The organism is Modicisalibacter ilicicola DSM 19980 (genome assembly GCF_900128925.1).
Taxonomy (GTDB): domain Bacteria; phylum Pseudomonadota; class Gammaproteobacteria; order Pseudomonadales; family Halomonadaceae; genus Modicisalibacter; species Modicisalibacter ilicicola.
Window position 1 is genome coordinate 57672 of sequence record NZ_FQUJ01000008.1, and the last position, 54597, is coordinate 112268.

General features: G+C 62.8%; 60 protein-coding genes and 1 pseudogene (2 of these 61 running past the window's edge). 31 read left to right on the top strand and 30 right to left on the bottom strand.

Features of this window, described 5'->3' with window-relative positions:
- On the top strand, positions 1 to 1274 hold the 3' portion of the coding sequence (locus tag BUA41_RS10185; protein ID WP_072822416.1) for a PhoH family protein. The gene continues 139 nt to the left of window position 1, outside the view; the window shows 1274 of its 1413 coding nt (coding positions 140-1413); the start codon falls outside the window, past its left edge; the stop codon is at positions 1272 to 1274.
- A gap of 75 nt (positions 1275 to 1349) precedes the next feature.
- On the opposite strand, the gene BUA41_RS10190 is transcribed toward BUA41_RS10185, so the two are convergent.
- The 5 genes from BUA41_RS10190 to zwf all read right to left on the bottom strand — a co-directional run bounded on the left by BUA41_RS10190 (position 1350) and on the right by zwf (position 5247).
- Positions 1350 to 1607 carry a hypothetical protein gene (locus tag BUA41_RS10190; protein WP_072822418.1) on the bottom strand — a complete coding sequence of 86 codons (258 nt, stop codon included), beginning with the start codon at positions 1605 to 1607 and terminating at the stop codon, positions 1350 to 1352.
- Between the two features lie 85 nt (positions 1608 to 1692).
- On the bottom strand, positions 1693 to 2316 hold the full coding sequence (locus BUA41_RS10195) for a DUF938 domain-containing protein (protein ID WP_084671403.1): 624 nt from the start codon (positions 2314 to 2316) through the stop codon (positions 1693 to 1695).
- 50 nt (positions 2317 to 2366) lie between these two features.
- Positions 2367 to 3029 (bottom strand): bifunctional 4-hydroxy-2-oxoglutarate aldolase/2-dehydro-3-deoxy-phosphogluconate aldolase, encoded by a 663-nt coding sequence (locus tag BUA41_RS10200; RefSeq protein ID WP_072822422.1) that lies wholly within the window; start codon positions 3027 to 3029, stop codon positions 2367 to 2369.
- Positions 3030 to 3067: 38 nt separating this feature from the next.
- Positions 3068 to 3757 carry a 6-phosphogluconolactonase gene (gene pgl / locus BUA41_RS10205; protein ID WP_072822424.1) on the bottom strand — a complete coding sequence of 230 codons (690 nt, stop codon included), beginning with the start codon at positions 3755 to 3757 and terminating at the stop codon, positions 3068 to 3070.
- Complete coding sequence (gene zwf, locus BUA41_RS10210; RefSeq protein ID WP_072822427.1) at positions 3757 to 5247, bottom strand: glucose-6-phosphate dehydrogenase; 1491 nt, start codon at positions 5245 to 5247, stop codon at positions 3757 to 3759. Before zwf ends, pgl begins: the two co-directional genes overlap by 1 nt.
- Positions 5248 to 5440: 193 nt before the next feature.
- Here zwf and BUA41_RS10215 point away from each other — a divergent pair, with 193 nt between their 5' ends.
- The 17 genes from BUA41_RS10215 (at position 5441) to BUA41_RS10295 (ending at position 21856) form a co-directional block, all read left to right on the top strand.
- Complete coding sequence (locus tag BUA41_RS10215; RefSeq protein WP_072822429.1) at positions 5441 to 6301, top strand: MurR/RpiR family transcriptional regulator; 861 nt, start codon at positions 5441 to 5443, stop codon at positions 6299 to 6301.
- Between the two features lie 174 nt (positions 6302 to 6475).
- Positions 6476 to 7177, top strand: a complete 702-nt coding sequence (locus BUA41_RS10220) for a beta-ketoacyl synthase chain length factor (protein ID WP_072822432.1) — start codon at positions 6476 to 6478, stop codon at positions 7175 to 7177.
- Positions 7177 to 7995 carry a lysophospholipid acyltransferase family protein gene (locus BUA41_RS10225; RefSeq protein WP_084671406.1) on the top strand — a complete coding sequence of 273 codons (819 nt, stop codon included), beginning with the start codon at positions 7177 to 7179 and terminating at the stop codon, positions 7993 to 7995. The genes BUA41_RS10220 and BUA41_RS10225 overlap by 1 nt, the downstream gene beginning before the upstream one ends.
- Entirely contained in the window at positions 7964 to 8236 is a 273-nt protein-coding gene (locus BUA41_RS10230; protein ID WP_072822434.1) for a phosphopantetheine-binding protein, read from the top strand. The genes BUA41_RS10225 and BUA41_RS10230 overlap by 32 nt, the downstream gene beginning before the upstream one ends.
- An 18-nt stretch (positions 8237 to 8254) precedes the next feature.
- On the top strand, positions 8255 to 8830 hold the full coding sequence (locus tag BUA41_RS10235) for a COG4648 family protein (protein ID WP_072822436.1): 576 nt from the start codon (positions 8255 to 8257) through the stop codon (positions 8828 to 8830).
- Complete coding sequence (locus tag BUA41_RS10240) at positions 8823 to 10583, top strand: ApeI family dehydratase (RefSeq protein ID WP_072822438.1); 1761 nt, start codon at positions 8823 to 8825, stop codon at positions 10581 to 10583. The genes BUA41_RS10235 and BUA41_RS10240 overlap by 8 nt, the downstream gene beginning before the upstream one ends.
- Positions 10573 to 11337: a glycosyltransferase family 2 protein gene (locus BUA41_RS10245; protein ID WP_072822441.1), complete on the top strand. Its 765-nt coding sequence runs from the start codon at positions 10573 to 10575 to the stop codon at positions 11335 to 11337. The genes BUA41_RS10240 and BUA41_RS10245 overlap by 11 nt, the downstream gene beginning before the upstream one ends.
- Positions 11334 to 12287, top strand: coding sequence for a lysophospholipid acyltransferase family protein (locus tag BUA41_RS10250; RefSeq protein WP_072822443.1), 954 nt, complete (start codon positions 11334 to 11336; stop codon positions 12285 to 12287). The genes BUA41_RS10245 and BUA41_RS10250 overlap by 4 nt, the downstream gene beginning before the upstream one ends.
- Positions 12268 to 13833: an HAL/PAL/TAL family ammonia-lyase gene (locus tag BUA41_RS10255; protein ID WP_072822446.1), complete on the top strand. Its 1566-nt coding sequence runs from the start codon at positions 12268 to 12270 to the stop codon at positions 13831 to 13833. Before BUA41_RS10250 ends, BUA41_RS10255 begins: the two co-directional genes overlap by 20 nt.
- Positions 13823 to 14443, top strand: a complete 621-nt coding sequence (locus BUA41_RS10260; RefSeq protein ID WP_072822448.1) for a LolA family protein — start codon at positions 13823 to 13825, stop codon at positions 14441 to 14443. The genes BUA41_RS10255 and BUA41_RS10260 overlap by 11 nt, the downstream gene beginning before the upstream one ends.
- Complete coding sequence (locus BUA41_RS10265; protein WP_072822450.1) at positions 14427 to 16817, top strand: MMPL family transporter; 2391 nt, start codon at positions 14427 to 14429, stop codon at positions 16815 to 16817. Before BUA41_RS10260 ends, BUA41_RS10265 begins: the two co-directional genes overlap by 17 nt.
- Positions 16807 to 18081 (top strand): NAD(P)/FAD-dependent oxidoreductase, encoded by a 1275-nt coding sequence (locus tag BUA41_RS10270; RefSeq protein WP_072822452.1) that lies wholly within the window; start codon positions 16807 to 16809, stop codon positions 18079 to 18081. Before BUA41_RS10265 ends, BUA41_RS10270 begins: the two co-directional genes overlap by 11 nt.
- The gene (locus BUA41_RS10275; RefSeq protein ID WP_072822454.1) at positions 18078 to 18686 is read left to right on the top strand and encodes a DUF3261 domain-containing protein; all 609 of its coding nucleotides are present in this window, start codon (positions 18078 to 18080) and stop codon (positions 18684 to 18686) included. Before BUA41_RS10270 ends, BUA41_RS10275 begins: the two co-directional genes overlap by 4 nt.
- Positions 18683 to 19864 (top strand): beta-ketoacyl-ACP synthase, encoded by a 1182-nt coding sequence (locus tag BUA41_RS10280; RefSeq protein ID WP_245791895.1) that lies wholly within the window; start codon positions 18683 to 18685, stop codon positions 19862 to 19864. The genes BUA41_RS10275 and BUA41_RS10280 overlap by 4 nt, the downstream gene beginning before the upstream one ends.
- 1 nt (position 19865) lies before the next feature.
- The gene (locus BUA41_RS10285; RefSeq protein ID WP_072822456.1) at positions 19866 to 20333 is read left to right on the top strand and encodes a hotdog family protein; all 468 of its coding nucleotides are present in this window, start codon (positions 19866 to 19868) and stop codon (positions 20331 to 20333) included.
- Positions 20330 to 21055 carry a 3-oxoacyl-ACP reductase FabG gene (gene fabG / locus BUA41_RS10290; protein ID WP_072822458.1) on the top strand — a complete coding sequence of 242 codons (726 nt, stop codon included), beginning with the start codon at positions 20330 to 20332 and terminating at the stop codon, positions 21053 to 21055. The genes BUA41_RS10285 and fabG overlap by 4 nt, the downstream gene beginning before the upstream one ends.
- A 114-nt stretch (positions 21056 to 21169) precedes the next feature.
- Positions 21170 to 21856, top strand: coding sequence for a hypothetical protein (locus BUA41_RS10295; protein ID WP_072822460.1), 687 nt, complete (start codon positions 21170 to 21172; stop codon positions 21854 to 21856).
- A gap of 83 nt (positions 21857 to 21939) precedes the next feature.
- Here the strand turns inward: BUA41_RS10295 and BUA41_RS10300 are convergent, their stop codons facing one another.
- The 10 genes from BUA41_RS10300 to BUA41_RS19245 form a co-directional block, all read right to left on the bottom strand.
- Complete coding sequence (locus tag BUA41_RS10300; protein ID WP_072822462.1) at positions 21940 to 22794, bottom strand: universal stress protein; 855 nt, start codon at positions 22792 to 22794, stop codon at positions 21940 to 21942.
- Between the two features lie 263 nt (positions 22795 to 23057).
- Positions 23058 to 24548 carry a SulP family inorganic anion transporter gene (locus BUA41_RS10305; RefSeq protein WP_072822464.1) on the bottom strand — a complete coding sequence of 497 codons (1491 nt, stop codon included), beginning with the start codon at positions 24546 to 24548 and terminating at the stop codon, positions 23058 to 23060.
- A 162-nt stretch (positions 24549 to 24710) separates the two neighbouring features.
- Positions 24711 to 25616 (bottom strand): DMT family transporter, encoded by a 906-nt coding sequence (locus BUA41_RS10310; protein ID WP_072822466.1) that lies wholly within the window; start codon positions 25614 to 25616, stop codon positions 24711 to 24713.
- 69 nt (positions 25617 to 25685) lie between these two features.
- The gene (locus BUA41_RS10315; protein ID WP_072822468.1) at positions 25686 to 26513 is read right to left on the bottom strand and encodes a slipin family protein; all 828 of its coding nucleotides are present in this window, start codon (positions 26511 to 26513) and stop codon (positions 25686 to 25688) included.
- 47 nt (positions 26514 to 26560) lie between these two features.
- Positions 26561 to 28018, bottom strand: a complete 1458-nt coding sequence (locus BUA41_RS10320) for an NfeD family protein (RefSeq protein WP_072822470.1) — start codon at positions 28016 to 28018, stop codon at positions 26561 to 26563.
- Between the two features lie 56 nt (positions 28019 to 28074).
- Positions 28075 to 29940, bottom strand: coding sequence for a DUF748 domain-containing protein (locus BUA41_RS10325; protein WP_072822472.1), 1866 nt, complete (start codon positions 29938 to 29940; stop codon positions 28075 to 28077).
- A gap of 156 nt (positions 29941 to 30096) precedes the next feature.
- Complete coding sequence (locus tag BUA41_RS10330; RefSeq protein ID WP_072822474.1) at positions 30097 to 30399, bottom strand: addiction module antidote protein; 303 nt, start codon at positions 30397 to 30399, stop codon at positions 30097 to 30099.
- The gene (locus BUA41_RS19735) at positions 30396 to 30623 is read right to left on the bottom strand and encodes a type II toxin-antitoxin system RelE/ParE family toxin (protein WP_281247841.1); all 228 of its coding nucleotides are present in this window, start codon (positions 30621 to 30623) and stop codon (positions 30396 to 30398) included. Before BUA41_RS19735 ends, BUA41_RS10330 begins: the two co-directional genes overlap by 4 nt.
- 72 nt (positions 30624 to 30695) lie before the next feature.
- Complete coding sequence (locus BUA41_RS10340; RefSeq protein WP_072822476.1) at positions 30696 to 31394, bottom strand: DUF6969 family protein; 699 nt, start codon at positions 31392 to 31394, stop codon at positions 30696 to 30698.
- A 34-nt stretch (positions 31395 to 31428) separates the two neighbouring features.
- On the bottom strand, positions 31429 to 32022 hold the full coding sequence (locus tag BUA41_RS19245; protein ID WP_175546954.1) for a cytochrome C peroxidase: 594 nt from the start codon (positions 32020 to 32022) through the stop codon (positions 31429 to 31431).
- 480 nt (positions 32023 to 32502) lie between these two features.
- Here BUA41_RS19245 and BUA41_RS10350 point away from each other — a divergent pair, with 480 nt between their 5' ends.
- From BUA41_RS10350 to BUA41_RS10380, 7 genes are all read left to right on the top strand, one after another.
- Positions 32503 to 33729 carry an ABC transporter substrate-binding protein gene (locus tag BUA41_RS10350; RefSeq protein WP_084671412.1) on the top strand — a complete coding sequence of 409 codons (1227 nt, stop codon included), beginning with the start codon at positions 32503 to 32505 and terminating at the stop codon, positions 33727 to 33729.
- A complete protein-coding gene (locus BUA41_RS10355) occupies positions 33729 to 35432 on the top strand; it encodes an ABC transporter permease (protein ID WP_072822480.1) in 1704 nt (567 codons plus the stop codon). Before BUA41_RS10350 ends, BUA41_RS10355 begins: the two co-directional genes overlap by 1 nt.
- A gap of 38 nt (positions 35433 to 35470) precedes the next feature.
- Positions 35471 to 36103 carry an ATP-binding cassette domain-containing protein gene (locus BUA41_RS10360; protein ID WP_072822482.1) on the top strand — a complete coding sequence of 211 codons (633 nt, stop codon included), beginning with the start codon at positions 35471 to 35473 and terminating at the stop codon, positions 36101 to 36103.
- 61 nt (positions 36104 to 36164) lie between these two features.
- The gene (locus tag BUA41_RS19250; RefSeq protein ID WP_175546956.1) at positions 36165 to 36743 is read left to right on the top strand and encodes a hypothetical protein; all 579 of its coding nucleotides are present in this window, start codon (positions 36165 to 36167) and stop codon (positions 36741 to 36743) included.
- A gap of 113 nt (positions 36744 to 36856) precedes the next feature.
- Positions 36857 to 37447, top strand: coding sequence for a sigma-70 family RNA polymerase sigma factor (locus BUA41_RS10370; protein WP_084671434.1), 591 nt, complete (start codon positions 36857 to 36859; stop codon positions 37445 to 37447).
- 8 nt (positions 37448 to 37455) lie between these two features.
- Positions 37456 to 37677 (top strand): zf-HC2 domain-containing protein, encoded by a 222-nt coding sequence (locus BUA41_RS10375; protein ID WP_072822488.1) that lies wholly within the window; start codon positions 37456 to 37458, stop codon positions 37675 to 37677.
- A gap of 68 nt (positions 37678 to 37745) precedes the next feature.
- Positions 37746 to 38393: an acyloxyacyl hydrolase gene (locus tag BUA41_RS10380; protein WP_175546957.1), complete on the top strand. Its 648-nt coding sequence runs from the start codon at positions 37746 to 37748 to the stop codon at positions 38391 to 38393.
- Between the two features lie 108 nt (positions 38394 to 38501).
- Here BUA41_RS10380 and BUA41_RS10385 read toward each other — a convergent pair whose 3' ends face one another.
- Both BUA41_RS10385 and BUA41_RS10390 read right to left on the bottom strand, forming a co-directional pair.
- A complete protein-coding gene (locus BUA41_RS10385; RefSeq protein ID WP_217652798.1) occupies positions 38502 to 39323 on the bottom strand; it encodes an alpha/beta fold hydrolase in 822 nt (273 codons plus the stop codon).
- Positions 39324 to 39447: 124 nt separating this feature from the next.
- On the bottom strand, positions 39448 to 39930 hold the full coding sequence (locus BUA41_RS10390; protein WP_072822492.1) for a DUF302 domain-containing protein: 483 nt from the start codon (positions 39928 to 39930) through the stop codon (positions 39448 to 39450).
- Between the two features lie 219 nt (positions 39931 to 40149).
- Between BUA41_RS10390 and BUA41_RS10395 the strand changes: the two genes are divergently transcribed.
- From BUA41_RS10395 to BUA41_RS10405, 3 genes are read left to right on the top strand one after another with little or no spacing between them, the layout of a single operon-like run.
- The gene (locus BUA41_RS10395; RefSeq protein WP_072822494.1) at positions 40150 to 41013 is read left to right on the top strand and encodes a putative selenate ABC transporter substrate-binding protein; all 864 of its coding nucleotides are present in this window, start codon (positions 40150 to 40152) and stop codon (positions 41011 to 41013) included.
- Positions 41013 to 41684, top strand: coding sequence for an ATP-binding cassette domain-containing protein (locus tag BUA41_RS10400; protein ID WP_072822496.1), 672 nt, complete (start codon positions 41013 to 41015; stop codon positions 41682 to 41684). The genes BUA41_RS10395 and BUA41_RS10400 overlap by 1 nt, the downstream gene beginning before the upstream one ends.
- A gap of 32 nt (positions 41685 to 41716) precedes the next feature.
- Positions 41717 to 43177 (top strand): PhnE/PtxC family ABC transporter permease, encoded by a 1461-nt coding sequence (locus BUA41_RS10405; RefSeq protein WP_245791896.1) that lies wholly within the window; start codon positions 41717 to 41719, stop codon positions 43175 to 43177.
- 15 nt (positions 43178 to 43192) lie between these two features.
- Here the strand turns inward: BUA41_RS10405 and BUA41_RS10410 are convergent, their stop codons facing one another.
- The 3 genes from BUA41_RS10410 to BUA41_RS10420 all read right to left on the bottom strand — a co-directional run bounded on the left by BUA41_RS10410 (position 43193) and on the right by BUA41_RS10420 (position 44582).
- Entirely contained in the window at positions 43193 to 43864 is a 672-nt protein-coding gene (locus BUA41_RS10410; protein WP_072822500.1) for a haloacid dehalogenase type II, read from the bottom strand.
- A gap of 215 nt (positions 43865 to 44079) precedes the next feature.
- On the bottom strand, positions 44080 to 44343 hold the full coding sequence (locus BUA41_RS10415) for a Txe/YoeB family addiction module toxin (protein WP_072822502.1): 264 nt from the start codon (positions 44341 to 44343) through the stop codon (positions 44080 to 44082).
- Positions 44340 to 44582 (bottom strand): type II toxin-antitoxin system Phd/YefM family antitoxin, encoded by a 243-nt coding sequence (locus BUA41_RS10420; protein ID WP_072822504.1) that lies wholly within the window; start codon positions 44580 to 44582, stop codon positions 44340 to 44342. The genes BUA41_RS10415 and BUA41_RS10420 overlap by 4 nt, the downstream gene beginning before the upstream one ends.
- Positions 44583 to 44713: 131 nt before the next feature.
- On the opposite strand from BUA41_RS10420, the pseudogene BUA41_RS18955 reads away from it, so the two are divergent.
- Positions 44714 to 44848 (top strand): annotated as a pseudogene (locus BUA41_RS18955) (IS30 family transposase); the annotation flags it as partial.
- Here the strand turns inward: BUA41_RS18955 and BUA41_RS10430 are convergent.
- A complete protein-coding gene (locus tag BUA41_RS10430; RefSeq protein WP_072822508.1) occupies positions 44842 to 45552 on the bottom strand; it encodes a DNA-3-methyladenine glycosylase I in 711 nt (236 codons plus the stop codon). The pseudogene BUA41_RS18955 and the gene BUA41_RS10430 overlap by 7 nt on opposite strands.
- Between BUA41_RS10430 and BUA41_RS10435 the strand changes: the two genes are divergently transcribed.
- On the top strand, positions 45526 to 46110 hold the full coding sequence (locus BUA41_RS10435) for a lipoate protein ligase C-terminal domain-containing protein (RefSeq protein WP_245791897.1): 585 nt from the start codon (positions 45526 to 45528) through the stop codon (positions 46108 to 46110). The two genes, BUA41_RS10430 and BUA41_RS10435, sit on opposite strands and share 27 nt — an antisense overlap.
- Positions 46111 to 46308: 198 nt before the next feature.
- Here the strand turns inward: BUA41_RS10435 and BUA41_RS10440 are convergent, their stop codons facing one another.
- The 4 genes from BUA41_RS10440 to BUA41_RS10450 all read right to left on the bottom strand — a co-directional run bounded on the left by BUA41_RS10440 (position 46309) and on the right by BUA41_RS10450 (position 48235).
- Positions 46309 to 46707 (bottom strand): hypothetical protein, encoded by a 399-nt coding sequence (locus BUA41_RS10440; RefSeq protein WP_072822510.1) that lies wholly within the window; start codon positions 46705 to 46707, stop codon positions 46309 to 46311.
- A 97-nt stretch (positions 46708 to 46804) separates the two neighbouring features.
- Positions 46805 to 47680, bottom strand: a complete 876-nt coding sequence (locus BUA41_RS18960; RefSeq protein ID WP_217652799.1) for a hypothetical protein — start codon at positions 47678 to 47680, stop codon at positions 46805 to 46807.
- An 89-nt stretch (positions 47681 to 47769) separates the two neighbouring features.
- Positions 47770 to 48036, bottom strand: coding sequence for a DUF2442 domain-containing protein (locus BUA41_RS10445; RefSeq protein WP_072822512.1), 267 nt, complete (start codon positions 48034 to 48036; stop codon positions 47770 to 47772).
- The gene (locus tag BUA41_RS10450; RefSeq protein ID WP_072822513.1) at positions 47996 to 48235 is read right to left on the bottom strand and encodes a DUF4160 domain-containing protein; all 240 of its coding nucleotides are present in this window, start codon (positions 48233 to 48235) and stop codon (positions 47996 to 47998) included. Before BUA41_RS10450 ends, BUA41_RS10445 begins: the two co-directional genes overlap by 41 nt.
- 221 nt (positions 48236 to 48456) lie before the next feature.
- On the opposite strand from BUA41_RS10450, the gene BUA41_RS18740 reads away from it, so the two are divergent.
- Complete coding sequence (locus tag BUA41_RS18740) at positions 48457 to 48840, top strand: site-specific integrase (protein ID WP_217652800.1); 384 nt, start codon at positions 48457 to 48459, stop codon at positions 48838 to 48840.
- 294 nt (positions 48841 to 49134) lie between these two features.
- On the opposite strand, the gene BUA41_RS10465 is transcribed toward BUA41_RS18740, so the two are convergent.
- The 5 genes from BUA41_RS10465 to BUA41_RS10485 form a co-directional block, all read right to left on the bottom strand.
- Complete coding sequence (locus tag BUA41_RS10465; protein ID WP_072822515.1) at positions 49135 to 50133, bottom strand: cyclodeaminase; 999 nt, start codon at positions 50131 to 50133, stop codon at positions 49135 to 49137.
- 44 nt (positions 50134 to 50177) lie between these two features.
- Positions 50178 to 51653, bottom strand: a complete 1476-nt coding sequence (gene nhaD / locus BUA41_RS10470) for a sodium:proton antiporter NhaD (RefSeq protein ID WP_072822517.1) — start codon at positions 51651 to 51653, stop codon at positions 50178 to 50180.
- Between the two features lie 158 nt (positions 51654 to 51811).
- Positions 51812 to 52816: a hydroxyectoine utilization dehydratase EutB gene (eutB, locus tag BUA41_RS10475; RefSeq protein WP_072822519.1), complete on the bottom strand. Its 1005-nt coding sequence runs from the start codon at positions 52814 to 52816 to the stop codon at positions 51812 to 51814.
- Positions 52817 to 52953: 137 nt separating this feature from the next.
- A complete protein-coding gene (locus BUA41_RS10480; RefSeq protein ID WP_072822521.1) occupies positions 52954 to 54357 on the bottom strand; it encodes an aminotransferase in 1404 nt (467 codons plus the stop codon).
- Between the two features lie 189 nt (positions 54358 to 54546).
- Positions 54547 to 54597, bottom strand: the 3' end of a protein-coding gene (locus BUA41_RS10485; RefSeq protein WP_072822523.1) for an NAD-dependent succinate-semialdehyde dehydrogenase. Its footprint extends 1419 nt past the window's final position; 51 of the gene's 1470 nt are visible here — the last part of the coding sequence; its start codon lies beyond the right edge, outside the window; the stop codon is at positions 54547 to 54549.

Below are 54597 nucleotides of genomic sequence, written 5' to 3' on the forward strand. Positions count from 1 at the left end.
ACAAGAACGGCATACGCGAAATCGCTCGCACCGCCCGCCAGGTCAGCCGCACCCTCTCCGAACTCACCGCCGAGGTCTCCTTCGACGAAATACGGCACGGCATTCCTCTCACCGTCGCTGCCGGCCAGACCGGACGCCTGCGCTTTCTCTGCTACAGCGACCTGCAGCCCCTCGACCACCTGGAGGACAGCCCCGACAACCGCATCCTCGCCGAGACCTGCCGCCTGCGGGATGAACGCCCCGACGCCTCGGTGATCCTGGTCACCAAGGACATCAATCTGCGGGTCAAGGCGTCGGCGCTGAACGTGCCGGTGGAGGACTACCGCAACGATCGCGTCTTCAGCGACAGCGATGCGATGATCGAGGGGACCAAGGTCTATACCGCCGCCGGCAAGGACGGCACGAGCCTGTGGGAGTCGCTCAACGTCGAGGTCCAGGTCGAGCGAGTCGATCATCACACCTTCTATCAGCTCAGTGGCGAGATGCCCGCCGACTGGCACGTCGGCATGCTGGTCTCAGACAGTGACAACGGGGCCGACTTCGAGGCCATCGTGCGCCACCTCACCCCGAGCAGTGCACGACTGCAACTGCTGACCAACTATCGCCACCACGCCGGCGTGTGGGGCGTGCATGCCCACGATAGCCGTCAGAACTTCACCCTCAACCTGCTGATGGACCCCGAGATCGACCTGGTCACCATCGCCGGCAGCGCCGGGACCGGCAAGACCTTCATGACCCTGGCTGCGGCCTTCCAGCAGACCCTGGACACCAAGCTGTTCGAGCGCATCGTCTTCACCCGGGCACCGATTCCCATGGGCGAGGACATCGGCTTCTTGCCCGGCACCGAGGAGGAGAAGATGTCGCCGTGGATGGGTGCCTTCCACGACAACATGGACAACCTGCTGCGCGACGAGAAGGAGGGTACCTCGAGCTGGAACGAGGGTGCCACACGCCAGCTGATCGGTTCACGGGTGCAGATTCGCTCGCCGACCTTCATGCGCGGACGCACCCTGAACGACACCTTCCTGATCATCGACGAGGCACAGAACTTCACGCCCAAGCAGTTGAAATCGCTGATCACCCGAGCCGGGCGCAACACCAAGATCGTCTGCCTCGGCAACGTCGGTCAGATCGACACCCCCTACCTCAGCGCCAATACCTGCGGCATGGCTGCGGTCGTCGAGCGCTTTCGCGACTGGCCCCATGCCGGCCATGTCACACTGAAGAGCGTCGAACGCTCGCGCCTGGCGCTGGCGGCGGAAGAGCTGATCTAGCGCCTCCCTTGGCCCGATGATCGACGGCCCGCTCAGGCGGGCCGTCGTCGTCGAGGTTCGTGATGCTATCAGCTATCAGCGGTCCGGATTTTCGTCCGAACTCTTGTCGAAGTGCTTGTTGGTCACACTTTCGATGAGTTCCTCTTTTTCACTCTTGGGGTCGTTGTCGAGGCGCTCTTCGGCTTCTCGGTAGAGGCATACATAGGTGTTGCAGGAGGCGCAGAATACCTTGTCGTCCGGATTCTTTTCCTGGGACACACGCATGAGATGGCTGCCGCAACTGGGACAGGGCTTGTCGAGACGAAATTCTTCGGCGAAATCGGACACGGACATGGATAGCCTCCTTTCTTGACCTGTCGTCACCAATCCTGGGATCGGTATCGATTACAGTGTTTGGGCCAACGCCCGATTAATCAAGTCACGCGGCCCCCTCCCGCCGACGCAGTACCACGCTGAGGTTGTTGGCCGGCATCTCGACGATGCGCTCGATACCCAGGCCATGCTCATGGGCCAGCGCCTCTACATCGTTCAGGTCACGAATGCCCCAGCGCGGATCGCGCCGGCGCAGGGTGTCGTCGAAGGCGGCATTGCTTGCCGCAGTATGCCGGCCCGCGCGCTTGAACGGGCCGTACAGGTAGAGCACTCCCCCCCTGTCCAGCATATCGCCGGCGCCGGCGAACAGCGCCTCGGTCGCCTCCCAGGGCGCGATATGGATCATGTTGATGCATATCAGGGCGTCGCACTCCTGCTCTGGCCAGGGTGTCTCGACAACGTTCAGTCGCACCGGCTCGAGCAGGTTGTCGAGCGACTCGCTGTCACGCCAGGCGGCGATGGACGCCAGCGCCGCGGGATCGGGATCGCTGGGCTGCCAGAGCAGATCCGGCAGGTGCCGGGCGAAATGCAGCGCGTGCTCGCCACTGCCACTGGCGATCTCCAGTACCTTGCCCCGGCTCGGCAGCACCTCGCGCAACACCGCGAGTATGGGATCGCGGTTGCGGGCCGCGGCGGGGCTGGAAAGACGATGATCACTCGAGTTTTCCATCATCGATTCATTGCCTTGTCGAAACCGTTCACGCTCCTGGCGAGGGGTGCTCAATGATGAAAGCGATCCGCGGCCTGCTGCGCCAGCGCCTTGATGCCTTCCCAGTCTTCATCATCGATCAGCTTCTTGGGCGTGAGCCAGGAACCGCCGACACACATGACGTTGGGCTGCTTTAGATAGCTCTCGGCATTCTCGAGGGTGATGCCCCCGGTGGGACAGAAACGCGCCTCGGGGATCGGGCCACCGAAGGCCTTGATCGCCGCGACGCCGCCACTGGCCTCGGCGGGGAAGAACTTGAAGCGACGGTAGCCATACTGCCAGCCGTTCATCAGCTCGGAGATGGTCGCCACCCCGGGCAGCATCGGCACCGGGCTGCTCACCCCGTAGCGATACAGGGCATCGGTCGCCCCGGGAGTGACCACGAAGTCGGCGCCGACCTGTTCCGCCTGACGATACTGGGCGGGAGTCAGCACGGTGCCGGCACCGACACTGGCGCCAGGCAGCGCCTCGTTCATGCGGCGAATCGCCTCCAGCGCACAGTCGGTACGCAGGGTGATCTCCAATACCGGCAGGCCGCCTTCCACCAGGGCTCGCCCCAGGGGGATGGCATCCTCTATGCGCTCGATGGTGAGCACGGGAATGACTTCGGCCTTGAGGCAGATGCTGTCGAGCTCGGTGGTACGCGTCGAGGGCAATTGCTTTTCGATGGTCATGGCACTACTCCAAAGGAAACACAGGGCGCCACAGGAACTCAGGGCGCCCAATAAACAGCAAGCGGGCAACTCAGGAAGGCGCGGATGGGCAATTCCCTCACGTCATCACCGCCCATGGCACGGGCCAGCACGGCACGCTTGTCGTCTCCGACGATGTGCAGCATGTGACGGCGCGCCTTGTGCAGCCAGCCCGCGCTCAGCGTGATACGCGGTTGGGGCACGCTGGACGCACGCACGGCCACCGTGGCCTCGTCGGTGCTCAGCGCCAGCCCCAGCTCACCGCTGTCGGGAAACAGCGAGGCGGTATGGCCGTCTCCACCCATGCCCAGGATGACCGCGCTGGCAGGCCAGGATAACCCGGCCAGGCGCTCGGCTACCTCGGCGGCACCCTCCTCGGGCGTTCCATGAGCGGTGGTCAGCGGATGAAAGCGTGCGGCCGCCGCCAAGCCTTGCAGCAGGTGCTGGCGCACCAGCCGAGCATTGCTGTCCGGGTGCTCGCCATTCACCCAACGCTCATCGGCCAGGGTTACGTCGACACGCTCCCAGGGCAGATCCACGGCGGCGAGTCGCGTGAAGAACGGCACCGGCGTCGAGCCGCCGGACACCACCAGCAGGGCGCGCTCCTGGTTGGTCAGATCCACTGCCAGGGCGCTGGCGACGGACTCCGCCAGCTGGGCAGCCAGCTGCTCGCGAGGCTGGGGAGCATGTGAAGACCGGGATGAACTCATCAGTAATCCTCGTACCAGGAGCGACCGTCCTGGGTGATCATGGCGATCGACGCCACCGGCCCCCAGGAACCGGCCGGGTAGCGCCGTGGCGGCACGTCGAGCTCGTCCCAGGCCGCCACCAGACGATCGGCCCAGCGCCAGGCGTGCTCGACCTCGTCACGGCGCACGAACAGATACTGCTGACCCTTCATGACCTCCAGCAACAGGCGCTCGTAGGCATCGGGAATGCGCGACTTGGGAAAGGCGCTGTTGAAATCCAGGTGCAGTGGCCCGGGGCGCAGGCGCATCCCCTTGTCGAGCCCGCCATCCTTGGTCAGCACCTGCAGCGCGATTCCCTCCTCGGGCTGCAGGCGGATGATCAGCTTGTTCGCCGCGAGGTTGCGCTGATCCGGATCGAAGATGTAGTGCGCCTGCTGGCGGAAATGGATGACGATCTGCGACAGCTTTTCCGGCATGCGCTTGCCGGTGCGCAGATAGAACGGCACGCCCGCCCAGCGCCAGTTGGCGACCTCGGTGCGCATGGCGACGAAGGTTTCGGTCCGACTGTCGGTGTTGGCGCCCTCTTCGTCCAGGTAACCCGGCACGCTGCTGCCGTCGATCGAGCCGGCGATGTACTGGCCGCGCACCACGTCCCGGGTGATCGACTCGCGGTTGAAAGGCGTGAGCGCTTTGAGCACCTTGACCTTTTCGTCGCGGATGGCGTCGGCGTCGAGATTGGAGGGCGGGTCCATGGCGATCAGGCACAGCAGCTGCAACAGGTGGTTCTGGACCATGTCGCGCAGTTGCCCGGCCTTGTCGAAATAGCCCCAGCGCCCTTCGATTCCCACTTGCTCGGCAACGGTGATCTCGACGTGGGAGATGTGATTCTGGTTCCATTGGGTGCCGAACAACGGATTGGCGAAACGCAGCGCGATCAGGTTCTGGACCGTCTCCTTGCCCAGGTAATGATCGATGCGGTAGATGCGCGACTCAGGAAACACCGCACCGATGGCATCGTTGATCTCCCGGGACGATTCGAGATCGTAGCCGATGGGCTTCTCTACCACCACGCGGGTCTCGTCGTCGAGGCTGCCGCTGGCATGCAGATTGTGGCAGATGTCCCCGAAGATGCTGGCGGGAACCGCCAGGTAGACCGTCATCGGCCGTCCGGCATTTCCATGCGGGGCGCTCGTTCGCCACTGACGGATGGCATGGAAGCCTTCCGGATGACTGAAATCGAGCTGCAGATAATCGAGGCGTTCGAGAAAGCGGCTCAAGCAGGCCTTGTCCAGGGACGCCGGCTTGACGTAGGTCTTCAGTGTCTTGTGCACGCGCTCGCGGAACGCGACGATGTCCATTTCCTGGCGCGCCAGCCCCAGAACCCGCGTGTCCGCTGCCAGCAGACCGTCCCGATCCAGATGGTAGAGCGCAGGGTAAAGCTTGCGTAACGCCAGATCGCCCAGTCCACCGAAGATAGCCAGGTCGACGTCGGGTGTGGTGCCTTGGACCATGGAACGGCTCTCCAAATCTGGTTAACTTACCGACAAAATACGTCAGGACTACCCGGCTTCGCAAATACGGTAGTAAGTTTAACAAAATTCGCGAATCAAATCGTTTCGTCTTTGTGTCACGCCCGAGGCACGGTAGGATACGAACACCCATGTAGTTAAATCACCACCTCAGTATGGTAGGGAGATCCCCCCGATGGCCAGCCACGATCTTCTGGAGCGTATCCGCGACCGGCTGGAGGAACTCAACCGCTCGGAGCGCAAGGTGGCGGAAGTCATTCTTCGCGACCCGCTGACCGCCACCGGCTTGAGCATCGCCACGCTGGCCCAGCGGGCCTCGGTCAGCGAACCTACCGTCAACCGTTTCTGCCGCAACTTCGACACCAAGGGCTACCCCGACTTCAAGATCAAGTTAGCCCAGAGTCTGGCAGGAGGCACCCCCTATATCAGTCGCAACGTGGAGCGGGAGGACGATGCGGCCAGCTACGCCGACAAGATCTTTGGCGCAAGCATCGTGGCCCTGGACGACGCGCGCCGCGCCCTGGACGCCCGGCGCATCGAACGCGCCGTGGACTACCTCATCCAGGCCAAGCAGATCAGTTTCTTTGGACTCGGTGCCTCGGGGCCGGTGGCCCAGGATGCCCAGCACAAGTTCTTCCGCTTCAACCTGCCGGTGACGGCCTACGAGGATGTGCTGATGCAGCGCATGGTGGCGGCGGCCAGCCACACCGGTGACGTCATCGTGATCATCTCCTATACCGGGCGCACCCGCGAGCTGGTGGAAATCGCCAAGGTGGGTCGCGACAATGGCGCCGTGGTGCTCGGCATCACCGCCCCGGATTCGCCGCTGGCCGCCCAGTGCACCGAAACCCTGGAAGTCGTCACCCCGGAAGATACCGACATCTACATGCCGATGACCTCGCGGATGATCCATCTGGCGTTGATCGATGTGCTGGCGACCGGCGTGACCCTCAGGCGTGGCGAGGACTTCCTGCCACATCTCAAGAAGATCAAGGACAGCTTGCAGGCCACGCGCTTTCCTCTCGGCGATGCCTGACAGGGCTCGTCGGCCCCTTCCACTTCATGCATTTTTCAAGGAGAGCCGCTCGCCGAAGTGGTCTATCCAGCAGGACTCGCGTAGGGTATGCCCGTTGTGCTGACCTGCCGTTTCGTTGCCAGGCCAGCCACCCATGGCACACTATGCTGATCGCGCTCTGGAACGAACCCCTTGATGACAACGGCCACCCTTACCCTCGAGGATTGGCGTGCCTGGCAGCCCGGGCGCACACCCCTGGACGACCGGCGCCTCTCGGTCGAGGAGCGCCCCGGCGCGACCTCCCTGCCGGCCATGTTGCGCCGCCGTCTCAACGGGCCGGGGCGGGCGGTCTGCGATATGCTTGCCGCCCTCGATCCAGGGGCCGACTGCGTGCTGCTGCATGCCTCGCGGCACGGCGATGCGGCACGCACCCTGGAAATGCTCTATGCCCTGACCGAGGGTGAGCCCCTGTCGCCGGCCCGCTTCGGCATGTCGGTACATAACGCCATCGTCGGCGTGCACTCCATCGCTAGCGGCAACCGCCGCTCGCTCCAGGCCATCGCTGCTTCCGGGGCCGAGGTGTCGGCCCTTTTCAGCGAAGCGCGCGGCTACCTTGCCGAAGGCGAACCGCAACTGATCGCCGTCTTTAGTGATGCCCCCGTTCCCGCGCGTTTTGCTTATCACGAAACGCACTCCGAGCCTGCCTCGGCCGTGGCGCTACGCCTGGGGTTGGCCACGACACCTTCTGCTGGACGGCCCTTGACCTCGCATGATGCCGACGAGGCAATGCTCCGGGATGCTCGCCCGCCCCATCCCAGCGACGTGATTGCCTGGCTGCTCGGCGAGGCGCCACTGATCTGCCCGACCCGCCGACTCATGTGGATCCTGGACTCCTGATGCCCAGTGTCCTTGTCATGCCACGCCTGGCCGGCAGCGGTCTCGATCGAAGCTGGCGCCGGATCGCCACGGGCGGCTGCTTCCTGCTCTTCGCGTTCTGCGCCCTGACGGTGGGACTGGGCATCGCTCCCCTGCTCAAGCTTGCCAGCCCCGATCGAGCCGTCTCCCAGCGCCGTGTACGGCGTGTCGTGGGGTTGGCCTGCCGAGGGTTCGTGACCGTGCTTCGCGGCCTGGGGCTGATCGATTACCGGCTCGTCGACGGTGAGCGTCTGAGGCATCCCGGGCGACTCGTGCTGGCCAATCATCCCTCCTTGATCGATGCCCTGTTCTTGCTCGCCTATACGCCGAATGCCGGCTGTATCGTCAAGGGGCGCCTGGCCAGGCATCCTGTCACCCGGCACGTGATCCAGTCCGCCGGCTTCATCGCCAACCGCAATCCCCGCAGGGTGATTGCAGAAGCCTGTCGGGCCTTGGAAAATGGGCAGTCGTTGATCGTCTTTCCCGAGGGAACGCGATCGACGCCCGGCAAGCCGATTCGTCTGCGCCGGGGCGGCGCCATCATCGCGTTCTCGAGCGGCGCCGCGATCACGCCGGTGAGGATTCGCTGCGAGCCCAGCACCCTGGTCAAGGGCATCCCCTGGTATCGGGTGGCCCCCCGCAAGCCCTGCTTCCGCCTCGAGATCGGTGAAGCCATGATACCTGCCGAGGCGGAGACGACATTGCAGGCCACGCGCGACCTGAACCGCCGGCTGGAGGCCTATTTCAATACTTTCCTGATGGACGAGGATGTCACCCGTGTCGAACGACCTGGAACTTGAACTCAAACACTTGATCATCGACACCCTGGAACTCGAGGATGTCACTCCCGACGACATCGACCGGGACGAGCCTCTTTTCGTCGAGGGCCTGGGTCTGGATTCCATCGATGCCCTGGAACTGGGGCTGGCCCTGCAGAAGACCTACGGCATCAAGCTCGACGCCGACAGCGAGGAGTCTCGCCACCATTTCGCCGATCTGAAGAGCCTGGCCGCCCTGGTGGAAGCACGTCGCGTCAAATAGCCAGGGAGAGGCCAGGAGATGACCGCGCCGAGCCTTGCACGCCCGACACCGCGCCCGACCCTCGTCACGCTGCTCTGCGGCCTGTTGATGCTGGCCTGGCCGCTGCTGGTGTTCCTCCTGCTGCCCCGCGACGGCGCTCTGCCGTTGCTGGCACTGGGCGTGGCACTGATCTGCTGGCGGCTGCCTGTCGGATACAGGCGGTGGGGGTTGCTGCTGGGGGCGGTCGTGGCGATGCTGGCTCTCCTCGGTGATGCGAACCTCGGGGTACGCGCCTGGCCTGTGCTGATCAATGCCGCCCTGCTGGGCCTGTTCGCCTGGAGCCTGCGCCACCCGCCCACCCTGATCGAGCGCCTGGCACGTCGCTGGGAGCCCGACCTGCCGCCCAGCGGGGTTCGCTATACCCGACGGGTCACCCAACTCTGGTGTGGCTTCTTTTTCGTCAATGGGGCGATCGCCCTGTGGACCGCCCTCTACGCCGACCTGGCCACCTGGACCCTCTACAATGGCGGCATCGCCTACGGGTTGAGTGGCGCCCTGTTCATCGGCGAATGGTGCGTGCGCCAGCGTGCAAGAGGCAAGGAAGCTCATGACTGAAGCCTCGCTGCTTGGCGCCCCCTGGCGAACCGCCTCGCTCGACCAGCCGGCAGGCTGGCGGTGCGATGCCCCCGCTGCATCCGAGGCCGTTACCTGGCGGGCTTTCCATGAGCGCATCGGTGCCTGGCAAGTCCTGCTGGACACCCTGGCCACCCCCGGCCGGCGCTGGCTGTTGCACCTCAAAGATCCTCTCGAATTCGCCGCTGCGCTCATCGCCTGCTGGGAGCGAGGCGACAGCGTCGTGCTGCCCGCCGACGATCGTCCCGACACCCTGGCCGGCGTGGATCGTATAACGCACGCCCGACTCGGCGACGTGGCCAAGGCCCACCTTGCCACGCCTCGGGGCGCCTCACCGCGCTGGGGCAAGCTGAATGCCGAACGTCTGGCCGTCTCGCTCTACACCTCGGGCTCGACCGGCGACCCGCAACGCCTGAACAAGAGCTTCGCCCAGCTCGATGCCGAGCTTGCCACCCATGCCCGGTTGTGGCCCCTCGAGGGGCGACTGGTGATCAGCCAGGTGAGCCATCAGCATATCTATGGCCTGCTCTTTGCCATACTGCGCCCGCTTTGTGAAGGCGCCCCCATGGCCATGAGCCTGTGCCGCTACCCGGAAACCCTGAGCGACTGGCTGTGGCGCCTGGACCGGACCAGGCGCCACAGCCAGGACGCCCCGCCGGGGGCGGTACTGATCAGCGCTCCCCCTCCCCTGGAGCGCCTGCCCAGGGAGATAGACTGGGAAGCCGCGCCCCGGGTACTAAAACGCGTTCATTCCTCGGGGGCGGCATTGTCCTGGGCGGCCAGCGAACATGCCTGCGAGCTGCTCGGCGTCGCGGTCAGCGAGATCTACGGCAGTTCCGAGACCGGCGGCATCGCCTGGCGCATCCAGCAGCAGGGCGAGCGCTGGATGCCACTTGCCGGCGTCGAGGTGCGTGACGACTGCCATGGTGCCCTGTGGCTGCGCTCGCCGTTTCTTTCGAGCGGCGATTGGCAGCGCCAGGCCGATCGCATCAGTCTCGAGGGCGACGGCTTTCGCCTGCTGGGGCGCTCCGATCGTATCCTCAAGGTGGGCGGCAAGCGCCTCTCCCTCACCGCCATGGATCGCGCCCTGGGCGGTCATCCCGGGGTGGTCCAGGCCCGCACCGTGTGGTTGCCGGAGCGGGACACCCGACTGGGGGCCATCGTCCAGCTTGCCCCGGAGCGGCTTCCTCATGACCACGCCGCGCGTCGCGACCTGATCGAGACCTTGCGCCGGCATCTGCTCGCTGCCTTCGAGTCGACGGTGGTGCCTCGCTACTGGCGCTTCGTCGATGCCTGGCCGACGGACACCCAGGGCAAGCTCTCCGGCACCGTCGTGAGACGGCTGTTCCGCGACCTGGAGGATCGACGCGTGCCGCGTTGGCTGGGGGTGGAGCGCCAGGATGACGATCACTGCCGCATGACGCTCGAAGTCCCCGAGCGCCTGCGGTATGTGCAAGGCCATTTCGATCGGCACCCCGTGGTGCCGGGCGTGGTCATCGTCCAATGGATCGTCGAGCTGGCTCGGGAACATCTGGGCGTCTCCGGGGTCTTCCAGCGACTCGAACGAGTGAAGTTCCCGACGCTGCTGGTGCCCGGCGAGCGAGTGACGCTCTCCCTGGCCCTGACCCATGATGCGCGGGATACCCGGCTCGCCTTCACCGCACGGAGTCCGCGGGGCACCCACGCCACGGGCAGGGTCGTCTTCCACGCGCAGGAGGTCAATCATGTCGAGTGATCAGCCGGCTCGCCCTTGCGTGCTGATCCCCGTCTACAATCATGCCACCGCCATCACCACGACCTGCGCCGGAGCACGCCGCCTGGGAGTGCCCCTGCTGCTCGTGGATGACGGCAGCGATGCCGAGTGCGCCCAGGTGCTCGATGAACTGGCCACGGCGGACGACGTGCATCTGGTGCGTCTGGCAGCGAACAGCGGCAAGGGAGCAGCAGTCAAGGCGGGCCTGCTCGAGGCCGAGCGCCAGGGCTTCACCCATGCCCTGCAGGTGGATGCCGACGGCCAGCACGAGCCGGAGGACTTTCCGCCGTTCCTGGACGGACTGACCGCCCGGCAGGAAGAGTTGCGCATCGCCTATCCGCTGTTCGATCAGAGCGTGCCCCGGCATCGCTATTACGCCCGCTACGCGACCCACGCCCTGGTATGGCTCAACACGCTCTCCTTCGCCCTGCGCGACACCATGTGTGGTGTCAAGCTCTACCCGGTCGCCGCGGTCAATCGCCTGGTCGCCCGTCATGGATGCGGCGAGCGCATGCAGTTCGATACCGAATTGCCGGTGCGCTGGCTGTGGGCGGGTCTGCCGGTGATGAACCTGCCGGTGCGGGTCCATTACCCGATGGATGGCGTGTCGCACTTCGATCTGTGGGGCGACAACGCACTGCTGGCCCTCATGCATGGACGGCTCTTCTGTGGCATGCTGCGTCGCCTGCCGTACCTGCTGTTTCACCGACCGAGAGTCTCGAACCCCCGACCATGAGTTCATCCACCGACATCCCACGGCATTGGGCCCGCATCCAGGAATCCGGCTCGGTGGCCGGCATGCGCATCATGGTGTGGATTCGTCGCCATCTCGGGCGCCTGCCCTTTCGGGTGATGTTGGGTCTGGTGATCGTCTACTACTATCTCTGCCAGTCCTTGCCGCGCCGCGCCTCCCGTGAATATCTCCAGCGGATCTGGCCGCTGCATGCCGGTCACCTGCCGCGCTGGCGTGCCTGGCTCGGCCTCAAGCACTTCATGGCCTTCGGCCAGTCGCTGATGGACAAGGTCGATGCCTGGAGCGGTGTGCCGCTCGACGTGCGCCTGGCACCGGAAGACCGTGCCTGCCTGGATCGAGCCATTCGCAGCGGTCGCGGGGGGCTGATGCTGGTGTCACACGTCGGCAACCTGGAAATCTGCAGCGCCATGAGCGACACGCGGGACGACTTCCATGTCACCCAACTCATGCACACCCGCAACTCGCGCAAGTTCAACCAGCTCCTGGATCGCTCCACGCGGCGTCGCGGCCCCGAGATCGTCGAAGTCACCGAAATCACGCCGGCCACCGCGCTGGGCCTGGCCGAGCGCATCGACGCCGGGGGGTTCGTGGTCATCGCTGCCGACCGTATCCCCATCGACGAGCAGGGCCGCGTCCGCCCTCTCGAGTTCCTGGGAGCCACGGCCCTGTTCCCCGAGGGCCCCTTCTGGCTGGCGGCCTTGCTGCGCTGTCCCATCTATACCCTGAGCTGCTTGCGCGAAGGCGGCTCGCATCGGGTCGAGTTTCGACCCTTCGACGACACCAGCACACTGCGCCGCGCCGATCGCGATGCCTGGCGCGAGGCGGCCATGCAGCGCTACGTGGCCTGGCTCACCGATCAATGCCGCCGCTACCCCTTGCAGTGGTTCAACTTCTTTCCCTTCTGGCAGACCGATGACCGATACGCTTCCTGACCGTAGCTCCACGCGACTGCATCTCGACGGGCAGACCGTCGAGCTCGAGACCGTCCTGGCCGTTGCCGAGGGCCGCCTGCGGGTCGCGCTTTCCGACTCGCCCGAGTTTCGCGAGCGTATCGCCGCCGGCCCCGCCTTCCTGGAGCGACTGCTCGAGGAAGAGGGTGTCGTCTATGGCGTCACCACCGGCTACGGCGATGCCTGTACCCGTTCGGTGCCCGCGAACCAGCACGCCGAACTGCCACGTCATCTGTATACCTTCCATGGTTGCGGGCTTGGCGAGGTGCTCGATATCGAATCCGCCCGAGCGGTGGTACTGGTACGCCTGGTATCGCTGTGCCGAGGTGTCTCCGGGGTCAGCCTCGACCTGCTCGAACGCCTGGTATGGCTGCTCGAGGAAGACGTCATCCCGGTCATTCCCGCCGAGGGCTCGGTGGGCGCCAGCGGCGATCTGACGCCGCTTTCCTATCTGGCCGCCGTACTGTGTGGCGAGCGCGAGGTCTTCGACCGGGGCCAGAGGCGCCCTGCCGCCGAGGCACTCGCCGAACGCAACCTCGCCCCCTATCGGCTGCGCCCCAAGGAGGGCCTGGCGCTGATGAACGGTACCGCCGTGATGACGGCCCTGGCCTGCCTGGCCTACGGGCGTGCCGAACGGCTGTCACGGCTGGCCACACGGATCACCGCCATGAACGCCTGGGCGCTGGACGGCAATCCTTACCATTTCGATGCCGACCTGTTCGCCGCCAAGCCGCATCCGGGCCAGCAGCGGGTCGCCGCACGCCTGCGCCGGGACCTGGGCCAGGCCGATGTCGACGACGCCACCCCGCGCAACTCCTCACGCCTGCAGGACCGCTATTCGACACGCTGTGCCCCTCATGTCATCGGCGTACTGGAGGACAGCCTGCCCTGGCTCCGTAGCTTCATCGAAAACGAGCTCAACAGCGCCAACGACAACCCGCTGATCGAGCCGGTGGTCGGCAAGGTAATGCACGGCGGCCATTTCTACGGCGGCCACATCGCCTTCGCCATGGACTCGCTGAAGACCCTGGTGGCGAACATCGCCGACCTGCTCGACCGGCAGCTTGCCCTGCTGGTCGACACCCGCTACAACCACGGCCTGCCCGCCAACCTGAGCGGGGCGGGCGCCTGCCGGGCCGCGCTCAACCATGGCTACAAGGCCGTGCAGATTGGGGTCTCGGCCTGGACCGCCGAGGCCCTCAAGCTGACCATGCCGGCCAGTGTCTTCTCGCGCTCCACGGAGTGCCACAACCAGGACAAGGTGAGCATGGGCACCATCGCCGCCCGGGACGCGTTGCGCGTGCTCGCCCTGACCGAACAGGTGGTGGCCGGGGTGCTGCACGGTGCCTGCCAGGCCGTGGATCTGCGTCGCGCCCTCGACACCCGGCTACCGCCGGTGCTGGCCGCCTTCCAGCAACGCTGCCGTGAATGCATCGCCTTCGTCGAGGAGGACCGTGCCCTGGAAGCCGATCTGCGCTACCTGTGTGCACATATGACCGAGCTGACGGAGGGAATCCATGGCGACTAGGATCACGCGGCTACGTCGGATCATCTGGTTCATGCTGCTCCTGCCCGGACCGGCGCTGGCCTTCGAGCTTGCCGACCTGCAGGACCGCTTGAGCCAGAGCGAGGCGCTCGAGGGGCGTTTCGAGCAGCAACGCTATCTCGCCGACCTCGACACCCGACTCATTAGCAGCGGTCACTTCCTGTACGAGCGTGACACCCGGGTCGTCTGGACCCTGGAAACCCCCGTCGAGGATCGCCTCGTGTTCAAAGCCGAGAGCCTCCCCGAGGCGGCGCCCGTGCCGGGTGAGGCGTCAGGCGGGTCTCCCGACAACGCTCGGCAACGCGAACAGGTCGCGACCCTCTTCCTGCGCCTGCTCCAGGGTGACTGGCAGAGCTTGCGGGAGCGTTTCAGCCTCGAATTGAGCGGTGACGAGAACGCCTGGCAGGTCACCCTGATCCCCGAGGCCGAAGCCTTGCGCGAGCGGCTTTCCCGCATCGAGCTTCAGGGCGGCCGCCACCTCGAGCATCTCGAGCTCGACGCGGCCAACGGGGATGTGCTCGAGGTACGCTTCTTCGACCAGCGTCCTCTCGAGGCCGGGGCTGCCGAGGCGCCCGATGCCAGCGAGCCCTGAACAGCAGCACACCGGAATGCCGCGCCTGCTGGCCTGGCTGTGGGGTCTGGTGCTGCTGGCCTGCCTGCTCGGCCTGGGCTGGCTGATGCGCGACGGCCTGCCGGTGGATACGCGACTCACCGCCATGCTGCCCGAGAATCACCAGTCGCCCCTGATCGAACGGGCCAGCGGGCGGCTGAGTCGCAGTTTCGAGGATCGCTTCGTGCTGTTGCTCTCTTCCCCGGACCTGGAAGCCGATGCCGGGGCGCTGGCCCAGGCACTGAGCGACGCCGGAGACGATGGCACGCCCCTACTTGCCGAACTCGAGTGGCAGCCCCGCGACCTGGCGAAAAACGACCCGCGCCAGGCCCTGGATGCCTATCGCTACCGCCTTCTCACTGCCGAACTGCGCCAGGCAATCGATCAGCATGGCGGCAGGACGCTGATTCAACCCGCCCTGCGCGCACTCTTCTCGCCGGCGGGACAACCCCAGCCCGTGGTCGATCCTTTCGGGCTGCTCGAGCGCTGGATCGATGCGCGCGACGACAGTCCGATCCGTGCCCGTGACGGCTTGCTCACCGTCAGTGGGGAAAGTCGGACCTACGCCCTGCTGATCGGCCACCTGGCCGGCTCCCCCTACGACCTTGCCGCCCAGCAGACGCTGTCCGGGGTCCTCGAGGCATTCGAACGCCACCATCCAGAGGCCACGCTCCTGCGCTCGGGGCTGATTCTGCATGCCGCCGCCGCCGCCCGTCAGGCCAGACAGGAGATCACCACCATCGGGCTCGGCGCGCTGATCGGCCTGGTCGCGATACTGCTGGTGGTGTTTCGTTCACCCCGCGCGCTGCTGCAGATGCTGCTGCCTCTGGCCTGTGGCCTGCTGTTCGCCCTGCCGCTGACGCTGATGCTCTTCGGCCGGCTGCATCTGATGACGCTGGCCTTCGGCGCCAGCCTGATCGGCATCGCCATCGACTACGCCCTGCACCTGCAGTGCGATCGTGCCGTGCACGGCAGCGCGTTTCGGCTGCGCAGGCTACTGCCTGGGCTCGCCCTGGGGCTGGTCTCGAGCCTGCTGGCCTATCTGGCCCAGACCCTGACGCCGCTTCCCGGATTGCGCCAGATGGCCACCTTCGCGAGCTTCGGCCTGCTCGGGGCCTGGCTCAGCGTGGTGCTATGGCTGCCACGCATGAGGCTGCCCCACCACGCCGTCACCGCACGGCTCGCCGAGAGGCTCTGGCGCCACACGACCCCGCGCCGTCGTCTCTCGCCGGGAACTGCCCTGGCCGCAACCCTGCTCGCCGGCGTGCTGATCGGCTGGCAACTGACCAGCGACGACAGCCTGCGGCTGCTCAATCCCTCCTCGCCGGGGCTACTCGATCAGGAGCGCCAGGTGCAACGCTTGCTGGGCAGCGACACCGGCAATCGATACCTGCTGGTCACCGCGACGAACGAGGCGGCACTCCTGAAACGCCTCGCCGAGCTGGGTGACACCCTGGAGGAGTGGATCGCCGAGGGCGCCAACCTCGACTACATCAACCTGGCCGACAGCGTGCCACCGCCGTCGGTACAACAAGAGAACCTGGCCCGGGTACGGCGCCTGTATGGAGACCCCCTGGACAGGCTGGTGAATCAGGCAGGACTCGAGGCGAGGGTCGCCGAACGTGCTCGACAGCGCCTGGATCGTTCTCCCGCTCTCGATGTCACAACCTGGTTGGACACGCCCCTGGGCAACGCTCAACGTCGTCTCTGGCTGGGCGAAGTGGCCTCCGGGAACGAAGGTGCGGAAAGCGCCGTCGCGGCGACGTTGCCCGTCGATCTCGACGGCCGCGACACAGAGGCCCGTGAAGCCCTCGAACAACGGCTGATGCGCCTGGCTGCCCGGGACGAGGGCGTCACCTACGTCGATCGCGTGGCGCGTATCGCCGAATTGCTCGGCCGGCTACGCGAGCATATCGTCTGGTGGGTGGCCACCGCAGTGGTGGGGCTGACCTTGCTGCTGGCCTGGCGCTACGGCCGCGATACCTGGCGGGTGCTGACCCCGCCACTCGGCGCCCTGATGGGCGTTCTGAGCCTGTTCGCCGTCCTGGGTATCCCGCTGAACGTCTTCAGCCAGCTGGGATTGCTGCTGGTGCTGGGAATCGGGCTGGACGCCGGTATCTTCAGCGTCGAGCATGGACGTCGGCCCTCGACCTGGCTGGCGATCAGCCTGTCGACGCTGACCAGTCTGCTGGCCTTCGGCCTGCTGACGTTCAGTGCAACCCCCGCGCTGCATTACCTGGGCCTGTCCTGTCTGAGCGGTCTGACGATCGTGTGGTGTCTGGTACCCTGGGTACGCCCCCATCACGATCATCCATCAACGACGCAACTGCCGGCGGAGAGCCCTCATGGCACCTGAACGTTCTTCCCATTTCGATACCGATGTCGTCGTCATCGGTGCCGGGCCTGCCGGCGCCGCCGCCGCGGCGCAGCTGGTGCGCCTCGGGCATGGCGTGCGGGTGCTGGAGCGCAGCCACTTCCCGCGCTTCTCCATCGGCGAGAGCCTGCTGCCCCAATGCATGAGCCACCTGGAGACGGCAGGTCTGCTCGAGACGGTGCAATCCGCGGGCTACCAGTTCAAGAATGGCGCCGCCTTCACGCGTGGCGCCACTCGCACCGCCATCGATTTCCGCGAAAAGTTCACCGAAGGCTGGGGGACCACCTTCCAGATCGAGCGCGCCGATTTCGATCAACGCCTGATCCATGCCGCCGCCACTTACGGCGCCCAGGTCGCCTTCGGCGTCGCGGTGACGGATTTCCGGCCCGACGCCGAACGCCCCCGGGTGAGCTACACCGATGAAGAGGGTCGGACCACGACCCTGACCGCTCGCTTCGTGCTGGATGCCAGCGGCTATGGCCGAGTGCTGGCCCGCAAGCTCGACCTGAGTCGCGATCCACGCCTCGAGCCGCGCATGGCGCTGTTCACCCATGTCGAGGACCGTATCGATGCCCCGGACTACGATCGCGAAAAGATCCTCATCGGCGTGCACCCCGAAGACCCCACGATCTGGTACTGGCTGATCCCGTTCGCCAACGGCCATGCCTCGGTGGGAGTAGTGGGTGCCATCGACACCCTGGAACGCTACGGCGACAATGCCGAAGATCGCTGGCGCCGGCTGATCGATGCCGAACCGCGCTATCGTCGATTGTTGCACAACGCCCGTCCGGTGAGGCCCATCGGCGAGCTGAAGGGGTACTCCGCCGACGTCTCTTGCCTGCACGGCCCAGGTTATGCCCTGCTCGGCAATGCGGGAGAGTTCCTCGACCCGGTCTTTTCTTCCGGGGTGACCATCGCCCTGCGCTCGGCCGGTCTCGCCGCCCCGCTGGTCGATCGTCAGTTGCGCGGCGAGCCGGTGGATTGGCAGTCCGACTTCGAGACGCCGCTGCGTCAGGGTATCGCCACCTTTCGTGCCTTCGTCGATGCCTGGTACGACGGTCGCCTGCAGGCCATCGTCTTCAGCGAGAAGCAACCCGACGGGCTGAAGCGCATGATCAGTTCGGTGCTGGCCGGCTATGCCTGGGACGAACGCAACCCTTTCGTCGCCGCCACCGACAAGCGATTGACGACGCTGGCCCAGCTCTGCGGCTACACCTTGCCCCCGGCACGACAGGGAAGCACATGACGAACGTCTTTCACCCATCACGGTATCTTGCCGTCCTGGCGATGGCATTGCTGACCCTGGCGAGCGGCTGCGCCTGGCTGCCCTCGACCGCGCCCTCGCCACGCCTGGACAGCCTGCCGCTGACCGACACGCTCGAGCGTCGCCTGACCTTCGTTCCCGACGACGCCCCGCAACGAACTCGCAAGCTGATTGCCTTGATCCGCCTCGATGACGAGCAGTTGCGTGCCGTCTTTCTGACCCCCTATGGCCAGCGCCTGGCGACCCTGGTTCACGATGCCGAGGGCAGTCGCTTCGAGGAAGGCGACTTGCCCCGGCAAGCCCTCGAGGAGGCCCTGCCCGTGTCTCCCGAGTGGCTTGCCTCGCGCCTGGAATGGAGCCTGTGGCCGCCCGTGGCCCTCGAGGAGGCATTCACCGGCACTCCCTGGAGCGTGGATATCGTCGAGGACGTCCGGGTGATCCGTTTCCATGGCCGGGTCATGGCCCGGGTTACCCCGCCGGCGACGGACGCCACCCGCGACGAGGCGGTGCTGCTCGACGACCGCCAGGGCAAGTATCGCCTGCGCATCGCCCCTCTCGAGGCGCCCCGGCGGGAGCCCCCTGAATGAGCATCGCGAACGACATGACCCTCCCTTGTCGTCTGTCGACACCCGGCGTGGCCTGCAGCCTGGGCGACAGCCTGGAAACGATTGCCGCAGCCCTGTTCGAGGGGCGTCGTGGCCTCACGCCGAGCGATGCCTACACGCCCGGCCGCGAGTTGCCGCTGGGCCGGGTGACCGCCACGCTGGCCGATGATACCCGCTGGCCCACCCGGCATCGCAGTCGCAACAACCGCCTGCTGGCAACCGCCCTGGCGCGGCTCGACCTGGCGCGGATTCTGGTGGATCACGACCCTTCGCGCATCGGCGTGGTCATCGGCACCAGCACCTCGGGAATCGGCGAGACCGAACAAGCCCTGGCACTCGCCGGGCGTGAGGCCCCTCTGCCCGACGCTTTCCATTACGCCCAGCAGGAACTCGGTTCGCCTGCTCAGTTCATCGCCGAGCATCTGGCACTCACGGGACCGGCCTACGTGCTCTCTACCGCCTGCAGTTCCAGTGCCCGGGCCCTGGCCAGCGCTCGGCGTCTGCTGCGCTCCGGCGAATGCGATGCCGTGATCGCCGGCGGCGCCGATACGCTCTGTCGTCTCACGGTCAACGGCTTCGCCAGCCTGGAAGCGGTCAGCGACGCCCCCTGCCTGCCCTTTTCCGCTCATCGCGATGGCATCAACCTCGGCGAGGCCGCGGCCCTGTTCATCGTCACTCGCGAACCGGGCGGCATCCAGCTCGAGGGCGTCGGCGAGAGCTCGGATGCCTATCATGTCTCGGCACCACGCCCGGACGGCAGCGGCGCCCTGGCCGCCATGCGCGCGGCGCTGATCCAGGCCGATTGCACCAGCGATCGGATCGACTACCTCAACCTTCACGGCACCGCCACCCCGCATAACGATCTCATGGAAGCCAGGGCCATCGCCGGACTGTTCCCCACGCCGCCCCCCTGCAGCTCGACCAAGGCCATGACCGGCCACACCCTGGGCGCCGCCGGCGCCCTAGAAGCGGCTTTCTGCTGGCTGGCCCTCCAGCACGGTCGGCTTCCCGTGCATGTCTATGACGGGAGTTACGACCCGACCCTGCCCCCTTTGCCACTGGTGCATGAGTCCAGGGGCAAGACGCCGCGCCGGGTAATGAGCAACTCCTTCGCCTTCGGCGGCAACAACGCAAGCCTGGTGCTGGGCAAGGTGGATTGATATGGCCACGAGCGAAAGCCTGCCCGCGCTGCCCTGCCCGATCGCCCCCTACGTCCCCCAGCGCCAGGACATGTGCCTGCTCGATCGGATCCTGGCTGTCGATGACGTCAGCCTCCGGGCCGACGTCATGCCGGGTGCAGACGATCTCTTTGCCACCGAGGTGGGGATCCCTGGCTGGACGGGGCTCGAGTGGCTGGCCCAGGCCGTCGCCGCCTGGGCGGGCTGGCATGCCGCCGCCCAAGGCGAGGCGCCCGCGATCGGTTTCTTGATCGGTACCAAGCGCTTCGAGACCACTCGGGAGCACCTGCCCCCGGATCGCACCTATCAGGTGACGATTCGCCTCGATTTTCGTGCCGACAACGGCCTGGGCCACTTCCGGGGCGAGATCCTGGATGACGAGGGGAGATGTCTCGCCGCGGGCACCTTGGCCGTATTCCAGCCACCCCCCAACGAGGAGACCCAGCCATGACCGACACCCTGCTCGTCACCGGATCGAGTCGCGGCATCGGCCGTGCCATCGCCCTGCGCCTGGCTCGCGACGGCTTCGATATCGTCGTGCATTGCCGTCGCCGGCGCGACGCCGCCGAGAGGGTGGCCGACGAGGTTCGTGCCATGGGCCGCAGCGCCCGGACGCTCTGTTTCGATGTCGCCGATCGTGACGCGGCCCGCCAGTCGATCGAGGCCGACATCGACGCTCACGGTGCTTACTACGGGGTGATCTGCAATGCCGGCGTCGCTGCCGACGGCGCCTTTCCCAGTCTCACCGACGAAGCCTGGGACAGTGTCATCCGCACCAATCTCGATGGCTTCTACAATGTAGTGAAACCGCTGGTCATGCCCATGGTTCGACGTCGCGCCCCGGGGCGCATCGTGGTGATGTCCTCGGTATCGGGGCTCATGGGCAATCGCGGTCAGGTCAACTACAGCGCCGCCAAGGCGGGCTTGAACGGTGCAGTCAAGGCACTGGCCGTGGAACTGGCCAAGCGGAGCATCACGGTCAACGGCGTGGCGCCCGGGCTGATCGACACCGACATGACCGACGCGTCGGCGATGGAAGGGGCTCTCAAGCTCATTCCCATGCAGCGGATCGGTACCGGCGACGAGGTGGCTGCCGCGGTGAGCTTTCTCTGCTCCCCGGATGCCTCCTACATCACCCGCCAGATCATTGCGGTGAATGGGGGAATGTGCTGAGCAATTTGGGACATATCGATCCCTGTCACACGTTAAGCTATCGTCATTCAACCGCGTCGTGAGCGCAGGATCATGCTCGACCGTCTTTCATTTGCATACGTGCAGGAATTTTTCATGCGATACCTCGCCGTAGTCCTACTGTTGATGCTCTCGCTTCCTGTCCAGGCGCTCACCCTCGAGGAGTGGGGCTCCTGGCAGGCTTCCACACCGGCCTTTCAGAGCCAGATAGAGCAGAGCCGCTGGCTCGAGGAGGCCGAGATCCGCGTCCATGCCACCGGTCACTTGCTGTTCACCCCTTACCAGCCTCTGGTCTTGCAGTGGCTGACCCCCGAACCGCGGCTGATGGAGCTCGACAAGACCGGCCAACTGCTCGACCTGAGATCTCCCGAAGGCGCCTCCGTCGTTCCTCCCCTGGAGGAGAGCGATGACAACCTGCCCGGCGAACAGCAGATGGTCACACTGCTGCTGAGCGCACTGAGCGGCGATCTCGCCGCTCTGGAGACGAACTACCATCTGATGCTGGAGGGCGACCGCGACGCCTGGCAATTGATTCTCTTGCCTCGTGAAAGAGGCGAATCGACACCCAGGAAGATCACCCTGGAGGGAGGGCGCTTCGTCACCACCCTGGGGGCCACGACGTCGGAGAGCAACGAACTGGTGCTGGAGCTTTCCGACCATCACCGCCTCGTCGATGCCAAGGGCGCGCGAGTGCTCGCCACGGCCTTGCGCAAGGAGCGGACGCCCGAAAGGCGCGATGAGGACGAAGATGACGAAGACGACGATGAAGACGACGACGATTGAACTGAATGCCCGCGAGGGAACAGGCTCCTGCCGCGGCTGCCGTTGACGTGATCGGCGCCCTACGGAGGCCTGCTCGAACGTGCTCAGCGCAACAGCAGCAAGGGAATGTCCGCCTTGCGCAGCATGGCAGTGGTCGTGCTGCCGACCAGCAGATGGCGAATGCGCGAGTGCCCGTAGGCCCCCATCACCAGGAGATCGATGGCGTGCTCCTGCTGATAGGCGCGCAGCGTCGCCTCGACCTCGCCGGCGCGAATGGCGCCATGGGTTTCGAAACCCGCCTTATCCAGCGTGCGCACGGCCCAATCCAGCTGCGCCTGCATGTCGGCAACCTCGGCGCCGACCATCACCACGTGGCAATCGAGTCCCCTGAATAGGGGACTGGCAGCGATCATCTCGACCCCCTTGCGAGTACTCTTGCTGCCATCGAAGGCGATCATGACGTGCTGCGGCGCACGATACGCTTCGGGCACCATCAGAATGGGGCGGTGCAGGGCACGTACCACTCGTTCCAGATTGGAGCCCATGTGCTCGGTCGCCGTGTGAGCCGACTCGCCGCGCTTGCCCAGCACCAGCAGCCGGATCTCGCTCTCCAGTTCACTCAGGGTCTCGACCAGCTCGCCGTTGCGCTGGCGCGTGCGTGGTTCCTCGATGCCCTGTTCGCCGGCTCTTTCCCGGGCCGCGTCGAGCATGGCCCGCCCCTGCTCCTGGGCGATGCGCGCCCGGCGCTCGTCCAACGAGGCAAGCTCCTCGAGCAGATGTTCGCGGCTGCCCAAGCCGATGTTGCCCGAGAAGTTGCCCTCCTCCGGTGGTGGATGGTTATCCAGCACATGCAGGAAGGTCAGCGGCGCCTCGAGGCGCTGGCTGGCCCAGGTGGCATAGTCGCATACCGCCGTGGAGTAACCGGAGCCATCGATGCAGGCCATCACGTGTTCGCTCATGCCGAACGTCCCCTTGATCGTTATGTAGATGCCGAGAGCCTGTTCACGATCGTTACGAACGATGGCGAGACAAGGCGAAATCGAACGACAAATCGGCAGGATAGCCGATTTGGGCAACTCTGTTGCTCGAAGAGCGAGCAACATGGATGTTGCGAGTCAATAAGCGCAGTTTACACGGAGTAAATGAGCATTATGACCGGGCTGGCGCACCAGATCGATTTCAACGCCGTATCGCCGAGTGCAGTAGATCGTGGACGGCTCTCTCAGTGGCCGCTCATCAACTGTTCTACGGCCTCGGGCTTGTCGTGAACGGCGAAGCGGTCGACGATGGTCGCGCTCGCTTCGTTCAGGCCCACCACCTCGACCTCGGTGCCTTCACGGCGGAACTTGATCACCACCTTGTCCAGCGCGCCGACGGCGGTGATGTCCCAGAAGTGCGCGCGGGACAGGTCGATACGCACCCGCTCGACGGTCTCCTTGAAGTCGAAGGCCTCGGTGAAGCGGTCCGCCGAGGTGAAGAACACCTGTCCCACGACGGTGTATTCGCGGGTGCGACCGTCGGCACTCATCTCGCTGCCGATGTAGAGCACCTGCCCCACCTTGTTGGCGAAGAACAGTGATGCCAGCAGCACACCGACGAACACGCCGATGGCCAGGTTATGGGTCGCCACCACCACCGCCACGGTGGCGACCATGACGATGTTGGTGCTCATCGGGTGCTTTTTGAGATCGCGCAGCGACTCCCAGCTGAAGGTCCCGATGGAGACCATGATCATCACCGCCACCAGCGCGGCCATGGGAATCTGCGACACCCAGTCGCTCAGGAACACCACCATCAGCAGCAGCACCACCCCGGCCACCAGGGTCGAGAGCCGGGTGCGCCCGCCGGACTTCACGTTGATCACCGACTGGCCGATCATCGCGCAGCCCGCCATGCCACCGAGCAGGCCGGAGCCGATGTTGGCGATGCCCTGGCCCTTGCACTCACGGTTCTTGTCACTGGGCGTGTCGGTAAGTTCGTCGACGATGGTGGCGGTCATCATCGACTCCAGCAGGCCGACCACGGTGAGCATCACCGAATAGGGAAAGATGATCGCCAGGGTCTCGAAGGTCAACGGCACGTCGGGCCACAGGAACACCGGCAGGGTATCCGGCAGCTCGCCCATGTCGCCAACGGTGCGGATGTCCATGCCGCTGGTCATGTAGACACCAGTCAGCACCAGGATGCACACCAGCGGTGACGGCACCGCGCGGCCGATCCTGGGCAACAGCGGAAACAGGTAGATGATGCCGAGCCCTGCCGCAGTCATGGCGTAGACGTGCCAGGTGACACCGGTCAGCTCGGGAATCTGGGCCATGAAGATCAGGATCGCCAGGGCGTTGACGAAGCCGGTGACCACCGAGCGCGAGACGAAACGCATCAGGTCGGCCAGGCGCAGGTAGCCTGCGACGATCTGCAGCACCCCGGTCAGCAACGTCGCGGCGAGCAGGTACTCGAGCCCGTGTTCCCTGACCAGGGTGACCATCAACAGCGCCATGGCCCCGGTGGCCGCCGAGATCATGCCGGGGCGCCCGCCGACGAAGGCGATGATCACGGCGATACAGAAGGAGGCGTAGAGGCCTACCTTGGGATCGACCCCGGCAATGATCGAGAAGGCGATCGCCTCGGGAATCAGCGCCAGGGCGACCACGATACCGGCGAGGGAATCGTTCTTGATATTGGAAAACCAGGAGTGGCGGATGGATCGAATCATGCTCGGTTCCGTTGGGTTGTACTAGGCCGTGGTCAGCACAGTGACGCGCGCAGCACGAGCGCTGCGCGTCAAGGAATCGCTGAAGGGATTGCCGAACGGCAAGGCAATGGATCGGTCAGGGAAAAGCGAAGCGGGGCATTCTAACAGCTCGCGGGTGCCACTTCACCCGCCGGGCTCGATGGCCTCGCGCAGGCGTCGTTCGCGACGGCGATCGATCAATCCCTTGACGAGCAATGTCCCGATCACCAGGGCACCGCCGGCGAAGGCGATGTGCGAGGGTGTCTCACCCAGCACCCACCACACCCAGAGGGTGCCGACGACGGTTTCCAGCAGAAACAGCAGACTGACCTCGGCGGAGGGCAGGTAGAGGGGGCCGCGCTGAATGAGGGTGAATCCCAGGGGAATGAGGATCAGGCACAGCAGTACCAGCCAGCCCGCCTGAGTGGCATTCGGCAATGCCACTCCGCCGCTGGCGAGCCAGGGCGCGGATGCCGCCACCATCAGCCCTGCCAGGGTCAGCATGGGACTCATGTCGATGCCCGGACGGGTACGGCACAGGGTGAAGTTGGCCGCCAGCGAGAACGCCGCCAGCAGGGCGAAGGCGTTGCCCAGCCAGGAACCGGGGCCGGCATCGTCCAGGACGATCAGCGAGGTGCCCAGCAGACACAGGACGATGGCAATCCAGGTCCGCAGCGGCAACCGCTCCCGCAGGAAGAAACGCGACAGCAGCGCGGCGATCAGAGGCGCACCGGCCAGGATCATCAGCACGTTGCCACCCTTGGTGTACTGGTTGCCCAGCACGAAGCCGTAGTTCGACAGCGTGAACAGCCCCGCCACCGCGATGCCGACCAGGCCGCAACGCCGAAACACGGCGATGGTGTGGCGCCCACTGCGCACCAGCACGATGATGAAAAACCCCAGCGCCGTGAGCAGTCCCCGCCAGAACAGCATCTGGCTGTCGGGCAGGTCGATCAACTTGATCAGCAAGGCATCCGGGGAAATGATCAGCGGGCCTGCCGCGGTCAGCAGCAGGCCCTTCTGGCGATAGGAGAGGTTGGAAAACGACAAGGCGGCCTCGACGGCAATTCGATCGGCCCTCCAGCCTGCTCAAATTGCACGTCGAAGACAAGCTATTGCTTATCGAGCCTCCGTGGCCGTCGTCTCGCCGTCGTCCTGGGGCGGTTGCTGGCTCCCGGCCCTGGGGGCTGTCGGCTGTGACGGCCGATGCATCGACTTGAAGGCTTCCATGATATCCATGGGCAGCGGGAAGACGATGGTCGAGGCGTTCTTGTTGCTCATGTCGCTCATGGTCTGCAGATAACGCAGTTGCAGCGCCGCGGAATTCTCGGACATCACGTTGGCGGCCTCGACCAGCTTCTTCGAAGCCTGCAGTTCGCCCTCGGCATGAATGACCTTGGCGCGCCGCTCGCGTTCGGCCTCGGCCTGACGGGCGATGGCACGAATCATGCTCTCGTCGAGGTCGACATGCTTGATCTCGACGTTGGCCACCTTGATCCCCCACTCCTCGGTCTGGGTATCGATGATCTCCTGGATATCGTCGTTGAGCTTGTCCCGTTCGGAAAGCATCTCGTCGAGATCATGCTTGCCCAGCACCGAGCGCAGGGTGGTCTGGGCCAGCTGACTGGTCGCGACGACGAAGTTCTCGACCTGAATGATCGCCTTTTCCGGGTCCACCACGCGGAAGTAGAGCACCGCGTTGACGCGCACGGTGACGTTGTCCTGGGAGATCACGTCCTGCTCCGGCACGTCCATGGTGATCACCCGCAGATCGACCACCTGCATCTTCTGAATGACGGGAATGATGATGAACAACCCCGGGCCTTTCACTGCCTGATAGCGGCCGAGGAAGAACACCACCCCGCGCTTGTATTCCGGCAGAATGCGGATCGAGGCGGCCAGTAGCAGCAGTACCAGCACGACGGGAACGAGATAGGATACCCACATGGCAAGATCTCCTCGGATCGCCTCGAGCAGAGGCTCAATGAATGCATTCATGACGTCGTCGCATCACTGTCGACATCGACGGGCGCCACCTCGACGGTCAAGCCATCGATCCCCTTCACCCTCAGGCGCTGATCCTTGCGCACTGCCTCACCGGTGCGCGCATTCCAGCGCTCGCCACGCAGGCGCACATGCCCCTGATGGTCGAAATCCTCGAGGGCAATCGCCACGGCTCCGATGATCTCTTCCTCTCCGGTACGCGGTGGCCGCTTGCGCAGCCCCGCGAATCGCAACACCACCCACAGCAACAACCCCGACGCCACCAGGGCCACACCCGCTATCAAGGGAATCGACACGGCCATATTCCTATCGTCCATCAAGATCACCGACCCCACGACGAAGGCAACGATTCCGCCGATGCCGAGGATCCCGAAGCTTGGCATCAGTGCCTCGCCAATGATCAGTCCCAGTCCCAACAGTACCAGAGCGAGCCCCGCATAGTTGATGGGCAGCACCTGAAAGGCGAACAGCGCCAGCAGCAGGCAGATGGCACCGATGGTGCCCGGCACCAGGGCCCCCGGGTTCATCAGTTCGAAGATCAGGCCATAGAGACCGACGATCATCAGGAAGTAGGCAACATTGGGGTCGGCAATGATCGACAAGAGTTCGGTACGCCAATCCGGATCGAAGCGATCGAGCGTCAGATCGGCGGTCTCGAGGGTCATGTTGCCACCGCTCATGACCACTTCCCGGCCATCGATCTGGGCCAGCAGATCCTCGATATCGGAGGCCACCACGTCGGTCACGTTCTGCGCCAGGGCCTCTCGGGCGGTGAGATTCACGGCATCGCGCACCGCGCGTTCGGCCCAGTCGGCGTTGCGATCGTGGCGCTCGGCCAGGCTGCGGATGTAGGCTACCGCGTCCTCGAGCACCTTGCGCTCCATGGCCGTCTCGCCACGGCGCTTGTCGTCACCACTTGCCTGCTCGTCTTGCTGCTCCCCTTCTGCCTCGTCCTGGGTAGGCGTTTCATCCGATGCCTCGGGTTCCTTCGCCTCGTCCTCCGCCCCGGGCAGCCCCCCGCCACCCATCTGTACCGGTGTCGCCGAACCGAGGTGGGTCGAAGGCGCCATGGCCGCCACGTGGCTGGCCATCAGCAGATAGGTCCCGGCGCTGGCGGCGCGAGCACCCGCGGGGGCGACATAGACCGCCACGGGGACATCCGAGGCCAGCATGGCGCTGATCATGTCGCGCATCGAGGCATCCAGCCCGCCCGGGGTATCGAGTCGCAGGATCACCAGCTTGGCGTTCTGTTCGTCGGCCTTTTCCAGACCGCGCTGGAAATAATCGCTGGACGCCGGACTGATGCTGCCATCGATGGTCATCACCAGGGCGCTCTGGCGGCTCGCCTGTTCCTGGGCGCTGGCCAGCCATGCCAACAGCAACCCGGCAAGCAGGACGACCAGCCATGGAATGCAACGATTGTTCAGAACCCGGCAAAGCTCCAGCATGATGCCCCCGCGTGATGCCTGCTTCTAGAAGGCTGGCCATTGTTGTCGTGACATACTCAATTCGGCGTCGGAATGCTCCTATAGAGACCCTCGGAATCCTCCTGGGGTTCATTACGGGCATCGTTGGCGCCGTCCCGAGCGTCGGCATTCTCATCGGTGCCACTGCCCTCGGTGTTGTTGCCGGTATTGCCATCACCGTCGCTTTCGCCATTGCCACCACCTTGCACCACCTCGCCGAGAGTCTCGAGAGGCGACGAAACGAGGTTCTGCAGCGCCTTGCGTATCGCCTGGCCGGCGATGTCGCCAAACTCGATGGCCCCGGATTCATCCAGCGGGATGGTCATGGGAATCTCGAGCTCGATGGTGCCATCGTCGTTGCGCAGCACGCCAATCAATGTCTTGACCGGCAGGTCCGTGGCCGTTGCATCGACCTGCTCGCCAAGCCTGATCCTCTCCAGCATCAGCTTGTTGCTGGTGTCCAGCCGTCCCTCCTCGAGTCGGTAATCGAGATCCAGGGTCACCTCGCCCTGCTCGATCTCGTACCCTGCGAATCGACGCAGGTAGGGCGCGAAGGTGGCCAGGCGCATGCGCTCGAAATGCATGTCCAGGTTGCCCTGCCAGGGATCGCGCAACGGATCGTAGACACCCTCGATGCGTAGCGGCGAGCCATCGGACACCTCGCCCTCCAGTTGCAGTTCCCCGCCTCCTTGCTGCGATGAGGAGAGCCCCTGCCACCGCCCCTGAAGCCCGGAGAAATCGATCTCGAATGGCTCGGACAGGTGTCGGTCGGCAAACGCCATCGCGCCGTTTTCGACGACGAGCTCGTCGAGGGCGTAGCGCATGGAGGAAGCGTCCTTCGATGCCCTCTTCTCTGGAGCGTCATCCTTCTCGCGAGGCGGTAGCCAGGCCGTCAGACTGGTACCCATCTGCTCGTCGATGATCACCTCGGTCCAGGGCTCCCGGAGGACGATACGTTCGGACCGGAGGCGTGGTCGATCGAGCTCGAACAGGAAGCCTTCGATGCTTGCACGTCCTGTGCTGGCAATCGCTCGATCGCCATCGGGTTCGAGCATCTCGACCTCGCGAAGTTCGCCCTGGCCGGTGATCCGCAAGCCGGCATCGGTGGCCTCCCCCGCCTGCATCCGCGACTGCGTGGTCAGCGTGCCAGCCGCCACTCGTGCCCTCACCACCTTCGACAGATAGGAGGAGAGCGCTGTCAGCGGCAACTCGTCGGCGGTCATGTCCATGTCCAGCCGCCAAGGCGAAAAGCCCAGCCTCCCCTCGGCACTCAGCGCCGCGCCATCGAGACGGGACTCGCTCCGGGCGGCGAAAGGCGCGGCGCTGGTATTGTCGTAACCTTCGGCATCGAGGGTCACCTGCTCGAAGGATAGCGTGACCGGCTCGTCGATTCGCCGGTTGATCCAGTCCAGCCGTCCATCGCTGGCGGTGATCCGTTCGATCAGAATCGGCGTGGGTTGCTGGTTCTCGTTCTTGTCGTCGGCGGCAAGCATCTCCGCCAGGTTCCAGTTGCCGTTTTCCTGCCAGATGAGTTGCAGGCGAGGCGATTGAACATCCAGTTTCTGGAGTCGCCATCCCGGTGACCAAAGGGAACGCCAGGCGACATCGGCGTCGATGTGATCGCTGGAGAACACCGGGGTTTGCTCTTTTCCGGCAACACGCAGCCCTTCGAGGGACAGTTCGGCGGTAAAGGGATTATCGATAGCGACGTTCTCGATGACGACTTCCCGCCCGGTAACGGAGGAAAACGTTCCGACCAGGCGCTGCTCGATGTAATACGGCAACGCCCAGAGCCAGACGAACACCGCCAGCCCGGCCACTGCTGCCAGCACCAGCGGAATCAGCCACCAGCGCTTATGTGATGATCGGCCACGGCGTGACGCCCCTCGATATGCCGATGCCATGGTTCCCTCCCTGGAATGAACAGACGGTCTGCCTCATAGGGTGGCAGGAGAATGGGCCCTTGCCCAATCGCGATATCGTCGAATCAGCGGGAGTGAAGCTGGCCTGATTCAGTGAGCGCCCGACCCTTCGAGAAGGAAGAGAGGATGTCCCCTCTTTTATGTCTGCTTTTGCTCCAAGGTGATGCGGTAGCCCAGCGCACTAGCTAGCTTCGCTATAGTGGCGAAACTGGGATTGCCACGTCCCGAAAGGGCTTTATAGACACCTTCGCGGCTCATGTGAGTTTCCCGGGCGAGCTGACTGATGTTGCGGGCACGGGCGATGTTCCCCAGAGCCAGCGCGATCATGGCAGGGTCGCCATCCTCTAGCGCAGCTTCAAGATATGCCTGGATGTCGCGTTCGTCCCGAAGATAATCAGCCGTGTCGTATCGACTGAAAGTCACGCTTTCTTCTACCATCATCCATCCCTCCATTTACGGGCAAGCTCTTTCGCCTTCGCGATGTCTTTGCTTTGTGTGCTCTTGTCGCCGCCGCAAAGCAAGATCACGACGATTGGCCCCTGCTGCATGAAGTAAACACGATAGCCAGGACCATAGCTCCCAGCCGCATCACGACCATTCGTCAAACCACGATCATGAGCCTCACTGCGATCACGATCACGGGATGTCGGCCCCTCCCGGTGCACGCCGCCTGACCGGATCGGGCGACTATCAGCAGTCCAACAAGCCCTGGATGATTGGGCACTGAGCCATGGGCATCATTTCAGCCTGGCCGCCAGACGCTTCTCCCAACCAGGCAGTGAAATCGGCAACTGCCCGATGACCTCGAACGCCCGATTCTCGTGGACATCCTGGATGCCGGACTGCTCGAGAACGGCGATCTCCCGGTCGCGGTGCTCGATCAATACCTCGAGATAGGGGTAGAAGGCGACGATCATGGCGCTTACCCAGCGATTGACGGGCCAGGAAGGCCAGGCATGGTCGAGCTCGAACGCCCTTGCCAGCGCCAGGGTGTCGGCGGCATTCCGCCAGGTTTCGCCGGTCACCCAGCGGTTCGTGGTGAACAGGCCGATGGGCTCGCCCCAGGCATCCATTGAGATGGCGACCAGGTGGGTGGGGTCGGCCAGTTCACCCGGCCGGTTGTCCTCCGGCGGACGGTGGAAGACGTGAAAATGGCCATGCTCACCACTCCCCCGATGCGCATGATAGTAGTATTGGCTGCCGGTATCCCGGTCGTAGACGTCGCCGTCGGGGAAGTGATTGAACTCGAGGAATTCACCCTGCCCCTTGAGCAGTTCGCCCACCAGGTTGAGGCCGACCTTCTTCAAGACACGCTGGCACTTCAGCGCCTCTTGCGCCGCTTCATGCATGCGACGCAGATCGGCCTCTGCATGATCGGCAAGGGTCGGTTCGCAGATGGCCTCGGCAATGCAGTAGGACGGCAGGACTGCACTCATGATGCTCCTCGCTTCGATCCGCTTAGAGAAGGCGTTACAGCTCTTTCGGACCGCTATAGCCACGCTGGACGTTCACCACGTAGGCCGCCAACGCTGCCAGGTCCATCGAGCCCCACTCCAGAGGGTCCGCTGCCATGGGATTCACCATGCAGATCTGGACCATCTCGTCGGCATGCACTTCGTTCATTCCGTAGAGATCGAGCCCCATGGCAACCTGATGCGGATAGGCCTGCTCGAAGGTTGGCTGATACCGCTGGTCGCCACCATGGCAGCTGGCACAGGCCAGCCCGTTGCTGCTGAGTTCGGTGTCGTTGAACAGGGTCTCGCCGCGGGCCAGGAGCTCCTCGGGATTGTTCCCGCTTTCACTATAGCCCGGCATATAGTCTGGCGGACGCTTCACCGCACAAGGGTTCTTGGTTGCACAGGGGTTGACCCCGGCACAAGGGTTCTTGGTTGCACAGGGGTTGGCCCCGGCACAAGGGTTGCTGGTCGCGCAGGGATTGTCACTCGCGCAAGGGTTGCTGGTCGCGCAGGGGTTCTGGCTGGCACAGGGGTTTTTCCCCGCACAGGGATTGGCGCCGCACTGGGCCGTGGCCTGGCCGACCGCACCGGCAATGGATACCGTCAATAGCGTACCTGCCAGAGCGGATACTGCTGTACGGCCTTTGAATGAAGTAAAACGTCTCTTGAAGTTCATGACATCACTCCGGGTCCGTTGAATATTGTTATCGCCCCACTCGGGAAGCGCTGAATAAATCGGCGAATGGAGTGAAGCGCAAGGCGCACGGCACGCAGAAGGCGAGACATAACATGGAGTTAGGCGAGTCTTCGAGTACCGCGCAACGCAGCGATTCGTCCATGCAGACATTTATTCAGTGTTTTCCTCGCGCTGCCGTGGTCCTGGTTCGTGACCTTTTGGCCAACGCATGGTGCTTGGTCGATCGGCCCGAGCCTTCATTACAACCGGTCATGTTTTTCCAGGCTTTCCTGTCGGAGTCGTCGTATCGTCTTGTAAGGTCAGTGTTGCCCAGAGCGACTCACCTGCTATTCATGCCGCTTTCCCGGGTGCCGCACGCCACTCTATTTCCATGAACAAGGAAATTCGTCCATGCCTCGACCTTCCGCTTTTCGCGTCGTGATGGCCTCTCTCACCACCATGCTGGCGGGTGTCTTCTCGCTTCAGGCACAGGCGCTCGAACTCGACGACTGGTCTTCCGTCGAGGCAAAGGCACGGGGGCAGACGGTCTACTTCAACGCCTGGGGTGGCGATTCGCGCATCAATGGCTACATCGACTGGGTAGCTCAACAGGTGCAGTCGCGCCATGACATCGAATTGGTCCACGTGAAGCTCGGCGATACCGCCGAGGCGGTATCGCGCATCGTGGCCGAGAAATCTGCCGGCAATCTCGAACGAGGGGCCATCGATCTCATCTGGATCAATGGCGAGAATTTCGCGGCATTGAAAGAGGCCGGCCTGCTTCACGGCCCCTGGGCCGAGCAGTTGCCGAACTTTTCCTTGACGGCACCGGAAGCCAACCCTGAGGTACGGAGCGATTTCACCCTGCCCGTGGAAGGGCTCGAAGCCCCTTGGGGCAAGGCACAGATCACCTTCTATTACGACAGCGCCCGGGTCGAGACGCCGCCTCGCAGCATGCAGGCGCTGCTCGACTGGGCCAGGAACCATCCCGGCCGTTTCACCTATCCGCTGATTCCCGACTTCCTCGGCAGCACCTTTCTCAAGCAGGCTCTGCTGAGTCTGGCCGAGAATCGCGGACCGCTCTATGGGCCGGTCAGCGAAGCGGATTTCGCGTCGATCACCGCACCTCTGTGGGATTACCTCGATGCGCTGCACCCGCATCTGTGGCGCGGCGGCAGAAGCTTCCCGAACAGCAGTGCCCGGTTGCGTCAATTGATGGGCGACGGCGAACTCAGCCTGGCCTTTACCTTTACTCCTTCGGAACCCGCTGCCTCGGTGGCCAACTATCAATTGCCACCGACGACCCGCAGCTACATGTTCGACGATGGCACGCTGGGCAACGTGCACTTCCTGGCCATTCCCTTCAATGCCCGCCACAAGGCCGGCGCCCTGGTGGTGGCCAATTTCCTACTCTCGCCCCAGGCGCAGGCCCGCAAGCAGGATATCACCGTGTGGGGGGATGCCACCGTGCTCGCCATGGAGGCGTTGACCGACAGGCAGCGCCAGGCTTTCGAATCGCTTCCGGAAAATCCCGCGACGCTAGCGCCAGAGGCCCTGGGACGAACACTGCCCGAACCGCATCCCAGCTGGATGGAGCGACTGGAGCAGGCCTGGCTCGAGCGTTACGGAGCCCGCTGATGCCGTCGGGCCATGCAGTGGGTGTACGCCTGGCTCCCTGGCTGGCGATTGCCTTGCTGAGCCTGCCCGTGGCCAGCGGTCTGGCGGGCGTCATCGCCCCGGCCTTCGGCTGGTTGCCGGCGCTGGGTGGCAATGCCCTGACCCTCGTGCACTGGCAAGCCTTGCTTCAGGCACCGGGCCTGGGTCGCATGGTCCAGCTGAGCTATGTCACCGGCCTGGCCAGTGCCTTGCTTTCCCTGAGCATCGTGGTGCTGTTCCTGGGCGCCTTCATGCACACCCGTTTATTCACGGCGGTACGCCGGCTACTGTCGCCGCTGCTTGCCGTGCCGCACGCCGCGGCGGCGATCGGCCTGGCCTTCCTGCTTGCCCCTTCGGGGTTGTTGAGCCGCAGCTTGTCGCCCTGGCTGACCGGCTGGCAGTATCCGCCGGATATCCTGTTTCCCGGCGACCCTCATGGGCTGGCGTTGATCGCGGGGCTGGTCATCAAGGAAGTGCCCTTCCTGTTGCTGATGAGTCTGGCCGCGTTGCCGCAATGTCAGGCCAGCGAGCGCTTGTGTATGGCGAGGGCCCTGGGGTACGGGCCACTCTCGGCCTTCCTCAAGGCCGTGTTGCCGGGGCTTTACCCGCTCTTGCGGCTGCCCATCTATGCGGTGATTGCCTTTGCGTCATCGACCGTCGACGTGGCCTTGATCCTGGGGCCCACCACCCCGCCGACGCTGTCGGTCGCGGTACTGCGCTGGCTCAACGACCCCGACCTGACGATGCGCTTCATGGCCTCGGCCGGTGCGCTGTTGCAACTCGTCGTCACCCTCGCGGCACTCGCCAGTTGGTGGCTGGCAGAGCGCCTGGTACGCCAGCTGATGCGTGGCTGGCTGGAAAACGGTCGCCGGCGCAGCGGCGATATGCTGCTCGGCGGCGTGGCCCTGAGTGCAGTGTCACTCTCGGTGCTGCTGATCCTGGGCAGCCTGATCGGGCTTATCCTGTGGTCACTGGCGGCCTACTGGCCATTCCCCCAGGCGTTGCCGCAACCGCCGACCCTGCGCAACTGGATGGGTGCCGCCGCCGGCCTGGGCGATCCGCTTTTCCAGGCCGCGGTGATCGGTCTTGCCGCCACGGCACTCTCGATAGTGCTGGTGGTCGGTGCGCTGGAAGCTGAAACGTTGCACGAACGGCCGATTCGACCCGGGGCACAGCTGATTCTCTACCTGCCCTTGCTGGTACCGCCGGTCGCCTTCCTGTTCGGCCTGGTGATGATGCAGGTCCAGCTTGGGGTCGCGCCCGGCCTTTCAGTCGTGATCCTCGGCCATGCGATCTTCGTGCTGCCCTACGTGTTCCTGTCCCTGGCTGAGAGTTATCGGCGACTGGACCCTCGCTGGGCACACCTCGCACGGAGTCTCGGCGCTGGCCCGGCGCGCGTCTTCTGGCGCATGCGCCTGCCGATGCTCAGCGTGCCCCTGCTCACTGCCGCTGCGGTGGGCTTCGCGGTCAGCATCGGGCAATATCTGCCCACGCTGTTGCTGGGCGCCGGGCGAATCAGCACCATCACCACCGAGGCGGTGAGTCTAGCCAGTGGCGGCGATCGACGCCTGACCGCTGTCTACGCCTTGTGGCAACTGGCACTGCCCGCGCTGGGCTTCGCCCTGGCCCTCGGCCTGCCGCGACTGCTGTTTCGTCGCCGCAGCGGCTTGTTGACACCCGTGTGAATCGCCATCGATGCCCTACGCTTGATCCTGGAAGCCTCATGGACCCGCTGATCCTCGACGACATCCGCATCGCCCTCGACGGCGCCCCCCTGCTCGGTATCGACACCGTCATCGCCCCGGGGGACGTGCTCACCGTGATGGGGCCTTCCGGCGTCGGCAAATCGACGCTGCTGGCCTACATCGCCGGCTTCCTGTCACCGGCATTCCAGGCTCGCGGCCGGGTCCTGCTGGGCAGCCGCGAACTCACCCGGCTGCCCGCCGAGGCGCGGCGCGTCGGCTTGCTGTTTCAGGACCCGCTGCTGTTTCCCCATCTCAGTGTGGGCGGCAACCTGGCCTTCGGCATGGCTGCTTCGGGCTCGCGCCGTCAACGACGGCAACGCGTCGCAGCAGCGCTTGCAGAGATCGGCCTCGAGGGATTCGCCGACCGCGATCCCGCCACCCTGTCCGGCGGCCAGCGTTCCCGGGTGGCGTTGATGCGAGTGCTGTTGTCCAGCCCCCGAGCCATGCTGCTCGACGAACCCTTTTCCAAGCTCGACGCGGCCCTGCGTGGCGAAATGCGCCAACTGGTCTTCCAGCGGATACGCCAGGAAGGCCTGCCCGCCCTGATGGTCACCCACGACGCCGCCGATGCCGAGGCTGCCGGTGGAGCCGTGATCGAACTCGAGCCCTGAGGGCTCGTCCGGCTACCAACAAAAACGGGCGTGAAGCCTGGCCTCACGCCCGATATCACAGATGACGACGGTGGATCAGGATTCTGCTGCGCAAGGTTTCTCCTTGGCTGCGCAAGGGTTCTTGCCGGCACAGGGATTGGCTGCGCACGGATTCTTGGTGGCACAGGGATTCTTCGTTGCGCAAGGGTTGGCACCGCATGTCTGCTGTGCCGCGCAGGGGTTCTTGGCGGCGCAGGGGTTGGCGGCACCACAGGCCGCCATTGCCTGCAAGGCCGCACCGCTCAGCGACACGGTCAGCAAGGTGCCGGCGATTCTGGAGACCATCTTGCCTGAACGCGACAGGGAAAAACGCTTCTTGAGTATCATGGGTTCACTCCATCGTTGTTGTTCATTCGCCGAGGGACACTGCATTTTCCAGTGTCTGGCATTTGGTAGACCGAGGGTGGCAGGGCTTACAGATTACACACTATTTTTTTATCGCCTCGGCATGCTCGTTCCGCTCCAGGGCATGAGGATCGAATCCCGTCTCAAGCATGGGCTTTACGATCACGAAATAAGGAGGAAAATCGAAGTCACGAGGAGTGAAAAGCGTATAATTCCGCCTCTTTATTCGACTATTGGCTATGGCATGGCCTTATAGAGAAAAAACCCGTAAGGATTGACAGCAAGGTCGGACTAAACAAATTTCATCGACTCCTTGACCGCCACCGATAGGTGTCCATCCTATGAATAATGGGTATGCGAGGTGCCGCGATGAGCGCATCAACGACCGAAGAAAAAAACGAGAGAATGCAGCGCCTGGCTGCCGTGCGACCGAGGCTGGTGTCATTCGCTCGCCTACAGCTTCGTGACCTTGCCCAGGCAGAGGATGCCGTGCAGGAAGCCTTGATCGCCGCGATGGAAAAGAATGACAGCTTTCAGGGAAGATCGGGTTACGAGACCTGGGTATTCGGCATTCTCAAGTACAAGATCCTCGACAGCTTGCGAGCCCAGCGTCGCCAGGGGAGCTGGCAGCCTTGGGAAGATGAACCGGACGAAGACGCCATAGACCGCCAATTCAAGCAGAACGGGCGTTGGGAGGAAGCGGCGCGCCCCTCGAGTTGGGGGGACCCGGAGGCCGCCTTCGTCAGCGAGCATTTCTGGCGAGTGTTCGATATGTGCATGCTGGCCTTGCCCGACAACACCGCGCGCATATTTTCCTTGCGCGAATTGATGGGCCTGTCGACCGAAGACATCTGCAGGGAAACCGGTATCAAGGAAAACAATTGCTGGGTCATCCTGCACCGCGCACGATTGCGCTTGCGTGCCTGTATCGAGCGTGGCTGGCTTTCGGAGAGTTCATGATGATCAGGATGATGATTTGCAAAGAGATCACCAAGCTGATGTCCAGACGCCTGGACACTTCCTTGACCCTCCAGGAAAGGCTTGCGCTGCACATGCATATCGCCATGTGCGGGGCCTGCAGGGAATGCAACAAGCAGTTCGAATTACTGCATCTGACGGGTCATGAGTACCAGAACCTGATCCTGGACACCGATACGGCATCCGGTTCGAGCGATACCCCCGAGGCGTAATGCCGGGCCGAGAATGAATGTCGGTCCATGGGCGCCCCATTGCTGCCCGTCTTCGGCCATGGTTGTCCATGCAGCTATTTTTGCTGCAACATCATGGATTGCTTAAGGATTTCATGCTAAAAAACCCATCTGGTCCCATAAAAAACCTCTTGATTGCAAAAGGAATGGTAGTGATAAGGCTTCGTCTTGCCAGTGCACCTTCTCTTCTGCTGATGCTGGCGGTAGCAGGGCTTCTCGCGTCCGGGCCGATCGATGCTCAGGATCGCACTACCATCGGTATTCGGGCGGGCACGCTGGCCACGGACAGGCAAGCAGACTTCACGCAGTACGAGGCATTCCTGGCCCACGACTTGCCCTGGCGCTGGCGACTAGGAACGGACTGGGTCCTCGGCACTCGCCTGAATGCCAGCCTGGGCGTTCTTCGCTCGGGCGACGAAGAGAGCCTGATCGGAACGATCGGCCCTGGCTTGACGCTGCACAGAGCGGGAAGCCCCTGGATATTCGACGCGGGAACCTCCCTGGCAGGCCTTGACAAGGACGTGTTCAGGAAGAAAGACATAGGTGGACAGTTTCAATTCAGCAGCAGCATCGCACTTAACTATAGGTTCGAATCTGTCAGCCTCGGCTACCGGTTCATGCATCTGTCCAACGGCGGATTGAGCGATCCCAACCCAGGCCTGGACATGCACATGCTCGAGCTGGGACGCCATTTGTGATTATTTATCGAGCCGCAGGCATTGTTTTCCAGGCGCCCCAAGCAGCCCTGTTGATCTCTATCCCGGAGAGTAGTGGTCGGGCTATGAAGCCAATGGAAGCAAGGCATCCTAGCCCAAGAAGTCGCCGATACGCTTCCCGACCTCCTCCGGCTTTTCTTCGATTAGCCAGTGGCCGGCGTCCTTGATCCAGACCAGTTCGGCATTCGGTATCGCCTTGGTCAATTGCGGGGCATATGCCGGCTTCTGGAATGCATCCTTGTCACCCCACAGCACCAACGTTTGATGCGGGAGGTGCTTGAGCTCATCGGCAATAGCCTCCGTATACTCCTTGTTCAATCGTCTCAGGTTACGAAAAAAAGCGTGTTTACCATCCTCGGTCGACCAAGGTGACACATAGAGGTCAATGATCTCATCGGTCATCACGCTCTTGTCCTGCACACCGTTTGGCATAAAGTCTCGCATCATGCCAATAAACTCATCCAAACCCATGTCAGTCTCGGCACCGGGTTTCTGAAGCGGCTCGAACTCCGGAATCGGCCATGAGTCGAAACAAATACTATCCAAAAGAACCAGCTTGCGAACCCTCTGCGCATCACTGACGGCCATCAACTGCGCAATGCCTCCGCCGATGTCATGTGCCACCACATCGGCGTAAGGTATTCCCAAGGCATTCATCAAACCGATGATAATGCGACTTTGGGCGTTGATGGAGACATCGGCATCAAGCGGTTTCTCGGATTGGCCGTAATTGAGAAGGTCTGGCGCGATAACCCGATGGTTCTTGGCGAGCTGAGGGATGATGTCTCGCCACATAAGGCTATTCGTGGGTATCCCATGCAGAAGGATCACGGTATTGCCTTCGCCCTGCTCCCGAAACACGATCTTGTACCCGTCGACATAGGTATGGTTTTCCGTCGCATCAATGCTCATCGCACGCTCCTTTGTAATGGCAGTGGTCATGCTGGTCGCCATGGCCTTCACGTAATACCCGTTGCTTCCCGTTCAAGGCATCACTCGTCTCTGATCAACTGCTTCTCATCAATTGAAAGAGCCGTCACTGCTTGGCGCCAGCCGCGTCCTGAGCTACCCCCTTCAGTACGTCGGCAATCTTCTTCAACGGCAGATCGCACTCCTGCAGTTCGTGGCGCTCGGCCAGGTAGGCGGGATCGTTCCATTCGATACGCGTGGTATCGCCATCCTCGCGGATGACCATCTTCTGGGGCAGATCCAGCGCCGTGCTGCCCTGGCACTGCATGAGCGGTGTTCCCACCTTGGGATTGCCGAAGATCACGGTACGCACAGGCGGCAACTGCATGTCCACCTTTTCGGCGTTCTGGGTGTGATCGACCACGGTGAACAGTGTCAGGCCGCGCGATTCCAGCGCCTCGCGCAGGCGTGTTTCCACCTCGGCCACCGACGCTTGCGAACTCACGTGGGCGATACCGGGAAATGGGCTTTCCGGTTGCTCGGCCGCGGCCAGGCTGGCCGAGCCGACAAGAACCAGCGGCGCCAGCGCCTTGAGTATCCGTGCTTTCATGTCACTCTCCTTGATCGCATCGTGTTATGGCCGTGCATGCACAGGCTAGTCGATGATGCTTGAAGCAGCGACCTGGAGTCAGCATGCCTCGTCCACTTCTGTATACTGTCACGCATCCTCATTACACCTTCATCGCGTCGGATCGACACGAGATCCATCCGGCAAGCGATGGTCGGTCATGCATCCATCAATGAACACACACAGTGAAGCGGGAACACGATGCTCAAGGACAAACTGCGCCATCTGACGCTTGCCCTCCTACTGCTGGCCCCGATCGCGACAGCCGCCGAGCCGCTGGTGTTCACGGCGATTCCCGATCAAGACGAGACCAGGCTGCGCGAGCGCTTCGAGAAGGTCGCCGACTACCTGGCCGAGGAACTCGACAGGGAAGTGCGCTTCGTGCCGGTGAAGTCCTATGCGGCGGCGGTCACCGCCTTTCGCAACAACCAGGTCCAGCTGGCCTGGTTCGGCGGTCTTTCCGGCGTCCAGGCCCGCCAGCTGGTGCCCGGATCCGAGGCACTGGCCCAGGGCGTGGAGGACGCCGAATTCCGCACCTACTTCATCGCCCATCGCAGCGCCGGGCTGGCGCCTTCCGATCGGCTACCGAAAGGCCTGGAAGGACTGACCTTCACCTTCGGCTCCAAGGGCTCCACCTCGGGCAGGCTGATGCCGGAGTACTACCTTCGCCAGCGCTTCGACGCGCCGCCCAGCGAGATCTTCGATCGGGTCGGCTTCAGCGGCAATCACACGCGGACCATCGCCCTGGTGGAATCCGGCACCTACCAGGCCGGCGCACTGAACTACTCCGTCTGGGAAAGCGAAGTCGAGGCTGGCCGGGTCGACACCGATGCCGTTCAGGTCATCTGGAAGACCCCGCCCTATGCCGATTACCAGTGGACGATCCGCGGCGATGTCGACGAGCGCTTCGGCGACGGTTTCAAGAGGCGGATCAGGGAAGCCTTGCTGAACATGAAGAACCCCGAGCTGCTTGAAAGCTTTCCTCGCGAGGGTTTCATCCCGGCCAGCAACGCGGATTATGCCACTATCCGCGAAACCGCCCAGGCACTGGATTTGATCGACTGATGACGGTGTTATCCCTCGACGCCGCCCATGCTTCCTATGGCGACAAGCAGGTGCTCGGCCCGCTGACGATCCGCGTCGCCCAGGGCGAGAAGGTGGCGCTGGTCGGTCACAGCGGCGCCGGGAAGTCGACACTGCTCGGGCTGCTGTTCGACAAGCGACGCCACGACATGGCGCTGATGCCCCAGGAGCTGGGCCTGGTGCAGACACTGTCGGTCTTTCACAATGTCTACATGGGCCGTCTGGCGAACCGCTCTACCCTCTACAACCTCGCCAATCTGGTCCGCCCACTGCGCCATGAAGTCGCGCGGGTGCGCGACATCCTCGCGCCGCTGGACATGCTCGACAAGCTCTGGGCACCGGCGGGCGAGCTTTCCGGTGGCCAGCGCCAGCGCACCGCCGTGGCCCGGGCGCTCAATCAGAACGCCAAGGTACTGCTCGCCGACGAGCCGGTATCGGCACTGGATGGCCCGCGTGCAGAAGCCATCATGCTGACCTTGACCCAGCATTTCGAGACGACGGTGATCGCCCTGCACGACGTGGAACTGGCGCTGCGCCATTGCGATCGCATCGTCGGCATCAAGGATGGCGGCATCGCCCTGGATCAGCCGAGCCATCGCCTGCGTGCCGACGACCTGCGCTTTCTCTATGTCGCCCCGTCCGCAGCAGCCTGATCGTCGTCGTGGCGAGCTTCGTTCCTTCCTCCGTGACTTTGCGCACCACCCTCGGCCTGGTGGCACTTGCCCTCCTGCTCTTGCCCTTTGCCGATATCGAGATCACCACGGTGGCGCCCTGGCGGGAGCTGGGCCGCCTGCTCCAGGGCCTGCTGACACCGGATTTCACCGAACTCGATGATCTGGGCACGGCACTGTTGCGCACCCTGGCCTTCGCCTTTACCGGCGTCGCGCTGGGCGTGGCGATCGGCGGGCTGCTGGCGCTGGTCTTTCATCACCGCCTGGTACGAGCCGGCTGCGCCTTCGTGCGCGCCATCCACGAGCTGTTCTGGGCTCTGATCTTCCTGCAGTTCTTCGGCCTGCATCCGCTGACCGGCGTACTCGCCATCGCCCTGCCCTATGCCGGCGTGTTCGCCAAGGTCTATGCGGAGATACTCGACGAGGCCGACCCATTGCCGAAGCAGGTGCTTCCAGCGGGCACCGGCATGCTCTCGACCTTTCTGTTCGCGCGGGTGCCCGATGCCTGGCCGCACCTGGTCAGCTACACCGCCTACCGCCTGGAGTGCGGGTTGCGCTCGAGTGCGGTGCTGGGCTTCATCGGCATGCCGACCCTGGGCTTCTATCTGCAGTCGTCCTTCGCCCAGGGACACTACTCCGAGGTCGGCGCGCTGCTGTTGCTGTTCTACGGGCTGATCGCCACGCTGCGGCTCTGGGCACGGCCACAACTGGTACCGCTCTACGCCGTGGCGGCGCCGTTCCTGCTGGGAAGTGGGCTGCCCATCGTGTGGGGCAACCTGACGCGCTTCTTCACCCAGGACATCGTGCCGGCCCCCCTGCGCAACGGTGAAGGCTGGGCGGCGCTAGGCCAGTGGCTGAGCGATCTTCTGCTCACCCAGGCCCTGCCCGGCCTATGGACGACCGTGGTACTGACCCAGATCGCGCTGGTGCTCACCGGGGGGTTGGCACTGATCGCCTTTCCGCTGATTTCGCGCCATTTCACCAGCCGCGCGGGTGGTGTCGCCGGCCATACCCTGCTGGTCGTGGCGCGCTCGACACCGGAATACCTGCTCGCTTACGTGCTGTTGCAGCTCTGGGGGCCGTCGATGCTGCCGGCGATCGTCGCCCTGGCGATCCACAACGGCGGCATCATCGGCCACCTGGTCGGGCGACGCAGCAACGAATTGACGCTGCGCCCGGATGCCAGCCGCGGCATGAATCGCTATGCCTTCGAGGTATTGCCGCGGCTCTATGGCCCCTTTCTGGCGCTGCTGTTCTACCGTTGGGAGATCATCATGCGCGAGACCGCCATCCTCGGCATTCTCGGCATCGCCACGCTGGGCTTCTATGTCGACAGCGCCATCCAGGAACTGCGCTTCGACCGGGCCCTGGTCTTGATCGTCATCACCGCCCTGCTCAACATCGGCGTGGACAGCCTGGCCCGTGCCCTGCGGCGGCGGTTGCGGCTCAAGCATGCGGCCAGTAGTGAGCCTTGACCGTTGCAGATGCGCTTAACCGATACGATCCACCAGTTCGTTCAGGTCGGAAACGGTCATGTCCGGGTCGCCGCCCCAGGTATCGAAGGGCGCCTCGGCGCTGCGGCGTATCCAGGCCGCATGTAGCCCGGCATGCTTGGCACCGATCAGGTCGAAGGGGTTGGAAGAAATCAGCCAGACGTCATGGGCGGCCACCTCCAGGCGTGTATGCAGGTGGGCATACACCGCCGGGTCGGGCTTGAAGCGCTTGACCTCCTCGACACTGACGATGTCCTCGAAATGCTGGAGAATCCCCGCCTGCTCGAGCAACCCGCTTACCGCCTTGCGGCTGCCGTTGGAAAACGCCACGCAACGCAGTTTCGATGAGTCCGCCAGGCGCGCCAGCGCATCCGCCGCATCGGCAAAGGCCGGCAGCCGCGCGTAGGTCGCCATCAACTGGTCCTTGTCGTTGTCGGAGAGCTTCGCTCCCAGGGCACGGTCGACGAACTCCAGGGCATCGCGGGTACATTCGGAGAAGTCGGCATAGGCCCCCATCAGCCCACGCCGAAAGGCATATTCAAGCTGCTTGTCGCGCCAGCGCTGGGAGAAGGCCGGGGCCTGGTCGCCCAGCCGCTCGCGCAACTGCTCGTTGACACCGTAGGTGTCGATCAAGGTACCGTAGACGTCGAAAGCCAACACCGTGGACATCGTTCACTCCTTTGAAACGGGAAAGCGTCTATCACGAGGATAGTGGTTCAAAAGCCGGTACGATATGCCAATAGCTGTTGTCATGGCATCCACAACGCCAGGCTAGGTTGGGATCAGCCCGCCAACGGTCACGGCTTACTGTGTCGGCTGCCATAGCTCATTTTGGAGCCACGAAGCGGTGGAACAACTGTCTGGGTAGAGCGGCTGGTTATGCATTATTCGTAGTGGCTCCAGAGCCTGAGAACTTTCACCACTCGCTCGTCCTCGAGCACTTGGTAGACCAGGCGATGCTGAATATTGATGCGGCGTGAATAGGCCCCCGCAAGATCGCCAATGAGTTTTTCAAACGGAGGCGGCTTGCGATACGGGTCTTCCGCTATCAGCGCCAATAGTTCCTGGGCTTTTGGTTTGAGGCCGCTGGAGGCCAACTTCTTTGCATCTTTCTGGGCTTGCTTGGTGTAAACCAACTTCCAGGTCACCAGTCCAGCTCCCCATCGCATTCGTCCACGGGAGCATCCATACCTTCTCGAATAGACTCCCGCATACCTGGCACGGAGAGCAGGTAAAGTGTTTCCTGAATGGCCGACCAGTCCTCTTCGGACACCAAGACCGCTTTGTTCCGCTTGCCCATGATGACGATTGGTTGATGTGACTCAGCGGTTTCGTCGATCAACCGATAGAGATTGCTGCGCGCCTCAGTTGCTGTGATTCCTGTCATGACGCACCTCTTGCGTGTTCAACTTTATCACCAAGTGTACGTTTTTTGGAACGTACGTCAAGACGGACGCACTACATGACGCCTCAGCTCAGCCACCGTTTTGGAGCGGCAGCGGAAAACCGGTCGGCTGCAGCCAGGAAGAACTCGACGAGATCGCCAACTCCCTGAAAACGCGGTCGCGAAAGACACTGGACGGGCGCACACCGCTGGAGGTTTACGCCGAGGTGCTCAAGAAATCGGTCGCCGGCCCGGGCACCCATCAATAGCGTTGCGTTTGGAACTTGAGACCGCCCCTTGGGTTGATACTCAACGAAATCATGGCCGAGAGTTGGCACAGCGGCCTTGCTGACACCCGCTGCAATGCATTGAAGGCATCCTGTACACGCTGCCTGTCGCGCTGACTCGCCGGCGTCTGGTCAATCACCCCGGCGGCCATCAGGCGTGCCACCACATCGCTGGTCAGCAGAAAGGTATCCTTGCCGACAAGTCGCAAGAAGCCGGCAGCGGAACGCCCGCCCAGCCGAGCGCCACGCTTGGACAATAAATTCCACAGACCGATGATGTCGGCACTCGGCCAGTTGGCAATGAACTCGCCAAAGCTTGTGCCTTGCTCCTGGCGAATATCCAGGATGAACTGGGCATTCCTGGGAATGGTCTGCAGCTTGGTGCGGTGACGGATAATGCGGTCATTGTTCATGTAGCCGTCGATCTGCTCGGGGCTGAGCAACACGAGCTTCTCCGGGTCAAAACCCCAGAAGGCTTCCTCGAAGGCGGGCCACTTGGCATCGACCACCGAGTGTTTCATGCCGGCCCGAAATACCCGCTGGCTCATGGCGGAAAGATAGCGATCATCTCCCTGCTGCTTCAGCTCGTCAGGCGTCAGCGGCCTGGGCAGGAAGGCCTCCATGGCGTCGTCAGAGTCGAAGCGGTCGCGAACCGTATCATGGAGCCATCGGTAATCCAGTGTCATGCCTACCTCGCTATACCTGTGCCGTCGTTGACTCTTGCTGGCGGCGCTATATTCTCGAGCATTATCCTCAATCACAAGTCCGCCCGGGCGCGATCTGCCAACATCGCCGAGTTTCTGGAGGCACCGCTCTCTACCGAAGCGTTCAAGGAGAAAATACTGGCAAGCCTTTTCCCTGATGGCGCCGAGCGCAAAACCTACCGCCTGACCGCCCAGGACTGGGACAGCATCAACGCGCTGGTCGAAGAAAAATACCGCCAGTGGGACTGGAACTACGGTCGCTCGCCGGACTTTGACATCCAGCGCACCCGACACTTTGCCGCAGGGATTATCGATTTTCGTCTCAAGGTAAAGCGCGGTGGCGCCATTGAAAACGTCAAGATTTACGGCGACTTCTTCGGCCAACGCCCCGTCAGCGAGATCGAAGATGCACTGGTCGGCGTGCGCTACGACAAGCGCGCCATCGAAGGCGCGCTGCAAGGCATTGACCTCTACCCCTACTTTGGCGAAGTGGACCGCGCCGAGTTTCTCGACCTGATCTACGGGCCGGATGAGCAATAGCTTTCCGACCCTGATCATTTCCGGCAACTTGATTGATCGGCGGTCTCAAGTTCCAAGTGCAACTCTTTATTTATATTTTCCCTAATTGAAGCTGTTTAACGCCTCGTTAAGAGGCAAAAAATTGTTGGCTAAAATTAGCGACGGAGGAGAAAAAGCCAACTGTTTTTCGTCCTTTTAAACGACTTGTTAGCATTTCGCCTACTCAACTCTACGTTGTTTTAATATTTTGGATATTTTATTTACTGCGTTTTGCTCTTCTCGTTGAAATGCGTTTGGATCAACCGTAGCTTTAAAAGATTGAAAACCCAAAAATGCTGACGCTCCACCCATTAGAATGGTGATGAGATCAGTTTTTCCTTGATACATTGCCCATATTGCAGCAGCAAAGATTAGGATAATAGTGAGCGCATAAAAAGGCTTTAATCTCTGAACCTTTTTAGCTTGCTCAATTTTAATATTTCCAGCTCTGAAAGGACGATCTGCAAGAAGCTCCTCATTAGAACAATGGATATACAACTTATGTTCCGTGTGAGAATTATCAGTTACGTTAAAGTCGCCTTCAACATTAATCTCACCATCATTATTAAAATCTCTCAATATTCAACTCCATGTAGAAATAGTCTCAATTCTAAAAAGAATGCTAACGCTGAAGCACAGCGGCGCACCGACAGGGACGTCCGTCTTACGCGAATTGTTATGACGGCCATTGGACACCGTGTCGACCAAACTCATTCTTTATTTTGTGATGTACCGGAAGCTCACTCATATTCCACGGCTTCACAGATTCAATATGTAGCTGCTTTCGTGGCAACGAATTTAGCACCTGACACAAAAGGATCGTGATGTTGCCCGAATTCTGCTGAATCCAGCTTATGCTTTGCTTGTATCGATCAACCAGTTTATGGATACTTCCGATATCATCCTGCGCTCCAACTTCCCACCCATTCTGACTTACATGTGAAAGCCAATGCAGTGAGGGCTCCGCAGGGTGAACTACCTGACAAAGCTCTGAGTACAGTGCTTTTACTGGATATTGTGCATGATCTAACGCGCTCACATATTTCGCAGCTGTTTCAGCCCTGTGAGTGGGTGGCGCATCCTCTTCTTTTCCAACCTTGCGAGCATGGTGGAAATGTATCAGGCAGTTCTCTAACTCATTACTAATAAAGAAAGAGCCATCTAGTTTTCCGTCTAATGCTTTGAATATATTACCGGCATCAGAAGCGATTGTAAGAGGAACTGCTTCTAGAGAATGTTTTGTATCGGCTGCAGATTCAAGTAACCCGCGCAAGGCTGCGCAAAATGCCAAGTAGTTTGGCTGCGTAGTCGAATGAACAACACATGCATCAAACCAGCGAAGGTGGCGAATTGAATTAGCGACGGCCGCCCAATGCGCTCGATATAGGATCTCTTCCCAATAGACCTGATTCTTTTGGCTGGGCAGCAAAGCTTCAAACTGTTCAATCTCCATGAACGAGTATGCTGCTCCAGATGCCTCACCAACGATATCCCTGAGTACCCTGGGATAAACGTCGCCGGCCCTACCAAACAGGTGGGGTGTCACAGTCATAACTTAGTCCTCATAACGCCAGCAATAAACGGCGCCCTGACAAGGGCGTCCGGTGGAGGCCGAAGGCCGGAACGAATTTAATTGCCTTGTTATGTGCTGTGAGCGACGTTCGGGAACCTTTCGGGATGCTCAATAATTTCCTCGGTAAGGTCCACATCAAGCTCTGGCCAATAGAAATGACCAGGAGACTGCTCTTCAACATTAACGATTGCGCTGACCGGCTGCTCTTTAAACCAGGGGAAGTTGTCGTAAGGCATGAAAAGCTCACGGTCATGGGCCAGAAGCCACACACCATGTGTAGAGATATTTGTCACCTCAACTGCTGAAGTGCTGTTTCCAAGCGCTGACAAGCTCATCTCGGTGATCCTCCACCAGTGATTCGATTTCTTTCAGTTGCTGCCGGTTATATCCATGATTCTTAGCCAGTTCGAGATCTGGTTCAAGCCAGAATTTGGCTTCGCCATCGCCTGAGACGATGTGGACATGCATGCGGGACTCTTCCCGCGAGAAGAAGAAAAAGCGATATCCCTTCTCCCTGAATACTGTAGGACTCATCCATACTCCTTACACATAACAGGTATTAGACGTAACGTCCTGATATTGGATGAACGTGCCGGCGCGTTCAACAATGTTATCTAGCGCGCCTTTCTTCGCCCAACCCATTGATATCACAAAGTGTTGAGAATGGCTCGGCAGTCTAAGCAGAATTCGCGCGCTTGCGCGTTTAGCCAGGACCAATAATACTGTATGCATATCCACGCATCGAGGGCCGACATATGGATTCGCACAGCAGACCACCGAAACTGATGGACCGAGTGAAGGCCACCATGCGAGTGAAGCGCTACAGCCCACGCACCGAAAAGACCTACTGCTACTGGATTCGCTACTTCATTCGCTTCCATGGTGTCCGACACCCTGCCGTCATGGGTGGCACAGAGGTACGTGCCTTTCTGGAACATTTGGCGGTGGAGCGCCGGGTGGCGGCGGCCACGCAGAACCAGGCGTTGAATGCTCTCGTATTCCTCTATCGGCATATTCTTGATCAGCCTTTAGGGGATATCGGGGAGTTCTCGTGCGCCAAGCGCCCCGCGGCACAGTTTCGCCACTCAGTTGCTGAGAGGGTGTTTACAAAATGCCTGCACTCGGCAATACAGCGTTGAAATTGAGCTCAAAATGCTCATTTACTCCGTCGGTTCAGGAATTACTCGGGCACAAGAGCGTGGAAACCACCCAGATCTACACCCATGTGCTGGGCAAGGGCTTTGCCAACGTGCGCAGCCCCCTCGGGTAACGAATAGCGGGATGTCGATGCCGGGCACGCTTCCGCCCCTATCTGCCCGTGCATGATAGTGATTTCTACCATTTCAGGGTCCAAGCCACTCTATTGCATGAGGATGCGCTTGCCGCGCAATGCAGCAAGCCGCTATCGCCTTTTCGAGAACTTGCTTCCTATATCACCCCATCAACCGCCCTAGCGCAAAGTTGGCAATCGCCGTGTCCTGCACGCCGGTGCCGGTCAGGTCGCACACCGTGATGCTGGCATCCGAGACGCGCAGACGTTGCCCTTCGGCGATCACGCGGCCCAGTTCATAGATCCTGAAAGGCGGTTCTCCATCGGCTCCGAAGCCGGGCGAACCGCTTGAATCGTTCGAACCCTGGCGAGCGCCCCGGGAAAACACCTTGAGTTCGCCGTTGGTCTGACTCTGGGCGCGGGTATCGCAGACGAAGGCATCGGCACGAATCATCACCGACTCGTCCAGCTCGCGCTTGTCCGGGCTGTCCGAGCCCATGGCGGTGACGTGCACGCCTTCCGGCAGGTCCTGGGCGGTGAGAATCGGCGTTCGTGAAGGCGTGGTGGTGACGATGATGTCCGCCTGGGCGCAGGCAGCCTTGATGCCGTCGTGCACGTTCACCGTCAGGCCCTGGGCGCGCATGCGCTCGGCATAGGCCTCGGCGGCGTCGTGGCGGCGCGCCCAGACATCGACAGTGTCGATATCGCGCACCAGTTCGAGTGCCTGCACCTGCAGTTCGGCCTGTTCGCCGGCCCCCAGCACGGCCACGCGACGACTATGCTCTCGGGAGAGGTACTTGGCGGCAATGGCCCCTGCCAGGGCGGTGCGCACGGCGGTGAGATAGCCCTCGTCGAAGAGCACCGCATCGACCAGCCCGGTCTTGGCCGAAAACACCATCATCAGGCCGTTGAGGCTTGGCAGGCCGAGCTTGGGGTTGTCGAAGAAGCCGGGGCTGACCTTGATGGCGAAGCGCTCGAAGCCACGAATGTGCGCGGTCTTCACGTCGACCTCGCCGTTGGACTCCTCGATGGCCATCGACAGGATGGGCGGCTGGACCACGTCGCCTCGACCCAGCGCCCGAAACCCGTCCTCTATGGCCGCAAGCGCATCCTGGTCGAGCTTGACGGCACCGCTGATGGCATCGCGATTGAAAAGCTGCATGGAGACGACTCCTGATCAGGTCGATGTCTCTCCATTGTGGCCAATCAACCGCTGATCGCAAAACTCCCCGCGTTGAGCCACAGGTGGGCAAGGATACTCGCCACGTAGCCAAGGAAGATCACGGGCGCCCATTTCAGGTGCCCCATGAAGGTATAGGAGCCGCGGGCATGCCCCATCAGCGCCACCCCGGCGGCAGAGCCGATGGAGAGCAGACTGCCGCCGACGCCAGCCGTCAGGGTGATGAGCAGCCAGTGACCGTGGGACATCTCCGGCTGCATGGTGAGCACGGCGAACATCACCGGGATGTTGTCGACCACCGCCGAGACAACCCCCAGAACAACGTTTGCCCAGGTGGCATTCCATTCGGTGTAGAGCAGTTCCGAGAGCATCGACAGATAGCCGAGAAAGCCCAGGCCACCCACGCACATGACCACGCCATAGAAGAACAGCAAGGTATCCCACTCGGCGCGCGCGACACGGCTGAACACGTCAAAGGGCACGACGCTGCCCAATTGCGCGAGCTTGCGCTGATCACCACGCCGCGAGTAGCGCTCCCGCTTGCGCTCGAGAGAGCGCGGCAGGCTCTGGCGCAGGTAGTAACCGAAGAATTGCAGATAGCCGAGGCCGGTCATCATGCCCAGCACCGGCGGCAGGCCGAAAAGCGTATGACAGGCGACCGCCGTGGCGATGGTCAGCAGGAACAGGGCGATGATGCGCTTCGCGCCTCGCTTGAGGTCGACGATCTCATCCTGGGCCTGGGGACGACGCTTCTTGACGAACAGACTCATGATGACCGCCGGCACCAGGAAGTTGAACAGCGAGGGAATCAACAACTCGAAGAATTCGTAGAACTCGATCAGACCGGCTTGCCAGACCATCAGGGTGGTGATGTCGCCGAAGGGGCTGAAGGCGCCGCCGGCATTGGCGGCAACCACGATGTTCACACAGCACAGGTTGATGAAGGCGCGGTCACCCTCGGCAACCTTGATCACCACGGTACACATCAGCAGCGCCGTGGTCAGGTTGTCGGCCACCGGCGAGATGACGAAGGCCAGGACCCCGGTCAGCCAGAACAGGCTGCGGTAGCTGAAGCCCCGGTCCACCATCCAGGTGCGCAAGGCATCGAAAACGCGGCGCTCGTCCATGGCATTGATGTAGGTCATCGCCACCAGCAGGAATAGCATCAACTGGGCGAATTCCAGGAAGGTCTCGTTGAAGGCCTCTTCCGCCGCATGGGGCATGCCGGCCTCGACGTAGACCCAGCCGATCAGCCCCCAGATGATCCCCGCCGCCACCAGCACCGGCTTGGACTTGCGCATGTGCAGCTTCTCTTCGCTCATCACCAGGATATAGGCAATGATGAAGACAAGGACGGCGATGCCACCGACCATCGAGTCGGTGAGGTCGAGCGCTCCGGTCGTCGCGGCCAGCGTGACGGGAGAAACCATCCATAAAGCGAACAACGAAAACAGCAGGAGTGGAAGACGCGGGCGGTCAGGCAGGGGCAAGCGGCTGTTCATGGGCGTGTATTCTTGCGGCTGAAAGAAGGAAGAAGGTATTTTGCCCGAGATACTAACAGGCTGATATGCCAAGAAAGTTGATATGGGTCACTCTTTTCCGGACATTCGACCTTCCGCTCTTCCCAACCGGCGCCGAATCGGCGCCGGCAAGCCGTTTGTCAGCCGCTACCCGCCACAGTCCGGGCGCGGTCGAAGGTCTCCAGTGCCACGCCATTGCCGGAGACGATCAGCGCCACCTTCTGCCCCTGCACGTTGACCCCGTGCTCCTCGATGGCGGCCAGCCCGATAGCGGCAGCGCCTTCCACCAGCATCTTCTCGTGCTCAAGCATCTCGATCATGGCGCGGGCGATGGCCGGCTCCGAGACCTGGTAGTGATTGTCCATCACCTCCGAGACCAGATCGAAGGTGAAGCGGTTGTTCAGTCCGATGCCGCCATTCAGCGAGTCCGCCAGGGTATCGCTCTCCTCGACCTCCACGGGCCGCCCCATCTCGAGGCTTTCCCACATCGCCGCCCCTCGGGTGAGGCTCACGCCGGTGACCCAGGTATCGGGGCGAATCGACTTGAGTGCCGCTCCGATGCCCCCCAGCAGCCCGCCGCCGGAAAGTCCCACGATCACCCGGTCGAGATAGGGTTGATCTTCGAGCAGTTCCAGGCCGATGGTGCCCTGGCCACTGATGATCAGAGGGTGATCGAAGGGGGGAATCGAGGTCATGCCCTGCTCGTCGACCAGCCGGGCGACTTCCTCGAAGGCATCATCCTGACTCTGGCCGACGCGCCTCACCTCGGCCCCCAGTGCCTCGATTGCCCGTACCTTGTTGTCCGGCACACGCTCCGAGAGACAGACCACCGCTGGCACCCCGAGACGGGCCGCGGCGAATGCCACCGCCCGGCCGTGATTGCCGGTGGAGGCGGTCGTCACGCCGCGTTTCAGGGCATTCGCACCGTACTTTTCCATCAAGGCGGCGATCATGTTGGTCGCTCCCCGCAGCTTGAAGGCACCGGTAGGCTGACAGTTTTCCAGCTTCAGGAAGATCTCGGCATCGAAGCGCCGGGACAATTCCATCGAGCGAATCAGTGGCGTACGTGTCACCTGCCCGGCGATCCGTGCACGGGCCTGATAGATCGACTCGAGGGTGACGTCATGATGACCGGGATCGGGCACGGGATACTCCTTGTATGTTTTATGTTACTGCCATAGTAGTGCCGCAAGCGGACGGTGTCTTTCCCTGATTGCCAACGCTACAAAAGCCAGGCCCTCTCTCGAGGGCCTGGCGCTGGTTGCTTGACGACGCACGCGGCTTATTTCAGGTCGCCGGAGCGGGTCAGTTCGTCGGTCACCTTGTCCACGGCACGCTTGGCCCGAGCGACGATCTCGTCGATCTCACCGCGGTTGACCACCAGCGGCGGCGCAAAGCCGAGGATATCGCCATGCGGCATGGCGCGGGCGATCAGGTTCTCCTCCAGCGCGGCGTTACTGACGCGTGCACCGACCTTGAGGCTCGGGGCGAAATGCTCGCGATTCGCCTTGTCGGGCGAGAACTCCAGTGCCGCAAGCAGCCCGATACCGCGGACGTTGCCGACCAGCGGATGATCGGCGAACGTCTTGTGCATCTGCTGCTGCAGGTAGGCGCCGGTCTCGGCGGCGTTCTGGGCCAGGCCCTCGCGCTCGATGATCGCGAGGTTGGCAAGCCCGGCGGCGGCCCCCAGGGGATGACCCGAGTAGGTCCAGCCGTGGCCGATGGGCCCGAACTCGCCGGTGCCCTGCTCCAGCACCCGCCATACCTTGTCGCCGACGATCACGCCGGACAGCGGCTGGTAGGCGCTGGTCAGGCCCTTGGCCACGGTGATCAGGTCCGGTTTCATGCCGTAGTAGTGGGAGCCGAAATCGGTGCCGATGCGTCCGAAGCCGGTGACCACCTCGTCGGCGATCAGCAGCACGTCATACTTGGCCAGCACCTTCTGGATCTCTTCCCAGTAGCCTTCCGGTGGCGGCACGATGCCGCCGGTCCCCAGCACCGGCTCGCCGATGAAGGCGGCGACGGTCTCAGGGCCTTCATGAAGGATCATCTCCTCGAGCTTGGTGGCGCAATGCCGGGCGAACTCCCGCTCGCTCATGCCTGCTTCGGCATCACCGCGGCGATAGTAGTACGGCGCCTCGGTATGGCGAATGGTCTCGATGGGCAGGTCGAAGTGGTTGTGGAAGGTCGGCAGCCCGGTCAGCGAGCCGGACGCGATCCCCGAGCCATGGTAGCCGCGGCTACGCGAGATGACCTTCTTCTTCTGCGGGCGACCGAGCACGTTGTTGTAGTAGCGCACGATCTTGAGCTGGGTCTCGTTGGCATCACTGCCGGACATGCCGTAGTAGACCTTGGACATGCCCATGCCGGCGAGCTTGAGGATCTTCTCGGAGAGCTCGATCAACGGCTCGTTGGAGTGGCCTACGTAGGTGTGGTAGTAGGACAGTTCCAGGGCCTGCCGGTAGATCGCCTCGGCCACCTCGGTGCGCCCGTAGCCGATGTTCACGCAATACAGCCCGGCGAAGCCGTCGATCATCTCGCGACCGTCCTTGTCGACGATGTTGATGCCCTTGCCGCCGGTGATCACCCGGCCCGGCACATCGCCATGGGCGAAATCGCGCAGATGGGTGGACGCATGAAACGTCACCTTGCGATCGCGATCGATCAGCTCCTGATGGGTACTCATGAAATTCTCCTGAATATTTTTAATTGATTAGTTATATAAAAAACAATATCTGCTGACGTAGAGAGCTCTGCGAGCGAAGGCTAGACAAGGCGGACTTTGACGAGAGCAGCGGAGTTTACTCTTGTAAATGAGCATGCTCGAGTCAAAGTCCAACGCCGTATAGCCGAGCGCAGCTAGCTCCTCACAAAGTCAACTACCCGAAACGGAGCCGAGGCCACCGAGGCAGTAGTACTTCGTCTC

Excerpts from the sequence above, each read along its gene's own strand:
- BUA41_RS10420 (WP_072822504.1), bottom strand. The coding sequence starts at position 44,582 with ATGACAGGAATCACAGCAACTGAGGCGCGCAGCAATCTCTATCGGTTG.
- BUA41_RS10350 (WP_084671412.1), top strand. The coding sequence starts at position 32,503 with ATGCCTCGACCTTCCGCTTTTCGCGTCGTGATGGCCTCTCTCACCACC.
- nhaD (WP_072822517.1), bottom strand. The coding sequence starts at position 51,653 with ATGAACAGCCGCTTGCCCCTGCCTGACCGCCCGCGTCTTCCACTCCTG.
- BUA41_RS10240 (WP_072822438.1), top strand. The coding sequence starts at position 8,823 with ATGACTGAAGCCTCGCTGCTTGGCGCCCCCTGGCGAACCGCCTCGCTC.
- pgl (WP_072822424.1), bottom strand. The coding sequence starts at position 3,757 with ATGAGTTCATCCCGGTCTTCACATGCTCCCCAGCCTCGCGAGCAGCTG.
- BUA41_RS10280 (WP_245791895.1), top strand. The coding sequence starts at position 18,683 with ATGAGCATCGCGAACGACATGACCCTCCCTTGTCGTCTGTCGACACCC.
- fabG (WP_072822458.1), top strand. The coding sequence starts at position 20,330 with ATGACCGACACCCTGCTCGTCACCGGATCGAGTCGCGGCATCGGCCGT.
- BUA41_RS10225 (WP_084671406.1), top strand. The coding sequence starts at position 7,177 with ATGCCCAGTGTCCTTGTCATGCCACGCCTGGCCGGCAGCGGTCTCGAT.
- BUA41_RS10245 (WP_072822441.1), top strand. The coding sequence starts at position 10,573 with ATGTCGAGTGATCAGCCGGCTCGCCCTTGCGTGCTGATCCCCGTCTAC.
- BUA41_RS10330 (WP_072822474.1), bottom strand. The coding sequence starts at position 30,399 with ATGATGGTAGAAGAAAGCGTGACTTTCAGTCGATACGACACGGCTGAT.
- BUA41_RS10195 (WP_084671403.1), bottom strand. The coding sequence starts at position 2,316 with ATGGAAAACTCGAGTGATCATCGTCTTTCCAGCCCCGCCGCGGCCCGC.
- BUA41_RS10380 (WP_175546957.1), top strand. The coding sequence starts at position 37,746 with ATGCAGCTATTTTTGCTGCAACATCATGGATTGCTTAAGGATTTCATG.
- BUA41_RS10445 (WP_072822512.1), bottom strand. The coding sequence starts at position 48,036 with ATGAGCTTGTCAGCGCTTGGAAACAGCACTTCAGCAGTTGAGGTGACA.
- BUA41_RS10200 (WP_072822422.1), bottom strand. The coding sequence starts at position 3,029 with ATGACCATCGAAAAGCAATTGCCCTCGACGCGTACCACCGAGCTCGAC.
- BUA41_RS10220 (WP_072822432.1), top strand. The coding sequence starts at position 6,476 with ATGACAACGGCCACCCTTACCCTCGAGGATTGGCGTGCCTGGCAGCCC.
- BUA41_RS10435 (WP_245791897.1), top strand. The coding sequence starts at position 45,526 with ATGGAGCCATCGGTAATCCAGTGTCATGCCTACCTCGCTATACCTGTG.
- BUA41_RS10190 (WP_072822418.1), bottom strand. The coding sequence starts at position 1,607 with ATGTCCGTGTCCGATTTCGCCGAAGAATTTCGTCTCGACAAGCCCTGT.
- BUA41_RS10355 (WP_072822480.1), top strand. The coding sequence starts at position 33,729 with ATGCCGTCGGGCCATGCAGTGGGTGTACGCCTGGCTCCCTGGCTGGCG.
- BUA41_RS10270 (WP_072822452.1), top strand. The coding sequence starts at position 16,807 with ATGGCACCTGAACGTTCTTCCCATTTCGATACCGATGTCGTCGTCATC.
- BUA41_RS10300 (WP_072822462.1), bottom strand. The coding sequence starts at position 22,794 with ATGAGCGAACACGTGATGGCCTGCATCGATGGCTCCGGTTACTCCACG.
- BUA41_RS10255 (WP_072822446.1), top strand. The coding sequence starts at position 12,268 with ATGACCGATACGCTTCCTGACCGTAGCTCCACGCGACTGCATCTCGAC.
- BUA41_RS10370 (WP_084671434.1), top strand. The coding sequence starts at position 36,857 with ATGAGCGCATCAACGACCGAAGAAAAAAACGAGAGAATGCAGCGCCTG.
- BUA41_RS10400 (WP_072822496.1), top strand. The coding sequence starts at position 41,013 with ATGACGGTGTTATCCCTCGACGCCGCCCATGCTTCCTATGGCGACAAG.
- BUA41_RS10375 (WP_072822488.1), top strand. The coding sequence starts at position 37,456 with ATGATGATTTGCAAAGAGATCACCAAGCTGATGTCCAGACGCCTGGAC.
- BUA41_RS10260 (WP_072822448.1), top strand. The coding sequence starts at position 13,823 with ATGGCGACTAGGATCACGCGGCTACGTCGGATCATCTGGTTCATGCTG.
- BUA41_RS10265 (WP_072822450.1), top strand. The coding sequence starts at position 14,427 with ATGCCAGCGAGCCCTGAACAGCAGCACACCGGAATGCCGCGCCTGCTG.
- BUA41_RS10410 (WP_072822500.1), bottom strand. The coding sequence starts at position 43,864 with ATGTCCACGGTGTTGGCTTTCGACGTCTACGGTACCTTGATCGACACC.
- BUA41_RS10320 (WP_072822470.1), bottom strand. The coding sequence starts at position 28,018 with ATGCTGGAGCTTTGCCGGGTTCTGAACAATCGTTGCATTCCATGGCTG.
- BUA41_RS10325 (WP_072822472.1), bottom strand. The coding sequence starts at position 29,940 with ATGGCATCGGCATATCGAGGGGCGTCACGCCGTGGCCGATCATCACAT.
- BUA41_RS10305 (WP_072822464.1), bottom strand. The coding sequence starts at position 24,548 with ATGATTCGATCCATCCGCCACTCCTGGTTTTCCAATATCAAGAACGAT.
- BUA41_RS10230 (WP_072822434.1), top strand. The coding sequence starts at position 7,964 with ATGTCACCCGTGTCGAACGACCTGGAACTTGAACTCAAACACTTGATC.
- BUA41_RS10250 (WP_072822443.1), top strand. The coding sequence starts at position 11,334 with ATGAGTTCATCCACCGACATCCCACGGCATTGGGCCCGCATCCAGGAA.
- BUA41_RS10295 (WP_072822460.1), top strand. The coding sequence starts at position 21,170 with ATGCGATACCTCGCCGTAGTCCTACTGTTGATGCTCTCGCTTCCTGTC.
- BUA41_RS10360 (WP_072822482.1), top strand. The coding sequence starts at position 35,471 with ATGGACCCGCTGATCCTCGACGACATCCGCATCGCCCTCGACGGCGCC.
- BUA41_RS10395 (WP_072822494.1), top strand. The coding sequence starts at position 40,150 with ATGCTCAAGGACAAACTGCGCCATCTGACGCTTGCCCTCCTACTGCTG.
- BUA41_RS10340 (WP_072822476.1), bottom strand. The coding sequence starts at position 31,394 with ATGAGTGCAGTCCTGCCGTCCTACTGCATTGCCGAGGCCATCTGCGAA.
- BUA41_RS18740 (WP_217652800.1), top strand. The coding sequence starts at position 48,457 with ATGGATTCGCACAGCAGACCACCGAAACTGATGGACCGAGTGAAGGCC.
- BUA41_RS10390 (WP_072822492.1), bottom strand. The coding sequence starts at position 39,930 with ATGAAAGCACGGATACTCAAGGCGCTGGCGCCGCTGGTTCTTGTCGGC.
- BUA41_RS10315 (WP_072822468.1), bottom strand. The coding sequence starts at position 26,513 with ATGTGGGTATCCTATCTCGTTCCCGTCGTGCTGGTACTGCTGCTACTG.
- BUA41_RS18960 (WP_217652799.1), bottom strand. The coding sequence starts at position 47,680 with ATGACTGTGACACCCCACCTGTTTGGTAGGGCCGGCGACGTTTATCCC.
- zwf (WP_072822427.1), bottom strand. The coding sequence starts at position 5,247 with ATGGTCCAAGGCACCACACCCGACGTCGACCTGGCTATCTTCGGTGGA.
- BUA41_RS10285 (WP_072822456.1), top strand. The coding sequence starts at position 19,866 with ATGGCCACGAGCGAAAGCCTGCCCGCGCTGCCCTGCCCGATCGCCCCC.
- BUA41_RS10215 (WP_072822429.1), top strand. The coding sequence starts at position 5,441 with ATGGCCAGCCACGATCTTCTGGAGCGTATCCGCGACCGGCTGGAGGAA.
- BUA41_RS10385 (WP_217652798.1), bottom strand. The coding sequence starts at position 39,323 with ATGAGCATTGATGCGACGGAAAACCATACCTATGTCGACGGGTACAAG.
- BUA41_RS10235 (WP_072822436.1), top strand. The coding sequence starts at position 8,255 with ATGACCGCGCCGAGCCTTGCACGCCCGACACCGCGCCCGACCCTCGTC.
- BUA41_RS10275 (WP_072822454.1), top strand. The coding sequence starts at position 18,078 with ATGACGAACGTCTTTCACCCATCACGGTATCTTGCCGTCCTGGCGATG.
- BUA41_RS19250 (WP_175546956.1), top strand. The coding sequence starts at position 36,165 with ATGACGACGGTGGATCAGGATTCTGCTGCGCAAGGTTTCTCCTTGGCT.
- BUA41_RS10465 (WP_072822515.1), bottom strand. The coding sequence starts at position 50,133 with ATGCAGCTTTTCAATCGCGATGCCATCAGCGGTGCCGTCAAGCTCGAC.
- BUA41_RS10480 (WP_072822521.1), bottom strand. The coding sequence starts at position 54,357 with ATGAGTACCCATCAGGAGCTGATCGATCGCGATCGCAAGGTGACGTTT.
- BUA41_RS10430 (WP_072822508.1), bottom strand. The coding sequence starts at position 45,552 with ATGACACTGGATTACCGATGGCTCCATGATACGGTTCGCGACCGCTTC.
- BUA41_RS10450 (WP_072822513.1), bottom strand. The coding sequence starts at position 48,235 with ATGAGTCCTACAGTATTCAGGGAGAAGGGATATCGCTTTTTCTTCTTC.